53 protein-coding genes and 1 tRNA gene (1 of these 54 running past the window's edge) are annotated in these 56,753 nt (G+C 64.8%); 25 read left to right on the top strand and 29 right to left on the bottom strand.

Annotation, left to right across the window (positions count from 1 at the left end; all coding sequences use genetic code 11):
- A protein-coding gene (locus NQV17_RS22545) for a D-2-hydroxyacid dehydrogenase family protein (RefSeq protein ID WP_257773944.1) crosses the window boundary here: on the top strand, positions 1-283 show its 3' portion. The gene continues 731 nt to the left of window position 1, outside the view; the window shows 283 of its 1,014 coding nt (coding positions 732-1,014); the start codon falls outside the window, past its left edge; it ends in the stop codon at positions 281-283.
- Positions 284-362: 79 nt separating this feature from the next.
- Here NQV17_RS22545 and NQV17_RS22540 read toward each other — a convergent pair whose 3' ends face one another.
- Positions 363-1,229: a patatin-like phospholipase family protein gene (locus tag NQV17_RS22540; RefSeq protein WP_257773943.1), complete on the bottom strand. Its 867-nt coding sequence runs from the start codon at positions 1,227-1,229 to the stop codon at positions 363-365.
- Between the two features lie 8 nt (positions 1,230-1,237).
- Positions 1,238-1,642: a PaaI family thioesterase gene (locus tag NQV17_RS22535; protein ID WP_257773942.1), complete on the bottom strand. Its 405-nt coding sequence runs from the start codon at positions 1,640-1,642 to the stop codon at positions 1,238-1,240.
- A gap of 191 nt (positions 1,643-1,833) precedes the next feature.
- Between NQV17_RS22535 and NQV17_RS22530 the strand changes: the two genes are divergently transcribed.
- A tRNA-Lys gene (locus NQV17_RS22530) sits at positions 1,834-1,909 on the top strand.
- 190 nt (positions 1,910-2,099) lie between these two features.
- Positions 2,100-3,149: a DUF3592 domain-containing protein gene (locus NQV17_RS22525; RefSeq protein WP_257773941.1), complete on the top strand. Its 1,050-nt coding sequence runs from the start codon at positions 2,100-2,102 to the stop codon at positions 3,147-3,149.
- 42 nt (positions 3,150-3,191) lie between these two features.
- Here the strand turns inward: NQV17_RS22525 and NQV17_RS22520 are convergent, their stop codons facing one another.
- Entirely contained in the window at positions 3,192-3,806 is a 615-nt protein-coding gene (locus NQV17_RS22520; protein ID WP_257773940.1) for a CGNR zinc finger domain-containing protein, read from the bottom strand.
- Positions 3,807-3,887: 81 nt separating this feature from the next.
- On the opposite strand from NQV17_RS22520, the gene NQV17_RS22515 reads away from it, so the two are divergent.
- Complete coding sequence (locus NQV17_RS22515; RefSeq protein ID WP_257773939.1) at positions 3,888-4,703, top strand: alpha/beta fold hydrolase; 816 nt, start codon at positions 3,888-3,890, stop codon at positions 4,701-4,703.
- Positions 4,704-4,732: 29 nt separating this feature from the next.
- Here the strand turns inward: NQV17_RS22515 and NQV17_RS22510 are convergent, their stop codons facing one another.
- Genes NQV17_RS22510 through NQV17_RS22500 form a run of 3 tightly spaced genes read right to left on the bottom strand, consistent with a single transcriptional unit; the run spans position 4,733 to position 6,965 of the window.
- On the bottom strand, positions 4,733-5,491 hold the full coding sequence (locus tag NQV17_RS22510) for an amino acid ABC transporter ATP-binding protein (protein WP_124486713.1): 759 nt from the start codon (positions 5,489-5,491) through the stop codon (positions 4,733-4,735).
- Complete coding sequence (locus NQV17_RS22505; protein WP_044847337.1) at positions 5,488-6,168, bottom strand: amino acid ABC transporter permease; 681 nt, start codon at positions 6,166-6,168, stop codon at positions 5,488-5,490. The genes NQV17_RS22510 and NQV17_RS22505 overlap by 4 nt, the downstream gene beginning before the upstream one ends.
- A gap of 14 nt (positions 6,169-6,182) precedes the next feature.
- Positions 6,183-6,965 (bottom strand): amino acid ABC transporter substrate-binding protein, encoded by a 783-nt coding sequence (locus NQV17_RS22500; RefSeq protein ID WP_257773938.1) that lies wholly within the window; start codon positions 6,963-6,965, stop codon positions 6,183-6,185.
- Positions 6,966-7,291: 326 nt separating this feature from the next.
- Here NQV17_RS22500 and NQV17_RS22495 point away from each other — a divergent pair, with 326 nt between their 5' ends.
- On the top strand, positions 7,292-7,567 hold the full coding sequence (locus NQV17_RS22495; protein ID WP_257773937.1) for a hypothetical protein: 276 nt from the start codon (positions 7,292-7,294) through the stop codon (positions 7,565-7,567).
- A gap of 90 nt (positions 7,568-7,657) precedes the next feature.
- On the opposite strand, the gene phnY is transcribed toward NQV17_RS22495, so the two are convergent.
- The gene (phnY, locus tag NQV17_RS22490; protein ID WP_257773936.1) at positions 7,658-9,112 is read right to left on the bottom strand and encodes a phosphonoacetaldehyde dehydrogenase; all 1,455 of its coding nucleotides are present in this window, start codon (positions 9,110-9,112) and stop codon (positions 7,658-7,660) included.
- 27 nt (positions 9,113-9,139) lie between these two features.
- Positions 9,140-10,378: a phosphonoacetate hydrolase gene (gene phnA / locus NQV17_RS22485; RefSeq protein WP_257773935.1), complete on the bottom strand. Its 1,239-nt coding sequence runs from the start codon at positions 10,376-10,378 to the stop codon at positions 9,140-9,142.
- A 217-nt stretch (positions 10,379-10,595) separates the two neighbouring features.
- Between phnA and NQV17_RS22480 the strand changes: the two genes are divergently transcribed.
- The 7 genes from NQV17_RS22480 to NQV17_RS22450 all read left to right on the top strand — a co-directional run bounded on the left by NQV17_RS22480 (position 10,596) and on the right by NQV17_RS22450 (position 18,299).
- Positions 10,596-11,651: a putative 2-aminoethylphosphonate ABC transporter substrate-binding protein gene (locus NQV17_RS22480; protein ID WP_257773934.1), complete on the top strand. Its 1,056-nt coding sequence runs from the start codon at positions 10,596-10,598 to the stop codon at positions 11,649-11,651.
- Between the two features lie 111 nt (positions 11,652-11,762).
- Entirely contained in the window at positions 11,763-12,854 is a 1,092-nt protein-coding gene (locus tag NQV17_RS22475) for a putative 2-aminoethylphosphonate ABC transporter ATP-binding protein (protein WP_257773933.1), read from the top strand.
- Complete coding sequence (locus tag NQV17_RS22470) at positions 12,851-14,578, top strand: putative 2-aminoethylphosphonate ABC transporter permease subunit (RefSeq protein WP_257773932.1); 1,728 nt, start codon at positions 12,851-12,853, stop codon at positions 14,576-14,578. The genes NQV17_RS22475 and NQV17_RS22470 overlap by 4 nt, the downstream gene beginning before the upstream one ends.
- A 48-nt stretch (positions 14,579-14,626) precedes the next feature.
- Positions 14,627-15,757, top strand: coding sequence for a 2-aminoethylphosphonate--pyruvate transaminase (locus tag NQV17_RS22465; RefSeq protein WP_124486721.1), 1,131 nt, complete (start codon positions 14,627-14,629; stop codon positions 15,755-15,757).
- 133 nt (positions 15,758-15,890) lie between these two features.
- Positions 15,891-17,279 carry an FAD-dependent oxidoreductase gene (locus NQV17_RS22460; RefSeq protein ID WP_257773931.1) on the top strand — a complete coding sequence of 463 codons (1,389 nt, stop codon included), beginning with the start codon at positions 15,891-15,893 and terminating at the stop codon, positions 17,277-17,279.
- A 304-nt stretch (positions 17,280-17,583) separates the two neighbouring features.
- Complete coding sequence (locus NQV17_RS22455; protein WP_257773930.1) at positions 17,584-18,030, top strand: hypothetical protein; 447 nt, start codon at positions 17,584-17,586, stop codon at positions 18,028-18,030.
- Positions 18,027-18,299: a hypothetical protein gene (locus NQV17_RS22450; protein WP_257773929.1), complete on the top strand. Its 273-nt coding sequence runs from the start codon at positions 18,027-18,029 to the stop codon at positions 18,297-18,299. The genes NQV17_RS22455 and NQV17_RS22450 overlap by 4 nt, the downstream gene beginning before the upstream one ends.
- Positions 18,300-18,488: 189 nt before the next feature.
- Here NQV17_RS22450 and NQV17_RS22445 read toward each other — a convergent pair whose 3' ends face one another.
- Entirely contained in the window at positions 18,489-19,214 is a 726-nt protein-coding gene (locus tag NQV17_RS22445) for a phosphonate utilization associated transcriptional regulator (RefSeq protein WP_044847361.1), read from the bottom strand.
- Between the two features lie 195 nt (positions 19,215-19,409).
- On the bottom strand, positions 19,410-21,581 hold the full coding sequence (locus NQV17_RS22440; RefSeq protein ID WP_257773928.1) for a phosphocholine-specific phospholipase C: 2,172 nt from the start codon (positions 21,579-21,581) through the stop codon (positions 19,410-19,412).
- Positions 21,582-21,810: 229 nt separating this feature from the next.
- On the opposite strand from NQV17_RS22440, the gene NQV17_RS22435 reads away from it, so the two are divergent.
- A complete protein-coding gene (locus NQV17_RS22435; protein ID WP_257773927.1) occupies positions 21,811-22,719 on the top strand; it encodes a LysR family transcriptional regulator in 909 nt (302 codons plus the stop codon).
- An 11-nt stretch (positions 22,720-22,730) separates the two neighbouring features.
- Here the strand turns inward: NQV17_RS22435 and NQV17_RS22430 are convergent, their stop codons facing one another.
- Positions 22,731-24,371: an L-lactate permease gene (locus tag NQV17_RS22430; protein WP_124486726.1), complete on the bottom strand. Its 1,641-nt coding sequence runs from the start codon at positions 24,369-24,371 to the stop codon at positions 22,731-22,733.
- 503 nt (positions 24,372-24,874) lie between these two features.
- On the opposite strand from NQV17_RS22430, the gene NQV17_RS22425 reads away from it, so the two are divergent.
- Positions 24,875-25,186: a DUF4148 domain-containing protein gene (locus tag NQV17_RS22425; protein ID WP_257773926.1), complete on the top strand. Its 312-nt coding sequence runs from the start codon at positions 24,875-24,877 to the stop codon at positions 25,184-25,186.
- Positions 25,187-25,262: 76 nt separating this feature from the next.
- Here the strand turns inward: NQV17_RS22425 and gshA are convergent, their stop codons facing one another.
- The 4 genes from gshA to NQV17_RS22405 all read right to left on the bottom strand — a co-directional run bounded on the left by gshA (position 25,263) and on the right by NQV17_RS22405 (position 29,781).
- The gene (gene gshA, locus NQV17_RS22420) at positions 25,263-26,876 is read right to left on the bottom strand and encodes a glutamate--cysteine ligase (protein ID WP_257773925.1); all 1,614 of its coding nucleotides are present in this window, start codon (positions 26,874-26,876) and stop codon (positions 25,263-25,265) included.
- A gap of 478 nt (positions 26,877-27,354) precedes the next feature.
- The gene (locus tag NQV17_RS22415; RefSeq protein ID WP_257773924.1) at positions 27,355-28,329 is read right to left on the bottom strand and encodes a DNA-3-methyladenine glycosylase; all 975 of its coding nucleotides are present in this window, start codon (positions 28,327-28,329) and stop codon (positions 27,355-27,357) included.
- Positions 28,326-29,417, bottom strand: a complete 1,092-nt coding sequence (gene ada / locus NQV17_RS22410; protein WP_257773923.1) for a bifunctional DNA-binding transcriptional regulator/O6-methylguanine-DNA methyltransferase Ada — start codon at positions 29,415-29,417, stop codon at positions 28,326-28,328. The genes NQV17_RS22415 and ada overlap by 4 nt, the downstream gene beginning before the upstream one ends.
- A 37-nt stretch (positions 29,418-29,454) precedes the next feature.
- Positions 29,455-29,781 carry a hypothetical protein gene (locus NQV17_RS22405; protein ID WP_257773922.1) on the bottom strand — a complete coding sequence of 109 codons (327 nt, stop codon included), beginning with the start codon at positions 29,779-29,781 and terminating at the stop codon, positions 29,455-29,457.
- A gap of 65 nt (positions 29,782-29,846) precedes the next feature.
- On the opposite strand from NQV17_RS22405, the gene NQV17_RS22400 reads away from it, so the two are divergent.
- Entirely contained in the window at positions 29,847-30,260 is a 414-nt protein-coding gene (locus tag NQV17_RS22400) for a VOC family protein (RefSeq protein ID WP_257773921.1), read from the top strand.
- Between the two features lie 15 nt (positions 30,261-30,275).
- Here the strand turns inward: NQV17_RS22400 and NQV17_RS22395 are convergent, their stop codons facing one another.
- The 3 genes from NQV17_RS22395 to speG form a co-directional block, all read right to left on the bottom strand.
- Entirely contained in the window at positions 30,276-30,830 is a 555-nt protein-coding gene (locus NQV17_RS22395) for a YaeQ family protein (protein WP_124486733.1), read from the bottom strand.
- 177 nt (positions 30,831-31,007) lie between these two features.
- The gene (gene sap1 / locus NQV17_RS22390; protein WP_257773920.1) at positions 31,008-31,355 is read right to left on the bottom strand and encodes a surface attachment protein Sap1; all 348 of its coding nucleotides are present in this window, start codon (positions 31,353-31,355) and stop codon (positions 31,008-31,010) included.
- Between the two features lie 489 nt (positions 31,356-31,844).
- Positions 31,845-32,387 (bottom strand): spermidine N1-acetyltransferase, encoded by a 543-nt coding sequence (gene speG, locus NQV17_RS22385; RefSeq protein WP_257773919.1) that lies wholly within the window; start codon positions 32,385-32,387, stop codon positions 31,845-31,847.
- Between the two features lie 152 nt (positions 32,388-32,539).
- Here speG and NQV17_RS22380 point away from each other — a divergent pair, with 152 nt between their 5' ends.
- From NQV17_RS22380 to NQV17_RS22365, 4 genes are all read left to right on the top strand, one after another.
- Positions 32,540-32,710: a hypothetical protein gene (locus tag NQV17_RS22380; RefSeq protein ID WP_044848668.1), complete on the top strand. Its 171-nt coding sequence runs from the start codon at positions 32,540-32,542 to the stop codon at positions 32,708-32,710.
- 123 nt (positions 32,711-32,833) lie between these two features.
- Positions 32,834-33,082 (top strand): DUF2795 domain-containing protein, encoded by a 249-nt coding sequence (locus NQV17_RS22375; protein WP_006756942.1) that lies wholly within the window; start codon positions 32,834-32,836, stop codon positions 33,080-33,082.
- Positions 33,083-33,192: 110 nt separating this feature from the next.
- Complete coding sequence (locus tag NQV17_RS22370; protein WP_257773918.1) at positions 33,193-34,551, top strand: sensor domain-containing diguanylate cyclase; 1,359 nt, start codon at positions 33,193-33,195, stop codon at positions 34,549-34,551.
- A 149-nt stretch (positions 34,552-34,700) separates the two neighbouring features.
- On the top strand, positions 34,701-34,835 hold the full coding sequence (locus NQV17_RS22365) for a hypothetical protein (protein ID WP_257773917.1): 135 nt from the start codon (positions 34,701-34,703) through the stop codon (positions 34,833-34,835).
- A 101-nt stretch (positions 34,836-34,936) separates the two neighbouring features.
- Here NQV17_RS22365 and mnmE read toward each other — a convergent pair whose 3' ends face one another.
- Entirely contained in the window at positions 34,937-36,331 is a 1,395-nt protein-coding gene (gene mnmE, locus NQV17_RS22360; RefSeq protein ID WP_124570790.1) for a tRNA uridine-5-carboxymethylaminomethyl(34) synthesis GTPase MnmE, read from the bottom strand.
- Between the two features lie 338 nt (positions 36,332-36,669).
- Here mnmE and NQV17_RS22355 point away from each other — a divergent pair, with 338 nt between their 5' ends.
- A complete protein-coding gene (locus NQV17_RS22355; protein ID WP_124486743.1) occupies positions 36,670-37,107 on the top strand; it encodes a helix-turn-helix domain-containing protein in 438 nt (145 codons plus the stop codon).
- A gap of 121 nt (positions 37,108-37,228) precedes the next feature.
- On the opposite strand, the gene yidC is transcribed toward NQV17_RS22355, so the two are convergent.
- The 4 genes from yidC to rpmH all read right to left on the bottom strand — a co-directional run bounded on the left by yidC (position 37,229) and on the right by rpmH (position 39,849).
- The gene (yidC, locus tag NQV17_RS22350) at positions 37,229-38,887 is read right to left on the bottom strand and encodes a membrane protein insertase YidC (RefSeq protein ID WP_257773916.1); all 1,659 of its coding nucleotides are present in this window, start codon (positions 38,885-38,887) and stop codon (positions 37,229-37,231) included.
- An 8-nt stretch (positions 38,888-38,895) separates the two neighbouring features.
- A complete protein-coding gene (gene yidD / locus NQV17_RS22345; protein WP_124456944.1) occupies positions 38,896-39,162 on the bottom strand; it encodes a membrane protein insertion efficiency factor YidD in 267 nt (88 codons plus the stop codon).
- Between the two features lie 75 nt (positions 39,163-39,237).
- Complete coding sequence (rnpA, locus tag NQV17_RS22340; protein WP_021157986.1) at positions 39,238-39,699, bottom strand: ribonuclease P protein component; 462 nt, start codon at positions 39,697-39,699, stop codon at positions 39,238-39,240.
- A gap of 15 nt (positions 39,700-39,714) precedes the next feature.
- The gene (gene rpmH, locus NQV17_RS22335) at positions 39,715-39,849 is read right to left on the bottom strand and encodes a 50S ribosomal protein L34 (protein ID WP_004198824.1); all 135 of its coding nucleotides are present in this window, start codon (positions 39,847-39,849) and stop codon (positions 39,715-39,717) included.
- A 421-nt stretch (positions 39,850-40,270) separates the two neighbouring features.
- On the opposite strand from rpmH, the gene dnaA reads away from it, so the two are divergent.
- The 3 genes from dnaA (at position 40,271) to gyrB (ending at position 45,797) form a co-directional block, all read left to right on the top strand.
- On the top strand, positions 40,271-41,854 hold the full coding sequence (gene dnaA / locus NQV17_RS22330; protein WP_257773915.1) for a chromosomal replication initiator protein DnaA: 1,584 nt from the start codon (positions 40,271-40,273) through the stop codon (positions 41,852-41,854).
- A 168-nt stretch (positions 41,855-42,022) separates the two neighbouring features.
- The gene (dnaN, locus tag NQV17_RS22325) at positions 42,023-43,129 is read left to right on the top strand and encodes a DNA polymerase III subunit beta (RefSeq protein ID WP_006756934.1); all 1,107 of its coding nucleotides are present in this window, start codon (positions 42,023-42,025) and stop codon (positions 43,127-43,129) included.
- A 193-nt stretch (positions 43,130-43,322) separates the two neighbouring features.
- Positions 43,323-45,797: a DNA topoisomerase (ATP-hydrolyzing) subunit B gene (gyrB, locus tag NQV17_RS22320; RefSeq protein ID WP_257773914.1), complete on the top strand. Its 2,475-nt coding sequence runs from the start codon at positions 43,323-43,325 to the stop codon at positions 45,795-45,797.
- 297 nt (positions 45,798-46,094) lie between these two features.
- On the opposite strand, the gene NQV17_RS22315 is transcribed toward gyrB, so the two are convergent.
- Entirely contained in the window at positions 46,095-46,538 is a 444-nt protein-coding gene (locus NQV17_RS22315) for a very short patch repair endonuclease (protein ID WP_257773913.1), read from the bottom strand.
- Positions 46,539-46,580: 42 nt separating this feature from the next.
- On the opposite strand from NQV17_RS22315, the gene NQV17_RS22310 reads away from it, so the two are divergent.
- Complete coding sequence (locus tag NQV17_RS22310) at positions 46,581-48,134, top strand: DNA cytosine methyltransferase (protein WP_257773912.1); 1,554 nt, start codon at positions 46,581-46,583, stop codon at positions 48,132-48,134.
- Between the two features lie 48 nt (positions 48,135-48,182).
- Here the strand turns inward: NQV17_RS22310 and NQV17_RS22305 are convergent, their stop codons facing one another.
- Genes NQV17_RS22305 through NQV17_RS22290 form a run of 4 tightly spaced genes read right to left on the bottom strand, consistent with a single transcriptional unit; the run spans position 48,183 to position 55,380 of the window.
- Complete coding sequence (locus NQV17_RS22305) at positions 48,183-50,228, bottom strand: AIPR family protein (protein ID WP_257773911.1); 2,046 nt, start codon at positions 50,226-50,228, stop codon at positions 48,183-48,185.
- Positions 50,218-51,183: a PD-(D/E)XK motif protein gene (locus NQV17_RS22300; RefSeq protein ID WP_257773910.1), complete on the bottom strand. Its 966-nt coding sequence runs from the start codon at positions 51,181-51,183 to the stop codon at positions 50,218-50,220. Before NQV17_RS22300 ends, NQV17_RS22305 begins: the two co-directional genes overlap by 11 nt.
- The gene (locus NQV17_RS22295) at positions 51,167-53,872 is read right to left on the bottom strand and encodes a Z1 domain-containing protein (RefSeq protein WP_257773909.1); all 2,706 of its coding nucleotides are present in this window, start codon (positions 53,870-53,872) and stop codon (positions 51,167-51,169) included. Before NQV17_RS22295 ends, NQV17_RS22300 begins: the two co-directional genes overlap by 17 nt.
- Before the next feature lie 2 nt (positions 53,873-53,874).
- Entirely contained in the window at positions 53,875-55,380 is a 1,506-nt protein-coding gene (locus NQV17_RS22290) for an ATP-binding protein (RefSeq protein WP_257773908.1), read from the bottom strand.
- Positions 55,381-56,281: 901 nt separating this feature from the next.
- Here NQV17_RS22290 and NQV17_RS22285 point away from each other — a divergent pair.
- On the top strand, positions 56,282-56,527 hold the full coding sequence (locus NQV17_RS22285; RefSeq protein WP_081071593.1) for a SymE family type I addiction module toxin: 246 nt from the start codon (positions 56,282-56,284) through the stop codon (positions 56,525-56,527).
- Positions 56,528-56,558: 31 nt separating this feature from the next.
- Here NQV17_RS22285 and NQV17_RS22280 read toward each other — a convergent pair.
- On the bottom strand, positions 56,559-56,753 hold a 195-nt coding region (locus tag NQV17_RS22280; protein ID WP_257773907.1), incomplete at its 5' end, for a hypothetical protein.

Below are 56,753 nucleotides of genomic sequence, written 5' to 3'. Positions count from 1 at the left end.
GAGCCGTGCCGAGCTGCTCGAGGAAAACGCGCTCGTCAACGCGCTGACGCACAACCGTCCGGGGATGGTCGCGATCGACGTGTTCGAGAGCGAGCCGATCCTGCAGGGCTACAGCCTGCTGCGAATGGAAAACGTGATCTGCACGCCGCACATCGGCTACGTCGAGCGCGAAAGCTACGAGCTCTATTTCAGCGCGGCGTTCAAGAACATCCTCGCGTTCGACCAGGGCGATATGTCGAGCGTCGTCAATCCGGAAGCGCTGACGCCGCGCCGCGTGCGCTGACGGACTCCGAGCGGTGCCGACCGGCACGGGTCGCGCTCGCCGCGCGGCTCTGCTGCCGGGCTTCCCGCCTTCCCCGCCTTCAGGCGGCCACGCGGCCGCCCGTCATCGCGTCGACGCGCGTGAGGAAATGCTCGCCGTCGCGCCGTCCGAGGTCGTACGCATGCCGCATCTGCGACGGACTCGTGTAATCCCAGCTCGAAATCGGCACCTTGCTCGACGGCTGTACATACAGCCGCCGCTGGTCGCCGTGCGCGACCGTGAACATCTGCGGGCGCGGATACAGCCGCGTGACGAGCACCAGCGCGTCGCCCGGCGACGCGTCGAGCGCGTCGACCGGCACGTTGTCGACCATCCCGCCGTCGAGTACCGGTCGGCCGCCGCGGCGCAGCACCGGCGTGAACGGCGGCGTGCACGACGACTGCAGGATCAGGTCGGCGAGTTCCTCGACACTCGCGCACGCCTGCGCGCGCACGAACTCGGGCCGGAAACCGAGCGTGCGCCCGAGCGTCGGGTGCAGCGTCTTGCGCAGGTACTTTTCGATGTTGTATGCGACGAGGCCCGCGGCGACCGCGCTGCGCGCGCCGAGCCAGCGCGGCACGTGCGACACGCCGATGCGGATCTCCGGCGCGTCGGCGAGCCGCGCGAACGGCTCGCCGTAGATGTCGAGCAGCGCCTGACGGTAGATCCGGTAATGCGGAAACACCGGCTCGCGGCCGAACAGGTTGCCCCAGTACGCGTTCTTGCGGTTGTGGCGCAGCGCTTCCTCGTAATAGCGCATCACCCACGCGGCGTCGCGTGTATACAGCATGCAGGCGGTCGCCGCGCCGGCCGAGATCCCCGCGATCACGCGCGGGCGCAGGCCGAGCGCCGGCTGCGCGACGTCCCAGAAGCCGGCCTGCCACCAGCAGCGATTGCCGCCGCCCGCGAAGACGATCTGGTCGAACATCGCGCCGCTCAGCTGACGAGCGCGTAGGTCGACGTCGCGTGAACGGCCATCTTGCCGTCCTCGTCGAACAGCTCGACTTCGCCGAATACCAGGTTGCGGCCCATCCGCAGCACGCGCGCGGTGACAAGCACGTCGCCCTTGCGCACCGGACGCATGAAGTTCGTGTTCAGCGAGACGGTGGTCATCGGCCGGAACTCGCCGAGCGCGGCCGAGATCGCGATGACCATCGCGGTGTCGGCGGCGGCCGTGAACACCTGGCCGCAAATGACGCCGCCCGAATGACGGAATTCGCCGGAAAACGGCAGGCGCATCGTGACGCTGTCGTCGCCGATCGATACGGGGACCAGACCGAGCGAGCGGACCCACGGGGCCAGCAGGCGATCCAGCAATTCGCGGACTGCGTTTTCGTCCATCTTCGAATGTCCAGAAAACGTTGCGCGACCGCCGCGCAACGGGTGTGGACGTCATCATACCGGGAGCGCGCCAACTGCGATGGCTCATCACCGCGGCGACGGCCGCCGTCGCCGCCACGAAATATTTTGAGGAAATTCGCAGAAAGGGCTTGCCAAGTCCGAAATACACGGGCATAATCTTTCTTCTGTTGGGGGCGTTAGCTCAGTTGGTAGAGCAGCGGACTCTTAATCCGTAGGTCGAGTGTTCGAGTCACTCACGCCCCACCAGGAATTCCAAAGGCCGGTCAGCGCAAGCTGACCGGCCTTTTTCCATTTCCGGCGCCGCCCGGCCTCGGCCCCTCCTCGCGACAGGCAATCACATTGATGCCTCGCCCAGGTACTTTCCGCTAGAATCGTCCGACAAAATATCACACGACCGGGACGGCGATTGCCGTATCGCCGCCGGCACTGAGAGAGCATGGGACGTCAGACATGGAATCATGTGAACGAGACGCGACCATTCAGAGGGCATGGTCACGCCGACAACGGCACGCACATCGTGTTGCCCCCTTCCCCCGATCGCATCCGGGCCCGTCGCGTGACGCGCACTATGGATCCGGCCATGCCGCGTAAGGACGCGCTCGTCGCACTCGCGCTCGGCGTTGCACTGCTCGTGGTCGCAGCCATGCTCGCCGTCACCGCGAGCCATGCGGCCGGCGACCTGATCCGTACACCGGGCACGGTCGTGCGCATCGTGCAGGACAGCGACGCGATGCGTGCATACCGCCCGATCGTCGCCTATTTGGCGAACGACGGCCGCCGCCGCGAAGTCGCCGGCAATACCGCATCGGTGGTCCCGGCCTACGACATCGGCGAAAGCGTGGACGTCCTGGTCGATCCGGCCCATCCGAACCGTCCCGCGCTGATCGACGATTTCACGCAACGCTGGCTGCCCGTCGCGGTGCCGGCGCTGCTCGCAGTCGCATCGCTGGCGATCGGCAGCGTGCTGTACGTGAACGGGCGCCGCGGCCGGCAGGCCGACGCGCTGTCCGCGCCGGCGGCCCGCATAGGGGGCCGGCGCCGCTGGAACATCGCGATCGCGCTGATTCCGATCGCGATCGGCACCGTCTTCCTGGCCGGCGCCGGCGCCGCCGGCTTGCGCCAGTGGCAGGTCGCCCGCCATTACGCGCACTCGACCGGCCATGTCGTCTCGATCGCCGAAACCGCCCAGTCGTCCCGCACGCGCACGTCGCTCTATTCGGCGACCATCGCGTTCACGACCGACAGCGGCCGCCCCGTCACGTTCGCGCAAGGCTCGACCTCGTCGCGCCCCGGGCTGTACGAAGGCGAGGTGGTCGACGTGCTGTACGACCCCGTCACGCCCGAGCGCGCGGTCATCGACCGGTTCTGGGACCGGTGGGGGCTCACGGCCATCCTGTTCGCGATCGGCGCGCCGTTCCTCGTCGCCGGACTGTTCGTCGTCGGGGCGCTGTGGCCCGAGCCTCGGCCGCACGAACTCGCCGAATGACGAACGCGGAAGAACCGGGCCGTCAACGCCGCGACCGCGGCTTCACCGCTCCCTGAACGCCTCCACCTTCGCGCGGTTGCCGCACGTGCGCATGTCGCACCAGCGGCGTCCGACGCCGCGGCCGCGATCGACGAAGAACCACGTACAGCGGCCGCACTGCCGCACGCGCGCGAAGTCGTCGCCGCGCAGCAGATGCTCGAACCCGAGCGCGGCCGCGTCGATCCAGCGCGACGCGGCGCGCGCATCGGGCCGCCACGCGAAGCGGCCGTCGACCGCGTCGAATCTGCTGCGCCCGATCGCATCGCGAATCGCCTCGGCGAGCCGGTCCGCCGCTCGCGCGCCGGCGCTGCCGCCTTCGCCGGCCGTCAGGTGCGCGAGCGCCGCATACGCATCCTCGCGAAAACCGTGCAGCGCGGCGAGTTCGTCCGCGCCGTCCTGCCGGGGATGACGCAGAAACCGCGTCAGGTCGGCCTCCGCCAGCAACCCCGCCTTCCCGGCCCAGGCACGCACGGCCGGCCAGTCGACGAGTTTGTCCTCATCGCGCGTCTTGCCCGTGTCGGCCACCGTGTTCAGGAAATCGAGCGCCGGATGGCCGCCGACGAAATCGGCCGCACGCCATGTATGCGCCGCTCGCGCAGGCTCGTGTCGAGTAACCATTTATTTTCACCTATCGGTTTCATATCCGAATGAACAGGCGTAACCTGTTAACAACCAAAACAGGTTAGCACGGAGGCACCGATGCTCGAGCTCGCCAATCGCTACAATTTCGAAGGTCACCGGATCGCATGGGGCACGCTCGGCGAAGGGCCGCCGCTCGTGCTCGTGCACGGGACGCCGTTCTCGTCGCAGGTGTGGCGCCGCATCGCCCCGTGGCTCGCACGGCGTCATCGCGTGTTCTTCTACGACCTGCTCGGCTACGGCCAGTCGGACATGCCCGACACGGACGTCTCGCTCGGCCGGCAGAACGTGCTGTTCGGCGCGCTGCTCGACGAATGGAAACTGTCACGCCCGCGCGTACTCGCGCACGACTACGGCGGCGCAACCGTGCTGCGCGCGCATTTCCTCAACGGCATCGCGTATTCGGACCTGACACTCGTGAACCCCGTCGCGATCGCGCCGCAAGGCTCGCCGTTCGTGCGCCACGTCGCGCAGCACGAAGCCGCGTTCACCGGGCTGCCGGCGTATGCGCATCACGCACTCGTGTCGGCCTATATCGGCAATGCGGTCGCACGGCCGTTGAGCGACGACGTGCTGTCGATCTACCGCTCGCCGTGGCTCACGCCGGCCGGCCAGCCGGCGTTCTATCGACAGATCGCGCAGATGCGCCAGCGCTATATCGAGGAAGCCGAGGCCCGTTATGCGCCGCCGGACTTTCCAGTGCGCATCGTGTGGGGCGAGGACGACGCGTGGATTCCGCGCGAACAGGGGCAGGCGCTCGCCGATCGCATCGCGGGCGGAAAGCTGATCCGCGTGCCGCGCGCGGGACACCTGGTCCAGGAGGATGCGCCCGAGGCGATCGTCGCCGCGGTGCTCGACGCACACGGACAGGATTGATCGCCCACACAGTCGCGCGGCGTAGCAAATCAGAAGGCCGGCACGCCCTGCGCGAGCGTCGCGACGAACTTCGCGGTGCGCGGATCGCGCGGCCGCCCGAACAGCTCGCGCGATGCGCCGGCCTCGACCACGCGGCCATCCGCGAGAAACACCGCATCGTGCGCGACCGACGCGGCCAGGCGCAGGTCGTGCGTGGCCATCAGCATCGTCGTGCCTTCCCGCGCGAGCTGGCGCAACACTTCGACGACTTCGACGGACAATTCGGGATCGAGCGCGGACGTCGGCTCGTCGCACAGCAGCACCTGCGGCGACGGCGCGAGCGCGCGTGCGATGGCCACGCGCTGCTGCTGGCCGCCCGACAACGTCGCGGGCCACGCGTCGGCCTTGTCGGCGATACCGACCTTGTCCAGCAACGCGAGCGCCCGTTCGCGCGCTTGCTCGCGCGGCCAGCGCTGCACGGTCACGAGCCCTTCCATCACGTTCTGCACGACGCTCAGGTGCGGAAACAACTGGAAGTTCTGGAACACCATGCCGGTCTGACGGCGCACCGCAAACACGTGATCGCGCGACGGGCGGCGCCCCGCCGCGAAGTCGATGCGGGCGTCGCCGACCGTGAGCGCGCCCGCCTCCGGCACTTCGAGCAGGTTCACACAGCGCAGCAGCGTGCTCTTGCCGCTGCCGGACGGCCCGATCAACGCGGTCACGCTGCCGGGCTGCAATGCGAGGTCGATGCCGGTCAGCACGCGCTGCGCGCCGAACGACTTGTCGATGCGTTCGAGACGGATCATCGCAACTCCGCGTGGAACAGCGCATGGCGCCCGAAGCGCAGCTCGAGCCGACGTTGCAGCGACGAGAGCACCGAGCTGAACAGCAGATAGATCAGCGCGGCTTCGGTATAGAGGATCAGCGGCTCGTAGGTGACGGCCGCGATGCGCTGCGCGGCCTGGAAGATCTCGGGCACGGTCAGCACGGCCGCGAGCGACGTGTCCTTTACCAGCGAGATGAACGAATTCGACAGCGCGGGCAGCGCGACGCGCGCGGCCTGCGGCAGGATCGCGCGGCGCAGCGCCTGCGCGCGCGTCATCGCCATCGAGTACGCGGCTTCCCACTGCCCTTTCGGGATCGATTCGATCACGCCGCGGATCACCTCGGCGTTGTACGCGCCGACGTTCAGCGAGAAGCCGATCACGGCGGCGGTCAGCGGATCGAGCACGATGCCGACGTTCGGCAGTCCGTAGAAGATCACGAACAGCTGCACGAGCAGCGGCGAGCCGCGAAACAGCCAGATGTAGAAACGTATGGCGGCCTGCGCCCAGCGCGGCCCGAACAGGCGCGCGAGCGCCGCGCCGAACGCGAGCAGCAGGCCGATCGCGAACGACGCGAGCGTGAGCGGAACCGTAAACACGAGCCCCGCCACCAGCAGGGGCCGCAGCGATTCCGCCATCAAGTGCAGCCAGGGCGGCATCGGTCAGCCTCGCGTCACGGCTGCGACACGTCGCGGCCGAAGTACTTCTGCGAGATCTTCGCGTAGGTGCCGTCGGCCTTGAGGTCCGCGAGCGCCTTGTCGATCGCCGCCACCAGCGCGGGACTGCCCTTGCGCAGCAGCACGCCCGATGCATCGCCGGCGCCGCTCGTGTCGGTCGCCGCGATCTTCAGTTTCGCGTCGGGCTTGTGCTTGCGGAAATCGAGGTACGACAGCGAATCGTTGATCGTCGCGTCGACGCGTCCCGCGCTCAGCAGGTCGATCGATTCGTTGAAGCCCTGCACGGGCACCACGTCCGCGCCGTGCGCGGCCGCGAGCTTGCCGAAATTGCTGGTCAGCGTGTTCGCGGATTTCTTGCCCTTCAGGTCGTCGAACGAGCGGATCGACGTGTTGTCCGCGCGCACGATCAGCACCGCGTGGGACGTGATGTACGGCGTCGAGAAATCATATTTCGCCTTGCGCGCATCGGTGATCGACACTTCGTTGACGACCGCGTCGTAGCGATTCACGTCGAGGCCCGCGATCAGCCCGTCCCACTTGCCTTCGACGAATTCCGCCTTCACGCCGAGCCGTTGCGCGATCGCGCTCGCGATGTCGACGTCGAAGCCGGTCAGCTTGCCCGACGCATCGTGATACGTGAACGGTGCGTACGTGCCTTCGGTGCCGACCCGGAACACGCCGGCCGACTTGATCTGCGCGAGATCGTCGGCCGCCAGCGCGCTCGTGACGGCAGTGGCCTGCAGCAATGCGACGACCAGGATGGAGCGAAGGAATTTCATGGTGCGGACCCCGAACGATGGAAGGGAGTGGACCCGCCGGCCCGAACGGCCGCGCGAGAGGTCCGCGAATTCTACCGACGCGCCGATATCCGGCAAAAACGCAAATCCGCTAACGATATGAGCGCGTCGAATAACGCGCCGGCGAGCCGCGCCCATTCCGCAGACGAAATCCCACGCGATGCAACGCGGCGATCGTCTGACGAATCGTTACCTGCGGTTACAGAAGCGACACTGCGGTATCACCCATCGGGCATGCACTACGTACCATGAAGGCAGGTAAAACGATTGCTCGCGGGCCTGGTCCCCGCGGACGGAGTGAACGGCAAATGAGACGCATCCTGTTGTCCAGTGCCCTCGGCATCGCGGCCGCCTGCCTGTCGGCAAGTGCGTTCGCGCGTGCCGACGTCGGCGTGTATTTCGGCGTGCCGGGGCCGGTGATCGAGGCGCCGCCGCCTGTCTACTACGCGCCGCCGCCGCCCGTCGTGTACGAGCCGGCGCCCGCCTATTACGGCCCGTACTACGGCGAATACCGTTACCGCTACTACCGGCACGACAACGGCTGGCATCGCGGCTGGCGTCATCACCATCACGACGACGATTGACCGTCCCAAGGCGGCTGTCGCGGCCGCCTCCCGCGATGGGGAAATTGCGCGCGCCGGCCTTCGAGCCGGCGCGTGCGCATCACGCACCGCTTACCACGGCAGCGAGTAGGTCTTCGTGTTCGTGAAGCTCTTCATCGCCTCCTGCACGCCTTCCTTGTACCCGAGGCCCGAATCCTTCACGCCGCCGAACGGCGTCAGTTCGAGCCGGTAGCCCGGCACCTCGCGCACGTTCACGCTGCCGACTTCCAGCTCCGTGATGAAGCGCGTGATGCTGTCGAAGCGGTTCGTGCAGACCGACGACGACAACGCATAGTCGGTGCTGTTCGACATCCGGATCGCCTCGTCGATGTCGCGAAAACGCATGATCGGCGACACGGGCCCGAACGTCTCGTACTTCACGAGCGGCATGTCGGGCGTCACGCGATCGACGACCGTCGGCGAATACAGCGCGCCGTCGCGCACGTTGCCGACCAGCAGCCGCGCACCGCGTGCAATCGCGTCGTTCACCTGCTGCTCGCAGAACTTCGCGGCCGCTTCGTCGATCACGGTGCCCATGTCGACCGACGGATCGGCCGGGTTCCCGTATGCCCACGCGCGGGTTTTCTCGACGACCAGCTCGGTGAAGCGATCGGCCACCGCCTCGTGCACGAGCATCCGCTTGATCGCGGTGCAGCGCTGCCCCGAGTTCTTGTACGAACCCGACACCGCCAGCGTGCTCGCTTCGTCGAGATCGGCGTCTTCCATCACGATGATCGGATCGTTTCCGCCGAGTTCCAGCACCGCGCGCCGGTAGCCCATTCGCGCCGCGATCGACTTGCCGATCGACACGCCGCCGGTGAACGTGATCAGGTCGATCGCCTGATTCGTGATCAGCTCGTCGGCGATCTCCTTCGGGTCGCCGGTGATCACCTGCAGCATCTGCGGCGGCAGGCCGGCTTCATACAGGATGTCCGCGAACAGGTAGCACGACAGCGGCACCTTCTCCGACGGCTTCACGACGATCCGGTTGTTGGTCGCGACCGACGGCACGACCTTGTGCGCGACCTGGTTCATCGGATGGTTGAACGGCGTGATCGCGGAAATCACGCCGAGCAGCGGTTCGCGCTGCGTGTACACGCGGCGCTTCTTGCCGTGCGGCGTCAGATCGCACGAGAAGATCTGCCCGTCGTCCTTCAGCACTTCGCCCGCGCCGAACGTGAGCACGTCGGCCACGCGCCCGGCTTCATACGTCGAATCCTTGATGCACAAGCCGGCCTCGGCCGTGATCAGCGCCGCGATCCGGGCGGTGCGCGCACGCACGATGTCGGCCGCGCGGCGCAGGATCGCCGCGCGTTCGTGGCGCGTGAGCGACGGCCGGTACGCACGCGCGACCGCGAATGCGCGCCGCACGTCGTCGAGCGTCGCCTTCGGCACGGTGCCGACGAGCGTGCCGTCGTACGGGTTGCGCACCTCGATCACCGCATCGCGCTGAATCCTTTCACCATCGATTCGCAGTGCTTCACGATGTACCGTGCGAACTTCCGTCGATGCTGCAATGGCGTTCATGAGTGTCTCCTGGCGGATGCGTCCGCGTCACTGCAGATGGTTGAGCGCGATGTCGATGATGTCGAAGTTGCGCAGCCGCGCGCGGCCCGCGACATCGGTCGCGACCGGCTTGCTGAAGATCAGCGGCACGATCTGCTCGGAGATCCCGCCGTGCGAGCGCAGCGGCACGTCGAGGCCCGACAGGTCATGCTTGATGCGCCGCGTGCCGAGCACGACGTCCTGCTTCGAGATCACGATCAGGTCGCCCATCCGCTCGGGCGGCAGCTCGAAGCGCGCGCAGCCTTCGGCGCCCGTCAGCACGACCTCGATGCCGTCCACCGCGGCGAGCCGCGCGCGCAGCGCGTCGGCATCGGCGTCGTCCGGCACGTAGACGGTCGCGAACGAGCCGAGCGCGCCGTGGTGCACGACGTACGGATCGGTGATCGGCAGGATCACGCGCGCCGCGTCGTGGCCGAGCCACGCGTCGAACAGCTCCTGCAGGTAGATCACGTTCGGCTCGCCGGTCTCGCCGTCGTGCTTCGCGTTCATTCCGTGGTCGGCCGTGATCGCGACGATCGCGCCGAGTTCGTCGAGCCGCTTCAGGTACGCGTCCATCATCTGGTAGAACGCGTTCGCGCCGTCGGTGCCGGGCGCGCACTTGTGCTGCACGTAGTCGGTCGTCGACAGGTACATCAGGTCGATCGGGCGCGTCTCGAGCAGGCGCACGGCGGCCGCGAACACGAACTCCGACAGGTCCGCGCTGTACACGCTCGGCACCGGCTTGCCGACCAGCTCGAGCACGTTGTCGATGCCGTTTTCCTCGAGGCTCGCCTCGTCCGCTTTCTCCGACGAGAAGCAGATGCCCTTGAGCCCCTTGCCGAGCAGGCGGCGCAGCTTGTCCTTCGCGGTGACGACCGCGACGCGCGCGCCCTGCTCGGCGAAAGTCGCGAGCACGGTGGGCGCGACGAGGTACTTCGGATCGTTCATCAGCACCTCGGCACCGGTGTCGCGATCGTAGAAGTAATTGCCGCTTATCCCGTGGATCGCGGGCGGCACGCCGGTAACAATCGACAGGTTGTTCGGGTTCGTGAAGCTCGGCACCACGCACTCGCCCTTGAGCGCCGTGCCCGGCTTCAGCAGCGTGCGCAGGAACGGCGCGACGCCGGCCTCGGCCGCCATCTCGAGATACTCATAGGCGCAGCCGTCGACGCAGACCACCACCACGGGGCGGCGCATCCAGTTGTAGCGGCGGCCGTTCACTTCCACGGATACAGGCGTTTCAGTCATGACGTTCAGTCCTTTCGGTTCGAAGGGGTTGAGCTGTCGGCGCCCGCGCCGCGCCGAGGAGGTGTTTTCCATGCTTGACATTAAAATTGATGATTTGTAGATTGTCAACAACATGCAGAGAACAGAAAGCAAAAGACGGAAACACGAGGCAGTACGAAGAGGGCTGGTCTCCACTCATCCGCCGCATGCCGCGGCGCCACGGTCAAGGGGTCTGAAGATGAACGAAGTGCCGGTACAGAAGCGTTTCAATGCATGGGCGACGGGCGCGGCGCGCGTCGCGCTGGCCGCCGCGGTCGCGCTCGGCGCGGCGCAGGCGGCGCATGCGAAGACGTCGCTGCTCGTCTACACCGCGCTGGAGGACGAGGCGATGAAGCCCTACAAGGACGCCTTCGAGAAAGCGAACCCCGACATCGAGATCCGCTGGGTGCGCGACTCGACCGGCTCGGTCACCGCGAAGCTGCTCGCGGAGAAGAACAACCCGCGCGCGGACGTCATCCTCGGCCTCGCCGCGTCGAGTCTCACGCTGCTCGACCTGCAGGGGATGCTGATGCCGTATGCGCCGAAGGGCTTCGACCAGCTCACGCGCAAGTACAGCGACGCGAACACGCCGCCGCACTGGGTCGGCATGGACGTGTGGGGCGCGACGATCTGCTACAACCGCGTCGCCGCGCAGGCGAAGAACATCCCGAAGCCGACGTCGTGGGAAGACCTGACGAAGCCTGTCTACAAGGGCGCAATCGTGATGCCGAGCCCCGTTTCGTCGGGCACCGGCTATCTCGACGTCACCGCGTGGCTGCAGACCTTCGGCGACGACCGCGGCTGGAAATTCATGGATGCGCTCGACAAGAACGTCGCGCAGTACGTGCATTCGGGCTCGAAGCCGTGCACGCTCGCCGGCACCGGCGAATTCCCGATCGGCATCTCGTTCGAGTTCCGCGGTCATGAACTGCAGGCGCAGGGCGCGCCGATCGACCTCGTGTTCCCGAAGGAAGGGCTCGGCTGGGACATGGAAGGCACGGCGATCATGAAGACGACGAAACAGCCCGACGCCGCGAAGAAGCTCGCGGACTTCATGGCGAGCAAGGACGCGAACCAGATCACCGCGCGCTGGTGGGCGATCGTCGCGTACCCGGGCGTCGCGCGCAAGCTCGCCGGCATCCCCGACAACTATGCGGACCTGCTCGTGAAGAACGACTTCGTGTGGTCGGCGAAGAACCGTCAGTCGATCCTCGATACCTGGCAAAAGCGCTACGGGGCGAAAGCACAGCAATGACGCGGCGCTAACGCCGCACCAGGCAGCGGGGCCGCGACACGCGCCGCCCCGCCTCCCTTCCGATCGTCGTATCCGGCCCGCATCCGGGCCGCCCGCAGCGTGGAGGCGTGCATGGCACCCTATCTGAGCGTAGAACGCATCGAAAAGCGGTACAACGACACACAGGTCCTCACCGACATCAACCTGAGCGTGATGAAGGGCGAGATGATCTGCTTCCTGGGGCCGTCCGGCTGCGGGAAAACCACGCTGCTGCGGATCATCGCGGGGCTCGAGGCGCAAAGCGCCGGCCACATCATGCAGGACGGCCGCGACATTTCGCGGCTGCCGCCGCAACTGCGCGACTACGGGATCGTGTTCCAGTCGTACGCGCTGTTTCCGAACCTCACCGTCTTCGACAACGTCGCGTACGGGCTCGTGAACCGCAGGATGAAGCGCGACGCGATCCACGAGCGCGTGCATACGCTGCTCGCGCTGGTCGGCCTGCCCGACAGCCATCGCAAGCATCCGGGTCAGCTGTCCGGCGGCCAGCAGCAGCGCATCGCGCTCGCGCGCGCGCTCGCGACGTCGCCCGGCCTGCTGCTGCTCGACGAGCCGCTGTCGGCGCTCGATGCGCGCGTGCGCGTGCGGCTGCGCCAGGAGATCCGCGCGCTGCAGCAGCGGCTCGGCGTGACGACGATCATGGTCACGCACGACCAGGAAGAGGCGCTGTCGATGGCCGACCGCATCGTCGTGATGAATCACGGCGTGATCGAGCAGATCGGCACGCCGCTCGAAATCTACCGGCAGCCCGCGTCGCCGTTCGTCGCGGACTTCATCGGCCGCGTCAACACGATCCCCGCCGAAGTCGCGCAGGACGGCACGCTGCGTGCGGGCAGCGTCGGCTTCGACTGCCGGCATGGCGCGAACCGGCCGGCCCAGGGCGCGGCCGTGTCGGTCTACGTGCGGCCCGAGGATCTGCGCATCCGCATTCCGGGCGAGACGGCCGACAACGTGCTGGCCGGCCGCGTCGAGAAGCTCGAGTTCCTCGGCGCGTTCTGTCGCGTGAGCTTCCGGATCGACGGGCTCGACGGCCAGGAAATCGTCGCCGACCTGTCGTATCACGACGTCGACCGCACCGGCGTGCAGGCCGGCGCGCGCATCGACCTCGCGCTCGATCGCGAGCATGTGCGCGTGTTCCCGAGCGCGAAGGAGCGACTGCAATGAGCGCCGTCCTCACCGAACGCCGCCGCGGCGCGGCCGCCTCCGCCGACGTGCGGCAGCTCACGCACTGGCACGACCGCATCGCGCAGCTCGCGCTCGTCGCGATGGCCGCGCTGATGTCGCTGTTCCTGCTGCTGCCGCTCGCGCTCGTCGTGCAGAAATGCTTCGTCGACGCGGACGGCCATTTCGTCGGCGCACACAACTTCGTCGAGTATCTCGAGGACAGCGGCGTGCTGCGCTCGATGCTCCACTCGCTGACGGTCGGCGCGCTCGTCACGATGATCGTCGTGCCGATGGCGTTCACGTTCGCGTATGCGCTGACGCGCTCGTGCATGCCGCTGAAGAACGCCGCACGCACGATCGCGCTGCTGCCGCTGCTCGCGCCGACGCTGCTGTCCGCCGTGTCGTTCATCTACTGGTTCGGCAACGCGGGGCTGCTCAAGCCGCTGCTGCACGGTCACTCGATCTACGGACTGCCGGGGATCGTGCTGAGCATGGTGTACGCATCGTTCCCGCACGTGCTGATGATCCTCGTCACCGCGCTGTCGCTCGCGGATGGCCGGCTCTACGAAGCCGCCGACGCGATGGGCACGAGCCGCGTGCGCAAGTTCTTCACGATCACGCTGCCGGGCGCGAAGTACGGGCTGATCAGCGCGACGATGGTGGCCTTCACGATGTGCATCAACGACTTCGGCGTGCCCGTGGTGATCGGCGGTTCGTACAACGTGCTGTCGACCGACATCTACAAGCTGATCATCGGGCTGCAGGACTTCAACCGCAGCGCGGTCGTGAGCCTGATGCTGCTGTGCCCGGCGCTGGTCGCGTTCGGTGTCGACTTCTTCATCCGCCGCCGCCAGCAGTCGCAGCTCGGCGCGCGCTCGACGCCGTACCAGCCGAAGCCGTCGCGCGGCTTCGACGCCGCGATGCTCGCGTACTGCGCGCTGGTGTGCGCGTTCTTCATCGCGGTGGTCGGCATCTCGGTGTTCGCGTCGTTCGTGAAGTTCTGGCCGTACCAGATGAGCGTCGGGCTGCAGCACTATGAGATGGGGCTGATCGGCGCCGGCATCTTCGACGCGTACAAGAACAGCCTGCGGATGGCCGCGACCGTCGCGCTCGGCGGCACGATCGTCGTGTTCGGCGGCGCCTACCTGATCGAGAAAACCCGCGGCGCACGCTGGCTGCGCGGCTTCATCAGCCTGTGCGCGATCCTGCCGATGGGCGTGCCGGGCCTCGTGCTCGGCATCAGCTACATCTTCCTGTTCAACGCGCCGGGCAATCCGCTGAACGGGCTGTACGGGTCGCTGTGGCTGCTCGCGATCGTCACGGTCGTCCACTACTACGCGTCGAGCCACCTGACCGCCGTCACCGCGCTGCGGCAGATCGACAGCGAGTTCGAGGCCGTGTCCGCGTCGCTGAAGGTGCCGTTCTACAAGACCTTCCTGCGCGTGACCGTGCCCGTGTGCCTGCCCGCGATCCTGCTGATCGCGCGCTACCTGTTCGTCAACGGGATGACGACGGTCTCCGCCGTCGCGTTCCTGTACTCGCCGGACACGCAGCCCGCCTCCGTCGCGATCCTGAACCTCGACGACGCGGGCCAGATGGGCCCGGCCGCCGCGATGGCGACGCTCGTGCTCGCGACCTCGTCGTTCGCGTGCGTGCTGTTCGCCTGCATTTCGCACCGCCTGTTGCGCCGCACGCAGGCCTGGCGCACCCCGCATCGCCGCTGATCCGTTCGCCGCATTCACGTGACGTCCCGACTTCACCAAGGAGACACCATGACGCTCGCCACCCAGCCCATCCTGCTCACCCCCGGCCCCCTGACGACCTCGGAGCGCACGCGCGACGCGATGCTGCGCGACTGGGGTTCGTGGGACAGCGACTTCAACGCGATCACCGCGCGGCTGCGCGAACGGCTGCTGCAGATCGTGCACGGCGAAGGCACGCACGAATGCGTGCCGCTGCAGGGTAGCGGCACGTTCTCGGTCGAGGCGGCGATCGGCACGCTCGTGCCGCGCGACGGCCACGTGCTCGTGCCGAACAACGGCGCGTACTGCCAGCGCCTCGCGAAGATCTGCCGCGTGCTCGGCCGCAAGCTCACGACGATCGACTACAGCGAGGACCGCCGCGTCGATCCGGCCGACGTCGAGCGCGCGCTCGCCGGCGATCCGACCATCACGCACGTCGCGCTCGTGCACTGCGAAACCGGCGCCGGCGTGCTGAACCCGCTGCACGAGGTCGCGCAGGTCGTCGCGAAACACGGCCGCGGGCTGATCGTCGACGCGATGAGCTCGTTCGGCGCGATCGACATCGATGCGCGCACGACGCCGTTCGACGCGGTGATCGCCGCGTCCGGCAAGTGTCTCGAAGGCGTGCCGGGGCTCGGCTTCGTGATCGCGAAGCGCACCGCGCTCGAACGCTGCGAAGGCAACAGCCACTCGCTCGCGATGGACCTGTACGACCAGTGGGTCTACATGCAGCGCACGACGCAATGGCGCTTCACGCCGCCCACGCACGTGGTCGCGGCGCTCGACGCGGCCGTCGCGCAGTACGTCGACGAAGGCGGGCTCGCCGCGCGCGGCGGCCGCTACCAGCGCAACACGCGCGCGCTGATCGACGGGATGCGCGCGCTCGGGTTCCGGCCGTTCCTCGATTCCGCGATCCAGGCGCCGATCATCGTCACGTTCCACGCACCGGACGATCCGAACTACGACTTCAAGCGCTTTTATCAGGAGGTCAAAAAGCGCGGCTACATTCTGTATCCGGGCAAGCTGACCGAGGTCGACACGTTCCGCGTCGGCTGCATCGGCCACTTCGGCGAAGCCGGCATTCCGGGCGCGGTCGCCGCGATCGCCGACACGCTGAAGGCGATGGGCGTGCGGCGCGTGTCGGCCGAAGCGGCGGCCTGACGCGAGGCATCCGCCGCACCGCGGCGCGCGGCCGGTCGCCGTGCAGCGCGGTGCGGCGGGTTCGCTTTCGTTTCGCGTTTTACCGCCGTGTGCAGCACGGCAATTCTCTCGACCCTTACCGGCACGACATCCGATGCGACCCTTCTGGATCGAACAAGCACTGTTCAACGACGGCGATCTCGCCCCCGCGCTGCAGGGCGCGATAGCGGCCGACGTCTGCATCGTCGGCGGCGGCTTCACGGGGCTCTGGACCGCGATCCAGGCGAAGCAGCAGAACCCGGCGCTCGACATCGCGATACTCGAGGCCGACCTGTGCGGCGCCGGCGCGAGCGGGCGCAACGGCGGGTGCCTGCTCACGTGGTCAGCCAAATTCCTGACGCTGCGGCGCCTGTTCGGCGAAGCGGAGGCGATCCGGCTCGTGAAGGCGTCGGAGGCGGCCGTCCAGCACATCGCCGACTTCTGTCGCACGCATCGCATCGATGCCGAACTGCGGCTCGACGGCACGCTGTACACCGCGACGTCGCGCGCGCAGGTCGGCACGCTCGCGCCGGTGCTCGACGCGCTCGCCGCGTGCGGTATCCACAGCTACGAGCCGCTGCCGGCCGCTGAAGTCGCGCGCCGCTCGGGCTCCGCCCGCAATCTCGACGGCGTGTATTCGCCGATCGCCGCGACCGTGCATCCGGGCAAGCTCGTGCGCGGGCTGCGCCGCGTCGCGCTCGAGATGGGGATCCGGATCTACGAGCGCACGCCGCTCGTCGACTTCCCGCCGGGGCAGCCGGCCGTCGTACGGACGCCGTCCGGCAGCGTGCGCGCCGGCAAGCTGGTGTTCGCGATCAACGCGTGGATGGCGAGCCGCTTCCCGCAGTTCGAGCGCACGATCGCGGTCGTGTCGAGCGACATGGTCATCACCGAGAAATGCCCGGAACTGCTGGAACGGACCGGGCTCGTCGACGGCGTGTCGGTGCTCGATTCGCGGATCTTCGTGTACTACTACCGCACGACCGCCGACGGCCGGCTGATGCTCGGCAAGGGCGGCAACACGTTCTCGTGGCGCAGCCGCATCGCGCCGGTGTTCGACCGGCGCTCGCCGTACGAGGCGCAGCTCACGCAGAGCCTGCGCGAATTCTTTCCTTCGCTCGCGGGCGTGCCGGTGACTGCGAGCTGGAACGGCCCGTCGGACCGTTCGGTGACGGGCTTCCCGTTCTTCGGCCGCCTCGACGGCGCGCCGAACGTGTTCTACGGCTTCGGCTATTCAGGCAACGGCGTCGGGCCGACCTACATGGGCGGACAGATCCTGTCGTCGCTGGTGCTCGGCCTCGACAACGCGTGGACGCGCAGCCCGATCGTACGCGGCCCGCTCGGCCATTTCCCGCCGGAGCCGATCCGCTATGTGGGCGCGCACGTCGTGCGCAATGCGATTCGTCGCAAGGAGCGTGCGGAGGACGAAAGCCGGCGGCCGGCGATGGTCGACACGTGGCTCGCGAAGTTCGCGAGCGCGGCGGGGAAGGCGGACAAGGCGTAAAGCACAGGTGCAATGCGCCAGCGCGCAGTACGCGTGAACAGTTCCTCCGAATAACAGTTCGTCACATCTTCTTCGAATTTCGGCCTTGCTCAAATAACAAATGAGCAAAGACCATTGACAAGACAAGTCAAATTTCCGAAGTGGCGTTTTCTATAAAATAGAATGACTTTCATTCAAATGAACACCGAACAATAAGACAACTCTCGCCGCATGAAATTTATCTCGCCGCACCAAATTATTATCTCGATTTTGCGATGACAAATAGCGTGAGAGGATCCCCACTTTCAGCGGAGACACGCCCCTCATGCATTCATCATCGACCATTGAAATTCTGATTAGCGACTCTCGATCCATATCGAGCGGATCACAATTCGGACATGCCGCAATCGCCATTGATGGAGTCGTATACGGCCGTGCGCATCCGGGATGGGACGTAGATGACGTCTCGAATTATCTGAATCGCCAGAAAACCAAAATGCGGCGCGATACGATCGGCTATCTCGTCAAGACATCCGGAGACGAGAAAAGAATCATTCTTGACGAAATAAGAAGGCGGCGCCTTGAAAACAAGCGCTACTCACTCGTCGACAATAACTGCTCATCAAATATAGCCGAGGTACTCGGCAAGGCGGGCATTCTGGCTTACGACCCGAGATGGCAGCTCCCGGGTATCATAGCTCCCGCAGATCTAATGATCGGCCTGCGCCATTCGAAGCGATTGATTGGAATCCGACACTACCCGAAGAAATGACGCGCGTTCTGCTGTTTGCCATATTCACCGTCACGATCTGTGCATGCTCGAAGCACATAGACGAAAAATGGACGGCGCTTCAAGACATGCCTGCCTTCGCCGCGCCGAATGACGATCGAACCCAGCCCGTCTTTACGATCAGGAAAGGCGAATCCTGCGTGCCATTGGCGGATCGCGCCGCAAAAATTTACGCCTACACACAGGTGCGCTGCGAGACTGGTACTGGCTGGGTCCTGGACGATTTCTTTGATAAACGGAGCGGCAAATGATCAACGCGCCGACGATCACCCCAATCGGCTCGGATCTCGTCATCTTCGGCAGGAACTGAACCCGCCAGGCACAACGCGCATCGCGCACGGCACGTCACCATGCGAACGATGTAAACACAAAAGGCGCTGACCGATCGGTTCAGCGCCCTGTCGCCATCGACGCGCGGTGAAACCCGCGCCGCAACCCGCTCACGCGCCGGCCTTCTCCCGCGCCGCCTTCCCCGCCGCAGGCAACCCCTGCTCGTGCGTGCGGCGCATCCGCGCGAGGCCGTGCGCGACATGCTCGCGCACCAGTGCGACCGCCTTCTCCTCGTCGCCGCTCGCGAGCGCCTGCACGATCTTGTCGTGCTCGGCCGCCGACACCGCGATCGCATCCTCCTCGGCCTCGATCGCGGCCTGGCGCAGCAGCCCGAGCTGGCGCACGAGCCGGCGATAAGTGTCGGTGAGATGCGTATTGCCGACGCCGACCACCATCGCGTCGTGGAACTGCACGTTCAGCTCGGTATAGCGCGTGACGTCATGCGTCTTCGCGGCATCCTTCATCGACTGGATGATGCCCTTCAGCACCTTCAGCGTGTCGGGCGAAATGCGTTTCGCGAGCGCGCGCGCGACCGACTCGTCGAGCATCGCGCGCACTTCGTAGATCTCTTCGGCCTCGCGCAGCGGCACGACGCGCACCGTCACGCCGCGATTCTTCTCGTTGCGCAGCAGCCCGGCCTGCTCGAGCGCGCGGAATGCTTCGCGCACGGGGCCGCGCGACACGTTCAGCTTGGTCGCGATATCGACTTCGTTGAGCTTCTCGCCCGGCGCATATTCGCCGGACACGATCGCGCGCTCGAGCATGTCCTGGACAATCATCGCGAGCGACTGGCTTTGCAGGAGTTCGATGGCGTTGAGCGCGTTCGGGGCAGTCATGGTCGGGCAGGCAGCGACGCTGCGGAAGAAAAACGAGGGCGCCATGTCGGCGAATGATCGTTATATACCCTCGGCCCGATACATTGTCAACAGTTTTCAGTTTCCAAAAACCGGTTCCGCGTGCCGGAATGCAACCGGCACGCGGCATCGTGCGGCCGGCGTGAGCACGCCGGACCGCTCGATGCGCGCCTGCCGTCAGGCCGTCTGCTTCACCGGCCCCGGGTCGCTCTGGCTCGGCCGCCCTGTCTCGACGTGGCCCGCGAAGCGGCGCACGACCTTGTCGTCGCCACCGCGCAGCGTGGTCGCGGTGATCGTCAGATCGTACCAGCCGTGGCTCGACGACAGCTCGAAGTGATCCTCGATGCGCTCGCCCGGCTCCAGCGTGTAGCTGCGTGCATGCGCATGGGTGTACGCGTTGTCGACGACCACGCGGCACGCCGCGCCGCCGCTGTTGCGCAGCTGCAGGTACACGTGGCGGTTGCGCACGTCGTAGCCGACCTTCGCTTCCGGGTTCGCGTGGCGGCCGTCCGCGGCCAGCCGCGTGTTGCCCTGGAATTCGCACAGATAGCCGTTCGGGCCATACGCGGCGAGATGGTAGTCGCCGCGCGCGGCCGACGTGCTCCAGGTATCGGCGAAGCGGTCGTGCGACGACACCGCGTAACGACGCGGCGGCGTCGCCGGATTGCGGCGGTCGTACACGTAGAATGCGGCGCCCGCGTCACCAGAGTTCGCGAAATCGAGCGACACGCTGTCGTCGCGGCCGTTCACGCGGGCATGCACGAACAGCTCGTACGGCAGCGCCCGCGCCGGACGCGTGCCGGGCTCCTGCGCCGGCATCGACTGCTGCGCGGGCACCTGGTACGCCTGGCCGGCCGTCTGGATGTGCTGCGGCACCGTGAAGCTCACCGTGCGCGTATCGGGTCGCGCGGAGAAATCGAATGCCGACGTGAGGTCGCCGCAGACCGAGCGGCGCCACGCGCTGATGTTCGGCTCCTGCACGCCGAAGCGCGCTTCGAGGAAACGCAGCACCGACGTGTGGTCGAACGTCTCCGAGCAGACCCAGCCGCCCTTCGTCCACGGCGAGATGATGATCAGCGGCACGCGCGGCCCGAGGCCGATCGGCTGGATGCCGCCCGGGTCCGCACCCGGCACGAGCGGGCTCATCTCGCCCGGGTACTTGTTCAGGTCGAGCAGTTCGTCGCCGAGGTTCGACAGCAGGTTCGACGACACGATGCCCTGGCCGCCCACGCCGCTCGTGACCGGCGGCACCGGCGGCACGACGTGGTCGAACAGCCCGTCGTTTTCGTCATAATTGAGGATGAACACCGTCTTCGCCCACACCTCCGGGTTCGACGTCAGCGCCTCGAGCACCGTGTTGATGTAGAACGCGCCGTCGGTCGGCGACGCCTGCGGGTGTTCGCTGTACTTGTACGGCGACACGATCCACGACACCTGCGGCAGCCGGTTCGCCTGCACGTCGGCCTTCAGCTCGGCGAGCGTGTGGTCCGACGCGCCCTTGTCGACCAGCGGGCCGCTCGCGCCTTCCTTCACCTGGAAGCGCTTGAAGAACATCAGCGAGTTGTCGGTGTAGTTGTCGGTCGGGTCGCCCGGGATGCCCGTGCCGCCCTGGTACAGCTTCCAGCTGATCTTCGCGTTCTCGAGGCGTTCCGCGTAGGTCGTCCACGTGTAGCCGTTCGTGTTGTTGCGCTCGCCGATGCCGGGGCCGTTCGGCTGCGTGCCGTACACGTTGCGCGAATCGATCGTGCCAGTCCACAGGTAGATGCGGTTCGGCGCCGTGTCGGCGTGCGCGGAGCAGAAGTACGAATCGCAGATCGTGAACGCGTCGGCGAGCGCGTAGTGGTACGTGAGGTCCTGGCGCTTCAGGTAGCCCATCGTCAGCACGTCCTGCTTCTGGTTCACCCACTGGTCCCACTGGCCGTTGTTCCAGGACAGGTGGCCGCTGCTCCAGCCGTGGTTGGTGCCCGGCTGGAATTCGGTCGTCTGCTTCGGGTCGAGGTAGAACGGCAGCACGTACGGCGCGGACGGGTCGAGCCCGCGCGAGTGGTAGTTCTTCGTGAACACCGACGCCGGCGGCTGCTGCCACACCGGCGCGCCGTTCGGCAGCAGGTGCGGGCGCGGGTCGTTGAAGCCGCGCACGCCGCGCAGCCCGCCGAAGTAATGGTCGAACGAGCGGTTTTCCTGCATGAAGATCACGACGTGTTCGACGTCGCGGATCGTGCCGGTGCGATAGGCGGCCGGCATCGCGAGCGCCTTGCGGATCGCCGGCGGGAAGCCGGCGTAGGCGGCCATCGCGCCGGCCGACTGGGCGGCGAGGCGCAGGAAATCGCGTCGATTGGTGGCGGACATGAAGAGGATCCTGTGGGTCGGTAAGGGTGGCGCCGGTCGAGCGGGGCCGGCGGTCGGTGCGTTGCCGCTATTACTCCGCACCGGCATGTCCCGGCCGTGACCGGTTCCAGCAGGTTTCTTGCGGTCACCCCCAGCTTTTTTTCGAAGCGGCGCACGACGCACCTTTCATGTGGCCGACACACGCATGCGCTACGCTGACGCGCGATGAAGAGGGGGGAGAAGCCGAGTCGTGTTCGATCAGCTGAAGGCGTTCCACGCGACCGTCCGGCAGGGCAGCATCACGCGCGCCGCGCGCCACCTGGGCGTGAGCCAGCCGACGATCGCCGCGCAGATCCGGCAGGTCGAGCAGCTGTACGGCGTCGAGCTGTTCTATCGCAGCGGCCGCAAGCTCGAGGTCACCGAAACCGGCATCGAGCTGCTGCCGCTCGTCGAGAAGATGATCGCGCTCGAGGCGCAGGCCGACATCATGCTGCGCAACGTCGGCGGCCTGTTCGAAGGCCATCTGCGGATCGGCGCGACCGGGCCGTACTACATCATGGACGCGCTCGGCCGCTTCTCGCACGCGCATCCGTCGATCGCGCTCACGTGCCGGATCGGCAATTCCGAGGAAATCCTGCAGGCGCTGCACGAGTTCCGCATCGACCTCGCGGTGTCGTCGCAGCGCAATGACGCGGACGGCCTCGAACGCAAGGTGATCTCGACCGATCCGCTCGTGCTCGTCGTGCATCGCGACCATCCGCTCGCACGCTTCGACGCGATCGACGCCGCGCAGCTTGCCGACGTGCGGCTCCTGATTCGCGAGGAAGGGTCGGTCACGCGTCGCTGCACGGAGACGATCCTCGCGGCGGCCGGGGTCGCGGCCACGTCGGTCGCCGAGATCGGCAGCCGCGAAGCGATCCGCGAGGCGATCCTGCATGGCGTGGGCGGAAGCCTGTTTCCGCGCGGCGAGGCCGAGCGTCACCCGGACCTGCGCGTCGTCGCGCTGCGCGGCGTCGACACGACGATCGACGAATACGTGTACTACCTGAAGGCGCGCCGCCAGAGCCCGGCGATCGATGCGTTCCTCGCGTGCATCGTACCTGCGCAGACCGCGACGCACGACGCAACGCACGCGACGCGGCCGGTGCACGCGCGCTGAGCCGCCGCGCGTCACTTCGGCAGCGCGGGGATCATCCACGTCAGCACGTGCTGCTGCAGGAACACGAGCACGCCGAGCAGCAGCGTGAGGATCACGCTGTGCCAGAAGGTGCGCGCGAACACGATGCCCTCCTGCCCCTTCAGGTCGGTCGTCGAGACGCCCGTCGCGATGTTCTGCGGCGAGATCATCTTGCCCATCACGCCGCCCGACGAGTTGGTCGCGGCCATCAGGACCGGATCGAGGCCGAGCTGCCGCGCGGCGACCACCTGCAGGTTGCCGAACAGCGCGTTGCCGGACGTGTCGCTGCCGGACAGGAACACCGCGATCCAGCCGAGCGACGCCGACACGAGCGGGAACAGCGCGCCGGTCGACGCGACACCGGTGCCGAGCGTGTAGCTGATTCCCGAGTAGTTCAGCAGGTACGCGAGCCCGACGATCATCATCACCGTGATGATCGCGATCCACGTCTGCCGCCACGTCTTGACCACGCATTCGAGGAACGCGCCGGCGCCGGTGCGCGTCAGCACGGCCGTGATGATCGCCGACAGGAGGATCGCGGTGCCGGTGCCGAGCGGCTGGAAGTCCCAGATCGCCGCATACGGCTTGTGGTACAGCGACACGAAGACCGCGTTGTGCAGGCCCGGCCACTTGATCTTCACGTCACCGATCGCCGCGATGTTCGCGTGCACCCAGACGATCACGACCACCGACACGACGATCCACGGCAGCCAGCCGCCGAAGCCCGCGCGCGCGGCGCCGGCCGTGGCGGGCACGCTGCGCGCGAGCGCGTATTGCGGATCGGGCTGCGGCTTCCACACCTGCAGGAAGCCGATCGTGACGATCAGCGACGTGAGCGACGACAGCACGTCGGTGAGCTGGTAGCCGAGGAAGTTCGACGTGACGAACTGCGCGATCGCGAAGCTCGCGCCCGACACGAGCAGCGCGGGCCACAGTTTCGAGATCGAGCGCAGGCCGCCGTACGCGCCGACCACGTAGAACGGCAGCAGCAGCGCGAAGAACGGCAGTTGCCGGCCGACCATCGCGCCGAGCGTCGCGGGCGGCAGCGACGTGACCGCGCCGAGCACGGTGATCGGCACGCCGAGCGCGCCGAACGCGACTGGCGCCGTGTTGAACAGCAGCGTGTAGGTGAGCGCTTCGAGCGCGGGGAAGCCGAGCGCGATCAAGAGTGCGCTGGTGATCGCGACCGGCGTGCCGAACCCGGAGATCCCTTCGAGCAGGCAGCCGAAAGAGAACGCGACGACGAGCAGCACGAGGCGGCGGTCGTCGGGCAAGTGGTCGAGCATCCACTGCCGGAACTGGTCGAAGCGGCCCGACTTCACCGCGATGTTGTACAGCAGCAAGGCGTTGAACACGATCCACATCACCGGCACGACCGCGAGCGCCATGCCGGCGCCGACCGCGTTGAACGCGAGGCCGGCCGGCATACCCCACGCGCCGATCGCGACCGCGAGGCCGGTGACGAGGCCGGCGAGCGACGCCTGCCATGCCGGCCGGCGCAGCACGCCGAGCGCGATCAGCGCGACCGCGATCGGAATCACCGCGACGAGGAACGACAGGAACAGCGAGTTGGCGACGGGCGTCAACGGCTGCGCGAACAGGATGCCGGGCGGCAGGGTTGCGGTGGGATTCATCGTGTCTCCGTGTCGACAGGAGTTAGCGCTTTAGCGCTTACTCCTGTCCCATGCTTCGCGGTCGGCCGGAGTTAGCGCTTCAGCGCTTACTCCTGCCCCATGCTTCGCGCTCGACCGGAGTTGGCGCGTTAGCGCTTGCTCCTGTCCCGTATCAAACGTGCGTTCCACGGCGGCGAAGATCGCCCGACGCTTGCGCATGCAACCATGCCGCAGCGCCGACCGATCGGTCGCTTAAAAAAGGTTAGGAGGCGCATCGCGCTTGCACAAGGAGGGCAAGCCCGATGCGCGCGACGTCGACATACGGAATCCGCCGCACGCTGAACGGCGGCTGGCGCCGCGCTGACACGCACGCCAGCAAGCCGCCGGCGCAATGTTGCTCAGGCGACAAAGGTGACTGACGGCACGCGGGGTGTTTCGTTTGGCGTCCGAAGCCTAGACTGGCCGCATCGATTCCGCCCGCGCCGACGAAGGCACGGCGCCGGACACCTCACGGAGCAAACACGATGAAAACCATGAAACTTGCGGCGTGCGCATTCCTGCTGATCGGCTCGGCTGTCGCCGCCCAGGCCCAGGCCGCGTCGACGCTGACGCGCGCGCAAGTTCGCCAGGAACTTGCGGAACTGCAGGCCGCCGGCTACCGGCCGAGTCTTGCCAGCAGCCCGGACTTTCCGCAAAACATGCAGGCGGTCATGCAGCGCGCCGTGCAGGCGCGCGGCGACGCGGCCGGCTACGGCGGCAACGGCCATGCGAATGTGGAATCAGGAAAACCGGCACTGCCGCACGTGGTCGATCGCGACACGTACGCGCATCACTGAAGCGGACGAAACCGGGCCGGACGCGTGACTGCACAACCGGCCTGCCCGCCGCGCAACGCGCAGCGGGCCGCGGCCGTCAAACGCTGAAGCGGTTCAGCGTATACGCACGATAGGCCGCGACGAATGCGTCGAACGATCCGGCCTCCTTCGCTTCGAGCTCGGCCTGCTCGGCCAGCGACTTCGCGGCGAGCGCCTGCTCGGCGCGCATCGTCTCCGCCGACGGCGGGTTCGCGCGGAAATGCGCGGCATGCGCTTCGCTGTGCGCGCACGCGAACGCGAGGAACGACTGCCCGTTCTCGCGCATCGTGCGCAGCACGCGCGCCGACGGCGTGCGCTCCGGATCGGCGAGCTTCTCGCGCTGCGCGGCGATCGCACGCGCATGCTCGTCGCCACCGCGGATCTCGTCGAGACGGCGCCCGACGGTTTCGATATCGGCCATCAGGTCGTCCGCCCATGCCTGCAGCGCAACCGGCTGGCCGTCGCGCATCAGCGTGAGCCCCGGCTTGCGCCCGTCCATCGTCACGCTGCCGAAGTTCGCATTCGCTTCCTTGTACGCGTCGCAGTCGAGCGCGGGGCTCTCGTCGAGCGCGCACGCGAGCAGGAATGCGTCGATGAAGCGCGCGGTCTCCAGCGCGATGCCGGTCGGCTCGAACGGATCGATGTCGAGGCAGCGCACTTCGATGTACTGCACGCCGCGCGACGCGAGCGCATGCAGCGGACGTTCGCCCGAATACGTGACGCGCTTCGGCCGGATCGTCGAGTAGAACTCGTTCTCGATCTGCAGCACGTTCGTGTTGATCTGGATCCACTCGCCGTCGCGATGCGTGCCGATCGCCTCGTACGGCGGATACGGCTCGCTCACGGCCTTCGACAGCGCGTCGAGATAGCCGGGCAGCGTGTTGTAGTCGACTTGCAGCGCGGCCTGCGCGGTCGTGTTCGAGTAACCGAGGTCGCTCATCCGCAGGCTCGTCGCATATGGCCGGTACAGCGTATCGGCGTCGAACGTGTCGAGCTTGTGCGGCTTGCCGCGCAGGAACTTCGTGTCGAGCGCGGGCGATGCGCCGAACAGGTACATCAAGAGCCAGCTGCGGCGCCGGAAGTTGCGGATCTGCGCGAGATAGCGCTCCGACTGGTAGTCGACCAGCGTGGCCGTCGAGCCCTCTTCCGCATGCAGGCGCCGCCACACTTCCTCGTGCAGCGAGTAGTTGTAGTGGATGCCGGCGATGCACTGCATCGTGCGGCCGTAGCGATACGCGAGACCGCGGCGATACACCGTCTTCAGGCGGCCGATGTTCGACGTGCCGTAGTCGGCGATCGGGATTTGATCGTCGGCCGGCAGCAGGCCCGGCATCGAGTCGTTCCACAGCATCTCGTCGCCGAGCGACGCATACACGTAGCGGTGCAGATCGTCGAGGCGTTCGAGCGTAATCGACGCGTCGGCTTCCGCCGGCGTGATCAGTTCGATCAGCGCTTCGGAATAGTCGGTCGTCAACGACGGGTGCGTGAGTGCCGAACCGAGCGCGCGCGGATGCGGCGTGAACGCGATCATCCCGTCGCGCGTCACGCGCAGGCTTTCCTTTTCGATGCCGCGCAGGCCGTCGGGCAGATGCTGCCGCGTCGGGCCCGAGCTCAGCGCTTCGAGACGATTCAGCAGCAGTTCGGACTGGCGGTGAGTCATGGTGTTCGACATGGAGACGCAAGTGCGTGACGGCCGCGCGCAGGATGCCGCGCGGCCGGGTGGATTATTGGTCGCTTCGTTGGTAGCGGGCACTTTAACATCTCGCCGTCACGCGCGCTTGAGGTGACTCCGGGTGGTGCGCGCCCGCCGCGGCGGGCCGCCGGGCGGGCCGATGGCGACGATCGCCGCGCGCGCGGCGGACCGTCCGTCGGCACCGCCGGACGCGACGATCACGCGAAATTCGTCGGAAGGAATGCGAGCCGTGCAAGCCACGGCGCCGCCAGGTGCAACCCGTGCAGCCGAACCCGCGACGCGTCGCCGTCACGGTCGAGCCGCCCGCACGCCGGGGGATGACGGCCGCCGGAACGAGGTGGTCGCCGTCAAGCGTCGCAACCGTGAGCACCACCGACCGATCGCTGCCGGCCCGGCGCCGTTTGCGGGTCGCAGCGCGGCCCTGCCCGGCGCCCCCGCCGGCCGGTCGCGGCGGCCGTCATCCGCCGCGCGCGCCGCCGGCCCGGTCGGCTACGTCGTTCCACAGATGCAGCGCCGCATACGCGCGCCACGGCCGCCAGCCTTCGGTGCGGCGCTTCTGGCTCGCGAGCCGGTCGAGCGACGGATCGCGCGCGGTGATCGACTGCATCAGCACGAGATCGGACGCCGGCCATGCGTCCGGGTCGCGCCACGCACGCATCGCGATGTATTCGACGGTCCACGGGCCGATACCGGGCAGGTCGAGCCAGGCGCTCCGCAGCGTCGCGAGATCGGCCTGGGCGGGATCGAGCGGCACGTGGCCGGCCGCCACCGCGCGCGCCACGCCCGTCAGCGCCGCGGCCCGCTTGCCGGGCATTCCGATCTTCTCCAGATCGCAGGCGGCGAGCGCGTCCGGCGTCGGGAAACGCCAGGCGGGCACGCCGTCCGGCGCTGCCATGCCGTCGTCGTGCGCGACGCGCTCGCCGGCCCGCTGGACGAGCCGGCCGACGATCGTCGTCGCCGCCTTCACGCTCACCTGCTGGCCGACGATCGCGCGCACCGCGAGCTCGAATCCCGACCAGGCGCCCGGCACGCGCAGCCCCGGTGCTGCATCGACGAGCGGCGCGAACCACGGGTCGCGCGCAAGCCCGCTCCCGATCGCGGCCGGGTCGGCGCCGAGGTCGAACATCGACGCGACGCGGCGCGCGAATGCATCGTCGACATGCCGCGCGGCCGCTCCGTCGACCATCGCGATCAGGCAATGCCGGCGCGGATGCTTCGTGACGGTCAGCCGGCCCGCGTCGCCGTGGAGGTCGACGATGCGGCGATACACGCCGTCGACGACCTGTTCGACGCCCGGAATCGCCCGTCCGCTGAAGAAGCGCAGCACGCGCGCCCAGTCGTACGGCGCCTTGAAGCGCAGTTCCATCTGCGCGGACGGCGGCACCTGGCCGCCATCCGCGATCGACGTAATCGTGTTTTTTTCGATGCTCAAACTGCGTTGCCCTCCGCAACGGCTTCGGTTTCATCGTCGTGCGCATGGCGCGCCTCGGACGCGAGCAGCGTCGCCTTGCGGCGCACGCCCCAGCGATATCCGGCGAGCGCGCCGCCCTTCTGCACGACACGGTGGCACGGGATCGCGAGCGCGACCGGGTTCGACGCGCAGGCCGATGCGACGGCCCGCACCGCACGCGGCGCGCCCAGTGCCTCGGCGATCTCCGAGTAGCTGCGCGTTTCGCCGTACGGGATGTGCGTCAGCGCTTCCCAGACGCGCTGCTGGAACGCGGTCGGCGCGATGTCGAGCGGCAGGTCGAACGCGTGCCGGGTGCCGTCGAGGTATGCGCGGATCTGCGCGACGAACGGCGCGAGCCGCGACGGCGATTCGACCAGCTCGGCACGCGCGAACGCATCCGTCAGTTCGCCGACGAGCGACGCCGGCTCGTCGCCAAACGCGATCCGGCAGATGCCCTGTTCGGTCGCGGCGACGAGCACCGTGCCGAGCGGCGTCGACGCGGTCGCGTAGTCGATCCGCAGGCCGGCGCCCTGGCGACGGAACGCGGACGGCGCCATGCCCAGTTCGCGCGGCACCGATGCGTAGAGCCGCGACGGCGAGTTGAAACCCGCGTCGACGGCCGCCTGCGTGACCGGCTGCCCGCTTTGCAGCGCCTCGCGCAAGGCGGCGCCGCGCTGCGCGGCCTGGTACTGCCGCGGCGACACGCCGACCACGCGCTTGAACAGCCGCTGCAGGTGGAACGGGCTTACGTGCACGGCGTCGCTCAGTTGCTGCAGCGTGAGCCGCTCCGGATGCGCGTCGAGCACCGCGCAGGCACGATTGACGATCTCGAGTTCGCGCGGCAGCCCTTCCGGCTGGCAGCGCTTGCACGGGCGAAAACCGGCCGCGCGCGCATCGGCCGGACTGGCAAAGAAGGACACATGCTCGCGCCGCGGCAGCCGCGACGCGCAGCTCGGGCGACAGAACACGCCGGTCGTGCGCACGGCGTAGAAGAACGCGCCGTCCGCATGCGGATCGCGGGCGGTCACGGCGCCCCAGCGGGCATCGTCGGTCGGATAGGCGGTTTTCATCTGAACCTCGCGCTCTCTAGTGTAGATGGTGCCTACTCTAGACATCGGCATGGGCTGTCGCGCCCTGAATCTTGCTCTGTGATTCGCGCCGGCGAAACCGGGGGCACATCGCAATCGATCGATCGGACGAAAAACCGCGCAAGCGCTGCTCCGGCACCGCTTTCGTCATCGTCGCGTCACCATTTTGCTGCAGTGCGGCTGCGACCAATCGCCGTCCTGACCATTTTTTACACTCGGAATATTGCAACGCACCATCGCCGTGTGTATAGTTGGAACTGTCTCCTCCATGTCTCCTCCTGATATGGATTAAGCCCGTTCCGCTCTGCGTGAACGGGCTTTTTTTCGTCCGTCGATCGTGCAGCATTGCGGCATCCGTCGCCGGCGCGGTCTACACTCGGTGCACACCATCCGCGAAGGAGTGCCCCGCTCATGAAACCGACCATCCGCGCGATCGATCACGTCGTGCTGCGCGTGACCGACATGGCTGCGATGACGCGCTTTTACTGCGATGCCGTCGGCTGCCACGTGGAGAAGGAACAGCCCGACCTGGGCCTCGTGCAGTTGCGCGCCGGCGACGCGCTGATCGACCTGCTGTCGGTCGGCGGCCCGATCGATCGTCCCGACAGCGGCCCGCCCGGCACCGGCCGCAACCTCGACCATCTGTGCCTGCGCGTCGAGCCGTTCGACCCCGACGCGCTGATCGAGCATTTCGCCGCGCATGGCGCACGCCCCGGCGCCCCCGCCGAACGCTACGGCGCCGGCGGCTACGGGCCATCGATCTATCTGTTCGATCCCGAAGGGAACATGCTGGAATTCAAGGGGCCGCCCGCCGCGTTCGGCTGAGCGCTGCGGCGGCCGTCAAGCGTCGGCGAACGGCTTCAGCACCGTCCATTCGACCGCGACCGGATCGTGGTCGGCGCTCGAGATCCAGGCGGCGCCGTCCTGCACCGTGCACTGCAGGCGCATCGTGCGCTCGGCGAGCCGCCCGAGCGCGGCCGCGACGCCGTCGGCCAGCGACAGCACCTGCACGTTGCGCAGCCGCTCCACCTTGCTGCGCACGCCCTGCCACCAGATATCCGAGGTCTTGCCGCCGTACGCGATCACCGTGACCTGGCCGGCGCGGCCGGCCGCCTTCGAGATGCGCCGTTCGTCGGGCTGGCCGGCCTCGATCCATACGTCGATCGCCCCCGTCAGGTCCTTCTGCCACAGATCGGGCTCGTCGACGTCCGACAGCCCCTTGCAGAATTCGAGCCGCTCGTGCGCGAACAGCGCGAACGCGACGATGCGCACCATCATCCGGTCGTCGGTTTCGGACGGGTGACGGGCGACCGTCAACGCGTGATCGGCGTAGTAGTGCCGATCCATGTCGGCGATTTGCAGCTCGGCTTTGTAGATCGTGGATTTCAGCGCCATGCGGATACGGCCCGGGCGGGCATTCGGTTCGGTCGGGCCGTGATGATACCGAATGCGCGCCGCCCGGCGCGTGACGGGCGCGCCACAGCACGACGGCCCGGCATCGGCCGGGCCGCGTTCAGGTCGCGCCGCCGGCGGTTCCGGCAGGCGCGCGGGGGCGAGAGGTGCGCGTGCGGGTTACTGCTTGACGAAGCGCGAATCGGTCCAGAGGCCCTGCTGGTCGCTGTTGTCGGCGCTGACGAACTGGACGTCGCCCTGATCGACCGCCACCACGCGGAAGCGCTGGCCTTCCGGCACCGACAGGCAACGGTAGTCGTCGAAGTACTGCTGCTTCGCCTGCGACTTGCCGTCACGTTCGTGACTCAGTACGGAGTCCAGATTGTCTTTCGACAGACAGCCCCACGCATTCTTCGTCAGCTGGATTTCCTGCTTCGGCTGGACAGCCGCATCGCCGCCCGCCTGGGCGATCGACACCACGGAAAATGCGCCGACGAGGGCAAAAAGGACACCGGTACGCTTCATCATGTTCTGTCTCCAGGCTTGCGGGCACCAGGCTGGGTTAGCTATGTGTTTAAAGGTGATCGTGAACCCGCGTTTTTCACTTTAGAAGACCGGCAAACGATATCAAGCACATTTGTTGTGCGATCGCAATAGCGGCGAATTGTCGCACCCTGCGCGCACCCGGTTTTTCACTTGCGGCGGCGTCTGCCGTCCGGCGGATTCGCCCGCGCTGCCGGAAGCAAAGCCTCATCCGGCAAGCCTTTCGGAGAAACTACAGTCCATCGGCTGAACGGTTTGGATAATTCATTTCAATAGCGGGACCATTTTGATGCGTTGCACATAAAGTCATCCGAAATGATCTGAATTTACCGCAGTGCGGCACCGGATTTACCTGATACAAGAAAAATGCCAGGTATAAGCGCACTCGTATTTACCCGTATTTCCCGGGCAGGCTTGGCGCCCGCTGCAGCGGAGCCGCAGCGGGCGTTCGCCAGTGTTTTTACCCGATCTTGTTCAGACCACTTGCGGACGCTCGAAATAATCGCGCTGGAAAATGCACATGCGATAAGCGTTGTGATACGCGCCGTTTCCGAAAAATTCTTCCTTCAATTCCGCCTCGTGCTGGAATCCGCATTTCTCGTACACGTGGATGGCCGCCGCATTCGACGTGTCGACGATCAGGTACAGCTTGCGCATGTTCAGCACCTTGAACGCATATTCGATCGCAAGACGCGTCGCCTGCCCCGCATAGCCGCGCCCCTGGCATTGGGGCGCGATGATGATCTGGAATTCGCCGCGACGGTGAATGTAGTCGAGCTCGATCAGCTCGACGAGGCCGACCAGCTCGTCCTGCGCATCGACCGCGACGAAGCGGCGCTCGCGCTGATCGTGCACGTGACGGTCATACAGTTGCGACAGCTCGGAGAAGGTTTCGTACGGCTCCTCGAACCAGTAGCGCATGATCTTCGCGTCGTTGTTCAGCTCGTGAACGAAGCGCAGGTCCTGGCGCTCCAGCGGCCGTAGTGCAAGCGTGTGCTTGTCGTTCTGGAGTTGCATGTTCGTGTCCTTTTTGACGCCCGCGCGCGCATGAAACACCCGTGCGGCGGCGCCGCGAACGGGGCGCGTTCCGCGCTGCAAGAAGTTGACCGCGGGCGAAGGTCAGAGCCTAGAATGGACACAAGGGTTCCTGCCACCGCAAGGAGGCTATCGTGATCGAGCAAGTCATACTCGGCATCTTCCTCGTGCTGCCACTCATGATCGTGGCTGCGCTGTTCTCCGACGAACTGTGGCAGGAACATCGGCGCCAGCATCCGCGCGACGAAAATGCACCGCATATCGACTGGAAGCATCCGTGGCGCCGGGTGAGGCGCGGACACTGAGCCGATCGCCATCCCCGCAAGGCACCCACGCGGGCGGGGTGCTGCACACGGTACAAACGGTGCAACCGCTTTGCGCCACGAACCGCCTCGAACCGAATCCCGCCCAACCAGCGAGCCGCCGACGTGAACGACAAACCCGCTCTCCCTCCGCACGATATCCCCGGCGAAGCGATCGACCTGCAGATTGCCGACGTGCTGGCGGCCGTCCGCTACCCGGCCAACAAGGATGCGATCGTCGACGCCGCACGCGACGCCGGCGCCAGTAACGAAGTGCTGTCGATGCTCGACGGCCTGCCCGAACAGGACTACGCGGACGTCGACGCCGTCACGCGCTGGGTCGCCGGCAACTTCGGCCCCGGCCTCGGCATTTGAGCGCACGCCAATAACGCGATAGGATCGGGCCGCACCGGTTGCACTGCGGCCGGATGCATGCTGCCCGGCGCCAAGACCGGGCGTGACCGCACGAGTGCCCGGGGGAATCCATGGAAGGCATCCTGATCCAGCATACGACGCGTCGTCAGCTTTGGTTCGGCGCGCTGACGGCACTCGTCATCGTGCTCGCCCTGGCGATCGCCGTGCCGCACGCGAACGTCACGCTGCCGGCCGTCGAGCCGTTCATGCCGATGTGCGCGCTGACCGTGTTCACCACCGCGAGCATCGCCGCCTTCTTCCTCGGCGCGCAGTTCACCGTCACGCGCCAGCCCGTGCTCGGTGCGCTCGGCGGCGCCTATGCGTTCACCGCACTCGCCGTCGCGCTGCAGCTGCTCACCTTCCCCGGCGTGTTCGCGCCGCACGGCTTGCTCGGCGCGCGTCCGCAAAGCGCCGCGTGGATGTGGGTCTTCTGGCATGCCGGCTTTCCGTGCTTCGTGATGGCCGCGCTGCTCGCGCGCGAGCGGCTCACGCATGCGCCGGTCGGCGCGGCGCAGACGCGCATATGGACCTTCGCGCTGGTCGGCGGCCCGGCCGTCGCGGCCGCGCTGCTGTGCGTGCTCGCGCTGAACGTGGCGCTGCCGCCCGCGTTCCATCCGCCGGGCGACGCAGCCGCGCTGCCCGTCAACGGGATCGCGCTGGTCGTGTGGCTGCTCAATGCGCTCGCGCTCGTCGCCGTGCTGGCTTCCGGCCGACTGCGCACGACGCTCGACCTGTGGCTCGCGATCGCGGTACTCGCCTGCCTCACCGACACGACGCTGAACCTGCTGACCACGAGCCGCTTCACGGTCGGCTGGTATCTCGCACGCGTGTTCAGCATGTTCACGCCGGGCGTGCTGGTGTGCGTGCTCGCCTGGGAAGTGACAAAGCTGTATCAGCAGCTGTTCGAGGCGCATGCGACGCTGGTTCGTTCGTCCGCGCGCGACGGGCTGACCGGCGCGTTCAATCGCAGCCACTTCAACGATCACTTCCACACGCTGTTCCTGCAGGCGCGGCGGCAAGGCGAGCCGTTGTCGCTGCTGATGGTCGACGTCGACCACTTCAAGGCGTACAACGACGCGTTCGGTCACGTGAAGGGCGATGCGTGCCTGATCGCCGTCGCGAATGCGCTGGCCGGCGCGGTGCGGCGGCCGGCCGATATCGTCGCGCGCTACGGCGGCGAGGAGTTTGCCATCGTGCTGCCGAACACCGGCGCGCGCGGTGCACGGGTCGTTGCCGAGGAAGCGCGCGAAGCGGTGCTGCGGATCGATCTCGCGATGCCCGGGTCGCCGGCCGGGCGCGTGAGCGTCAGCGTCGGCTGCGCGACCGTGTCGGCCGACGACCTGTCGACGCCCGATGCATTGATCGAAGCCGCCGATGCCGCGCTGTATCGTGCGAAGGATGCGGGGCGAAACCGCGTCGTGGCGGCGTGAAAACGTCTGCGGATTGGGGATATGTTACGGTCATTGTGACCGGAATAATCCGCCGTTACGGATTGGCGCGCCGGGAAACGATCGCTTACAGCCGGTGTTGAAGGCGCTCGCTATGCTGGGTTCATATCGAATCCGAGCAGGTGAGCGTGATGAAGAAAACCCTTTTGCTGATTGCCGGTGTCGCCGTGCTGTTGAGCGGCTGCATCGTGGTGCCGGATGGCGGCGGGTATGGGTATTACGGTGATGGCGGGTATTACCATCATCATCATCGGCATTGGGATTGATGCATTCCACCCCGGCTGTCGCGACGACGCAGTCCGGATCAGTCGATCCGGATCGCTGGGGACGGGAATTCGAAGCGCCGGTGTTCCGTTGAAATGCCCGCTTACTTGCCAATACAAAACCTGCTGAAAATCACCCCCAGCAGATCATCCGAAGTGAACTCGCCGGTAATCGCATTGAGTTGCTCCTGCGCGAGCCGCAGTTCCTCCGCAAACAGATCGAGCGATTGCGCGCGCTGCTCGGCGTGATCCGCCGCCTGCGCCAGATGCTCCTGCGCAGCCCGCAGCGCAATCAAGTGCCGCTCGCGCGCCAGATAAACGCCTTCCGCCCCCGCCTGCCACCCCGCGATCCGCAGCAGTTCCGCGCGCAACATGTCGATGCCGTCGCCGCGCTTGGCCGACAGATGCACCTCGGTCAGGTCGCCTTCGGCCGCCGGATGCTCGACGCACGCCGGCACGCCGGTGAGGTCCGTCTTGTTCAACACCCGCACCACCGGCACGCCATCCGGGAACCGCGCCGCGATCGTTTCGTCGTCCGCCGTCATCCCCGTGCGCGAATCGAGCAGATGCAGCACGACGTCGGCGCGCTCGATCTCACTCCACGTGCGCGCAATCCCGATCCGCTCGACTTCGTCCTCTGTCTCGCGCAGCCCGGCCGTATCGATGATGTGCAGCGGAATCCCTTCGACCTGGATCGTCTGCGCGACCTTGTCGCGCGTCGTGCCCGCGATCGGCGTGACGATAGCCAGCTCCGCGCCGGCGAGCGCGTTCAGCAGCGACGACTTGCCGACGTTCGGCTGCCCCGCGAGCACGACCGACAACCCCTCGCGCAGCAGCGCGCCCTGCCGCGCGTCACCGAGCACGTGCGCCAGTTGCTCGCGGATCCTCGCGAGCTTGCCGCGCGCATCGGCCGCTTCCAGGAAGTCGATTTCCTCTTCCGGGAAATCGAGCGTCGCCTCGACCAGCATCCGCAGCGTGATCACATCCTCGACGAGCGCGTGGATCTGCCGCGAGAACGCGCCGTCGAGCGAGCGCCCGGCCGAGCGCGCCGCCGCTTCGGTACTCGCCTCGATCAGGTCGGCCACCGCCTCGGCCTGCGCGAGATCGAGCTTGTCGTTCAGGAACGCGCGCCGCGTGAACTCGCCCGGCTCCGCGAGCCGCAACCCGAAGCCGCGCCCCGCATCGAGGCAACGCTGCAGCAGCAGCTGCATCACGATGGGCCCGCCGTGCCCCTGCAGTTCCAGCACGTGCTCGCCGGTGTACGAATGCGGCGCAGGGAAATACAGCGCGATTCCGCGGTCGAGCGGCGCGCCGTGCTCGTCGAGGAATGGCACATAGCTCGCATGGCGCGGCGCGAGCCGCTGCCCGCACAACGCGTCGATCAGCGGCAGCGCGGCCGCCTCGCCGCCGCGCCCGAACGACACGCGGACGACGCCGATGCCCCCCCGGCCGGCAGCAGTGGCAATGGCGACGATCGGATCGGAATCGGTAGCGAGCATGGGAATCGGATGAATCGGGTGAACACGGCGTCAATGGTGCGCCCGCACAACAGTTCGGGCATCGGGACGCCGGCATTGTAGCGTGCCGGCCCGCACGCCATCGGACGCCCGATCGGCGTCGAACATGCCCGAATTTATCCCGACGGGGATAAGTCGAGTATCAATGCCGGACAATCACGTCCTGTCCATTTCGGACGAGTATGCCTTTCCGAACGGTCCGACACTGCGGCCCCCAATTCCGCCGCACGGTCCACGGCAGATTGGGATTCGTCCGAACACGCTATGTTTAGCCTATACGGTTGTCTGAGACGTGTCGGCGGAATTGCACAATCACCCCCATGCCGACACCCGAAGAAAAAGCAGCGTTCTCGGAACGCCTGAAATTCGCCTTGCGGCGCAGCCCGGACAAGGTCACCGGCGCGACGGAGCTCGCGAACCGGTTCAATCTGCGTCACCGCGGTGCGCAGCCGGTTTCGCCGCAAACCGCGCACAAATGGCTGACGGGCCGCACGATTCCGACGCCGGACAAACTTGAAACGCTCGCCGACTGGTTGCGCGTCGAACTGCATTGGCTGCATTACGGCCCGTCGCCGAGCGTGACCGAGCACACGACGCCGCAACCGCTGCCGCGCGACGAGCGTTATCCGCCGACGCCCGAGACGATCGAACTCGCGTCGAAGATCGAGGCGCTGCCGCCGCATCAGCGTTACCTCGTTCAGGAACTGATCGAGCAGTTCTACGGCGGCGACACGAAAATCGAAGCGAAGAAGGCCTGAACGACAGCGGTCAACGTCCCCGCGCCGCCACCCGCCAGAAACAAAAAAGCCGCATGGATGAAACCATGCGGCTTTTTTGCGTGCATCGCGGGCGGCTGGCCGCCCGCGTGTGCCACGGGCGTCAGGCCTTCTTGCCGCCGCCGAGCTTGCGCGTGATGTAGTACTGCTGCGCGATCGACAGCACGTTGTTCACGACGTAGTACAGCACCAGGCCGGCCGGGAAGAAGAAGAACATCACCGAGAACGCGATCGGCATGAACTTCATCATCTTCGCCTGGACGGGGTCCGGCGGCGTCGGGTTCAGGCTCGTCTGCACGAACATCGAGACGGCCATCAGCACCGGCAGGATGAAGAACGGGTCGCGCTGCGACAGGTCGTGAATCCACAGAATCCACGGCGCGCCGCGCATTTCGACCGACGCGAGCAGCACCCAGTACAGCGAGATGAACACCGGGATCTGGATCACGACCGGCAGGCAGCCGCCGAACGGATTGACCTTCTCGGTCTTGTACAGCTCCATCAGCGCGGCGTTCATCTTCTGCGGATCGCTCTTGAAGCGTTCGCGCAGCGCCTGCATGCGCGGCGTGATTTCCTTCATGCGCGCCATCGACTTGTAGCTGGCAGCCGACAGCGGGAAGAACACCGCCTTGATCAGCACCGTCAGCAGCACGATCGCCCAGCCCCAGTTACCGACGACGCCGTGGATCTTCTCGAGCAGCCAGAACAGCGGCTTCGCGATGATCGTCACCCAGCCATAGTCCTTCACGAGCTCCAGGCCCGGCGCGACGCCCTCGAGCATGCGCTCTTCTTCCGGACCGGCGAACAGGCGTGCCTGCACGTCGGCCGACTGGCCCGGCGCGATCGCGGCGACCGGCTGCTTCACGCCGACGCGGTACAGCGCCGGATCGATCTTTTCAGCGTAGATGTCGCGCTTCGCGCCCTGCTGCGGAATCCAGGCCGACGCGAAGTAGTGCTGCACCATCGCGACCCAGCCGTTGTCGGAGGACTTCTCGAAGTTCGCCTTGTTCTTGTCGAGGTCGCTGAAATCGATCTTCTGGAAGTGCTTCGCGTCCGTGTAGACCGCCGGCCCGAGGAACGTATGCGAGAACATCGGCGTTTCGACGGCCGTGTTGTCGCGCACCAGTTCCATGTAGACCGTCGGCGTGACCGGTGCCGTGCCGACGTTGTCGATCTTGGTGTCGACGCCGATCACGTAGCTGCCGCGCGTGAACGTGTAGGTCTTCACGACCTTCACGCCGCCCTTCACCGGCGATTCGAACGACAGCTTGAGCGTGTTCTGGTCACCCGTCAGCGACGTCGGGCCCGCGTTGACCTGCGTGTAGACGTCGTTGTGGTTCGGGAAGTCGCCGCCGAGCAGGCCCGAGCGCGCGAGATACGTGTGGCCGGCCGTGTGGTCGAACAGCGTGATGTACAGGTCCGGCTGCTTGCCGTCGCCCTGCTTCTTCAGCGTCAGCTTCGCGAGCGTGCCGCCGCGCGTGTCGATTTCGCCGTCGTACACGTCGGTCGAGAACTTCACGAGCTGCGCCTGCGCGGCCGGTGCCGTCGTCGACGGTGCGGCGCCGGCTGCGGCAGCAGGTGCGTCACCTGCGGTCGTCGTCGTCGCGCCCGTGCCCGATGCACCGCCTGCAGCCGCGGGGGCCGTTTGCGTGGCGCTCGGGAAGAACATCGACGGGCGTCCATGGTCGCGCTGCCAGTTGTCGTACAGCATGACAGCTGACATGAAGAAGATCACCCATAGGACGGTGCGTTTGATATCCATGCGTTGTCTCAGAGTCGATGGGACCGCGCGTCGGCTTCGCCGCTAGCGCGAGTGTCGGAGTTGGGCGGCGGGACGAGGTCGATGCCGCCCGCGGAAAACGGATGGCATCGGCACACGCGCCTGACGGCGAGATACGTGCCGCGCGCGGCGCCATGATACTGGATTGCCTCGCGCGCGTAATCAGAACAGGAAGGATAAAAACGGCAACGGTTGCCGAGCATCGGGCTCACGGCAACCTTGTAGAAGCGCAGCAAGGCGATCAATACCGTTTTCATACCTTGGGCGGCGCCGTTCGACGCCGCGTCAAAACCAGCCGGGCAGGCGCGAACGCCGCACCACGGATGGATGCGTCACTCGGACGCGGGCTTCGACGCCCGGCGCGCGATTTCCCGGACTGCTCTGTCGAGCAGTTCGCGGATCTCGGCCGCGCACATCGCCGCGAGCGGGGCGGAAGCCGCGCTCGGCAGCGCTTTCTTGTCGAACCGCGTGTGCTGCCGCAGCAGCAGGTCGTAACCGGCGAACTCGGCCCGGCGCAGGCGAAACGCATCGCGCGCCAGCCGCTTCACGAGGTTACGTGTTACTGCACGCGGCGCATACTTCTTGCCGACGACGAGCCCCAGACGCGCGGGCTGACCGGTCGGCTTGCCGTAGATCACGAAGTGCGCGGAGCGCCGCCAGGGGCGCAAACGAAAAACGGATGAAAATTCATCCGTTTTCAGAAGTCGCGCAGCTTTCGGGAAGGCGGCTTTCGTCTGCGACGGATTCGCACCCGGCTCGACGGCACCTTCCGCAGGACTGCGGACGGCGGACACAGCGCGCAACCTGCCTTAGATGGCGAGGCGCTTGCGGCCCTTCGCGCGGCGAGCGTTGATGACCTTGCGGCCACCTGCCGTCTTCATGCGGACACGGAAGCCATGGGTGCGCTTGCGGCGCGTCACGGACGGTTGGTAAGTACGTTTCATGATGTTCTCACTTGTTCGAGAATGTCGAAATTCAGGGGACCGCGTGCCCTTAACCGGAGGCATTCGGGCGAACGCAATCGCCGGGAATACAGGATTGGTTTTCGCGGAACCCGCTATTTAAACCGTTTTTCCGTTGACGGTCAATACTTTAGGAGTCGATCGCCTGTGCAAGCCCCGGGCGATCCGGCCCCGCGCCCCACAATCCCGGCCTGTGGATAACTCGCGCTGTGGCCGCGTTTGGCGGTAGAATCTCGCCTTATCTCCAAGAATCCCGCACGCCGCTTCGGCTCGCGCCTGCCCCTCCAACACTGTGACGCAGGCGTCCGAGGCACGCTCGCACGACCGCTTCGGGCCTTGTTGCGCAACCGCGACAAGGGCGCCGGCGAGCCGCGCTGTGCACGCAAAAAACGACAGTTACTTGATGAACGATTTCTGGCAACACTGTTCCGCACTGCTGGAGCGCGAGCTGACGCCCCAGCAGTACGTGACGTGGATCAAACCCTTGGCCCCGGTGGCCTTCGATGCGTCGGCGAACACGCTGTCCATCGCCGCGCCGAACCGCTTCAAGCTGGACTGGGTCAAGAGCCAGTTTTCGGGACGGATCTCCGATCTGGCCCGAGATTTCTGGAATGCGCCGATCGAAGTCCAGTTCGTCCTCGATCCCAAGGCAGGTATGCGCAGCGCAGCGCCCGCGACCGGCGCCGCACCGGCAGCCCCGCGCGCGCCGCTGGCGCCGAGCGGCCCGGCCGCGACGGTTGCCGCGATCGCCGCCAACCTCGCCGCGAATGCCGCTGCTGCGCCCGCCGCGCCGGCCGACGTGCCGATGACGCCGTCGGCGGCCGCCGCGCACCACCTGAACGCCGACGACGCCGACATCGACCTGCCGAGCCTGCCCGCGCACGAAGCGGCCGCCGGCCGCCGCACGTGGCGTCCGGGCCCCGGTGCGGCACCCGCGAACGGCGGCGAAGCCGATTCGATGTACGAACGCTCGAAGCTGAACCCCGTGCTCACGTTCGACAACTTCGTGACCGGTAAGGCGAACCAGCTCGCGCGCGCCGCCGCGATCCAGGTCGCGGACAATCCGGGCATCTCGTACAACCCGCTGTTCCTGTACGGCGGCGTCGGCCTCGGCAAGACCCACCTGATCCACGCGATCGGCAACCAGCTGCTGCTCGACAAGGCCGGCGCGCGGATCCGCTACATCCATGCGGAACAGTACGTGTCGGACGTGGTGAAGGCGTACCAGCGCAAGGCGTTCGACGACTTCAAGCGCTACTACCACTCGCTCGACCTGCTGCTGATCGACGATATCCAGTTCTTCTCCGGCAAGTCGCGCACGCAAGAGGAATTCTTCTACGCGTTCGAGGCGCTGGTCGCGAACAAGGCGCAGGTGATCATCACCAGCGACACGTATCCGAAGGAAATCTCGGGCATCGACGATCGCCTGATCTCGCGCTTCGACTCGGGCCTCACCGTCGCGATCGAGCCGCCCGAGCTGGAAATGCGCGTCGCGATCCTGATGCGCAAGGCGCAGTCGGAAGGCGTGAATCTCTCGGAAGACGTCGCGTTCTTCGTCGCGAAGCACCTGCGCTCGAACGTGCGCGAACTCGAAGGCGCGCTGCGCAAGATCCTCGCGTATTCGAAGTTCCACGGCCGCGAGATCTCGATCGAGCTGACCAAGGAAGCGCTGAAGGACCTGCTGACCGTGCAGAACCGGCAGATTTCGGTCGAGAACATCCAGAAGACCGTCGCCGACTTCTACAACATCAAGGTCGCCGACATGTATTCGAAGAAGCGCCCCGCGAACATCGCGCGGCCGCGGCAGATCGCGATGTATCTCGCGAAGGAACTCACGCAGAAGAGCCTGCCGGAAATCGGCGAGCTGTTCGGCGGGCGCGATCACACCACCGTGCTGCACGCGGTGCGCAAGATCGCCGACGAGCGCAGCAAGGACGCGCAGCTCAACCACGAGCTGCACGTGCTGGAACAGACGCTGAAGGGCTGAGCGCGCGGCGCGCTTGATAATTCGGCCTCCGCCCCAATTTAAGGGGGGCGGTTCGGTTTTGAGGCACAATACTGGTTTGACCGCCCCGGTGGTGGCGGGCCAAGAGCCCGGCCGGCGGGGCGCTGCGAGGCTGCTGCGCTGCAGGCCGTTACTCAACGAAGGAACTCTATGCAACTGGTCAAGACCGAACGAGACACCCTCCTCAGGCCGCTGCAAACGGTCAGCGGCATCGTCGAACGCCGCCATACGTTGCCGATCCTCGCCAACCTGCTGATCACCAAGAACGGCCCGGACGTTTCGTTCCTGTCGACCGACCTGGAGCTGCAGATCACCACGCGCGCCGATTTCGGCGTCGGCGGCGACCAGGTCGCGACCACCGTCGCGGCGCGCAAGCTGCTCGACATCCTGCGCGCGATGCCTGACGGCCAGGTCACGCTGTCGCTCGCCGACAAGCGCCTCACCGTTCAATCGGGCAAGAGCCGTTTCGCACTGCAGACGCTGGCGGCCGACGAGTTCCCGACCGTCGCGCAGGCGAAGGATTTCGGCGCGACCCTGACCGTCCCGCAGAAGTCGTTCCGCCAGTTGCTCGGCATGGTCCACTTCGCGATGGCGCAGCAGGACATCCGCTATTACCTGAACGGCATGCTGCTCGTCGTCGACGGCGACCAGCTGATGGCCGTGGCCACCGACGGCCACCGCCTCGCGTTCTCGTCGATGAAGCTCGAAGGCGGCACGTTCGGCCGCCAGGAAGTCATCGTGCCGCGCAAGACGATTCTCGAGCTGCAGCGCCTGCTCGAAGACATCGACGACACCGTCACCATCGACATCGCGCAAACCCAGGCCAAGTTCACGTTCGGCCAGGTCGAGCTCGTGTCGAAACTCGTCGAGGGCAAGTTCCCCGACTTCCAGCGCGTGATCCCGAAGGCGCACAAGAACACGTTCGAGATCGGCCGTGAAGAACTGCAGCGTTCGCTGCAGCGCGCGGCGATCCTGACCTCGGACAAGTTCAAGGGCGTGCGCTGCATCATCGCGCCGGGCCAGTTGAAGATCATGTCGACCAACGCCGATCAGGAAGAGGCGCAGGAAGAACTGGAAATCGCCTACCAGGGCGATACCGTCGACATCGGCTTCAACGTCACGTATCTGCTCGACGTGCTCGCGAACCTGAAGGTCGACACCGTGCAGGTGAGCCTCGGCGACGCCAGCTCGAGCGCGCTGATTACCGTGCCCGAGAACGACGAGTTCAAGTATGTCGTGATGCCGATGCGCATCTGACGCGCACGACATCAAGACACACACCAGGGGGCGGCAAGCCCCTTTGGCGTTTTTATGGCGAACCGACAACCCGTCCCTTTGGTGCCTTTTCGGCGCTTGGGGCGGGCCAGGAAACTGGAGCGGCCCGGCGATTTCTCTCGCTGAAACGCACCGCGCCGCCACTAGAGTGGCCTCGCAGAACCGGAAGATATCCATGAGTGAACAGCACAATTCGCAACCCGATAACAGCAGCTACGGCGCCTCGTCGATCCAGATCCTCGAAGGTCTGGAAGCGGTGCGCAAGCGCCCCGGGATGTACATCGGCGACACGTCTGACGGCACCGGTCTGCACCACCTCGTGTTCGAGGTGCTCGACAACTCGATCGACGAAGCGTTGGCCGGGTACTGCAACGACATCCACGTGACGATTCACGCCGACAACTCGATTTCCGTGACCGACAACGGCCGCGGGATTCCGACCGACGTGAAGATGAACGACAAGCACGAGCCGAAGCGCAGTGCGGCTGAAATCGTGATGACCGAGCTGCACGCCGGCGGCAAGTTCGACCAGAACAGCTACAAGGTGTCGGGCGGCCTGCACGGCGTGGGCGTGTCGTGCGTGAACGCGCTGTCGAGCTGGCTGCGGTTGACCGTGCGTCGGAACGGCAAGAAGCATTTCATGGAGTTCCATCGCGGCGTCGCGCAGGAGCGCGTGCTCGAGATGGTCGATGGCGTGGAAGTTTCGCCGATGCTGATCACCGGTGATACTGAAAACCGCGGCACCGAAGTGCACTTCATGGCCGATCCGACCATTTTCGGCACGGTCGAGTATCACTACGACATCCTCGCGAAGCGGATGCGTGAACTCTCGTTCCTGAACAACGGCGTGCGGATTCGTCTCACGGACCTGCGCTCGGGCAAGGAAGACGATTTCGCGTTCGCCGGCGGTGTGAAGGGCTTCGTCGAGTTCATCAACAAGACGAAGACCAACCTGCACCCGACGGTGTTCTTCGCCAACGGCGAGAAGGATGGCGTGGGCGTCGAAGTCGCGATGCAGTGGAACGACAGCTACAACGAAAACGTGCTGTGCTTCACGAACAACATTCCGCAGCGCGACGGCGGCACGCACCTGACCGGCCTGCGGGCCGCGATGACGCGCGTCATCAACAAGTACATCACCGACAACGAAATCGCGAAGAAGGCGAAGGTCGAGACGACCGGCGACGACATGCGCGAAGGGCTGTCGTGCGTGCTGTCCGTGAAGGTGCCGGAGCCGAAGTTCAGCTCGCAGACGAAGGACAAGCTGGTTTCTTCTGAGGTTCGTGCGCCGGTTGAAGAGGTTGTGGCGAAGGCTCTGGAAGAATTCCTTTTGGAAACGCCGATCGACGCGAAGATCATCTGCGGGAAGATCGTTGAGGCCGCTCGGGCGCGGGATGCTGCGCGGAAGGCGCGTGAGATGACGCGCCGCAAGGGTGTGCTCGACGGCGTCGGCCTGCCGGGCAAGCTCGCGGACTGCCAGGAGAAAGACCCGGCAAAGTGCGAAATCTACATCGTCGAGGGTGACTCGGCAGGTGGTTCGGCGAAGCAAGGGCGTGATCGCAAGTTCCAGGCGATCCTGCCGCTGCGCGGCAAGGTGCTGAACGTCGAGAAGGCACGCTACGACAAGCTGCTGTCGTCGGAACAGATCGTCACGCTCGTGACCGCGCTTGGGTGCGGCATCGGCAAGGAAGACTACAACCTCGACAAGCTGCGCTATCACCGCATCATCATCATGACCGACGCGGACGTCGACGGTGCGCACATCCGGACGCTGCTGCTCACGTTCCTCTATCGCCAGATGCCGGACATGATCGAACGCGGGTACGTGTATATCGCGCAGCCGCCGCTTTACAAGATCAAGGCGGGCAAGGACGAGCGGTATCTGAAGGATGACGTGGAGCTCAACGCGCACATGCTGCGGTTGGCGCTGCAAGGGTCGGAGCTGGTGCCGGGTGAGAATGCGGCGGCGATTTCGGGCGATGCGCTTGGGGAGTTGGCAAGGTCGTATCTGCTGTCGCAGAGCGTGATCGAGCGGTTGAGCCGGTTGTATGATCCGGCCGCGCTGGAAGCGGTCATGGATGGGGTGGTGATCGATCTCTCCACTGAGGCTTCGACCGAGGCTTCGGCTAAGGCTTTGCACGCTGCGTTGCATGATGAAGCGCTGAAGAACGAAGTGCGTGTGGTGCCTTCGTATGACCCGGTTCGCGAACAGCGGTCGCTGCATGTCGAACGTACCCATCACGGCAACGTGCGGGTTTCGGTCATCGACCAGGAATTCCAGCACACGGCGGACTATCAGCAGCTCGTGACCACCGCGAATACGTTCAAGGGGCTCATCGGCGAAGGTGCGGTCATCAAGCGCGGTGAGCGCAGCATGGCCGTCGCGGACTTCAAGAGCGCGATGAAGTGGCTGCTGGCGGACGCCGAGCGGAACGTTTCGAAGCAGCGGTATAAGGGGCTCGGCGAGATGAACCCCGAGCAGCTGTGGGAAACGACGATGGATCCGGCCGTGCGGCGTCTGCTGCGGGTGCAGATCGAAGACGCGATTGCTGCGGATGGGATCTTTACTACCCTCATGGGGGATGATGTCGAGCCGCGGCGGGCGTTTATCGAGTCGAATGCGTTGCGGGCGGGGAATATTGACGTCTAACTCATATCTGCTGCGGGGAAACGCGAAATTTCTTGGGGGGCGACGAGCCGTCGAGTAACAGCCCTCTTCAGAGTTTTCGAGCCACTTGGTCAAGGCGTCAGCCTCGCAGTTGATTTGTATTCGTCGGGTTGCGAGTACGAGTCTGCAGCCGGCACGAAACACCTATCCGAGGGCATCCTCGGGAATCCTGAAACCCGTGATAGCACAAGGCTTCACGGGTTTTTATTCCGATGTTGTCCAACGGTGCCCGTCTGAATCCGGGGGCGTGTGGGGGCACCAGCGCGAGAATCTCAGCAATCAAGCCGGCCATTCATAAACCGCGTCCGGCATTCTGGAGATGATGTCAGGCAACCACTCGAGATGGGCCACCGCATTCGCCCCTCGTAGCCCGCATTCCCAAATTATAATTACGGACCAGCCAGCAGCTCGTAACGCTTCGAGATTCTTCATGTCCCGAGACACGTTCGCCTCGAACTTCGTTTGCCAGCTCTGTTCGTTGGACCGCGGGGTGGTCGTGTACCTGCATCCTGCATGGCGATGCCAGAAACAACCGTGGACGAAGATGGCAGTGCGGTACTTCGGCAGTGCAAGATCCGGCCTCCCAGGCAGTTTCTTGTCGTGCAGCGTGTACCTGAATCCGCGCCGGTGCAAGAATCGACGCACGCTCATCTCCGGCTTCGTATCCTTGGATGGGATTCCTGACATCATCCGGGAACGCGTGGCCTTGTCGACGACGTCCATAACCTGGTATCCTGGCTGGCGAAGAAACTAACTCAGAAAGAAATGAGCCTCATCAGCCACATTCCAATTGTCGACCTGTTCGCAGGTCCCGGAGGCCTAGGGGAGGGATTTTCATCCGCCGAGGGGCAACCGTTTCGTATCGCCGTATCCGCCGAAATGGAGCAATCCGCCCACGCGACGCTGCGGCTGCGTGCGTTTTACCGGATCTTGAAAAGGAGCGGCGAAAGCGCGCTCACTCCATATTACCGCTTTTGCAACGGTGAAGCCGAAGTGCCATACGATGCTGCCACTCTCGATGCGTGGGAAGAGGCAGGCCGAGAAGCGCTTCAGCTCACGCTCGGCGAGTCGAAGGACAACAGAATTCTGGACGAAAACATCCGGCATAGCGGCATCGGACCGGACGTCTTCTGGGTGCTGATTGGTGGCCCGCCCTGTCAGGCCTACTCACTGGTCGGGCGGGCGCGCAATCGAGGCAAGAAGGATTACCGGCCAGAGAATGATCACCGCCACTTCCTTTACCGTGAATACCTGCGCATCATCCAGCGCTACCGTCCATCAGTATTTGTGATGGAAAACGTGAAAGGAATCCTTTCGTCGTCCGTAAACGGACAGAAGATATTTCACAGCATTCTGACCGACTTGGCACGCGGTGGCTATCGCATCCACTCCCTGTCAAGCGATACCCATTACAGCCGTAACATGAATCCGGACGAGATCGATGCCCGCGATTTCATTGTCCGTGCCGAAGAACATGGTATTCCGCAGGCCCGGCACCGCGTGATCCTTGTTGGCGTCCGGGACGACCTTGACGTGTGGCCTCGTCCCCTTGATCAAATACCGAAGTCAAGACAATCGACCGTCTCCCAAGCGATCGGGATGCTGCCGAAACTTCGCAGCCGAATAAGCAAGGGAAAGGACGATGACGAGACTTGGCTGGCTCTGCTCTCAGACCATCTTAAGCACTTGGCGAAAGAGGCCGCCAAGGACGGTCAGCTGCGTCCGCTGTCAAGGGAGCTTGGCCAACATGGACGTTCATTAATCGCGGAACTTTCGACCGGTGGACTGAGGACAGGCAAGTACACGTGCGCATCATGCACGGTGCCTGAACTTCAGAAATGGTACGGCGCCAGTAAGCAGCTCAAGGTCTGGCTGAATCACGAGGCTCGAGGCCACATGCGGGAGGACCTTCTCCGGTACGTCTATGCCGCCGCGTTTGCGGAGAAGTATGATCAGTCACCGAAGGGCCATGAGCAGTTCAGCTTGCCCGGATTGAAACCGAACCACGAAAACTGGGAGACCGGCAAGTTTGCGGACCGCTTCCGAGTCCAAATCGCAAGCGGCTCAGCAACGACCGTGACCAGCCACATTGCCAAGGACGGTCACTACTTCATCCACTACGACCCCAAGCAGTGCCGCAGTCTGACGGTACGAGAAGCGGCACGGCTGCAGACCTTCCCGGATGACTACTTCTTTCAGGGGAATCGCACGCAGCAGTACCACCAAGTGGGGAATGCGGTCCCGCCTCTTTTGGCAAAGAAGATTGCAGACGCGATTGTCGCCGCAATTAACGAACAGCGCGTGAAGTCGGCGGCGTAGAACGGCGCCGGCCAATCGCGCTGGTTAGCTCCGACTTGCGCTGCGTTGCTATCGGTTGGCACCATCAAAGATGCCGCGGATCTCGACAAGCCTGAGAGCCTGCTTTTCTGTCGGTATCTTTCTCGGCATAGCACAGGCGATATCCAGAATCGTCAGATCAGACGGCCTCAGATCGACGCTTTCCCCGGCCCAGCGGCGAACGTTTTTCCAGTAACCCGAACCGGCGTTCACTACGCTGATGTAGGCTTCAGCCTCGCTGAGGCTTTTCTGCTCCATCCTCGCGTCCTTCGTGTCTGCGAGCTCACCGCCACGCTCCTTGAGCTGCTGCACGAACGGGCTGGACAGAGAAAACCGCACCTCCTGCGCCGCATCCCAGCACGCTTTCCGCTTGCACCATTCCGTAACGTTGATGACGTTGTTTCTTGCCGCTCCGCCGATGATTTCTTGCTGTGCCAGCCGGCAAGACTCCAAGAGCTGGTCCTCGAACGCTTCGTTGAGCCCCTGCTCACGCCAGATGCGCTGCAGGTCCAGCTCCAGCTTCATCTCCTGCACCTTCCGAACGAGCATTGAGATTCCATACGTGACAGTCTGGGCGCGATAGCCTTGCGAATACCACGAAGCCCGCAGCACCAGTGACTCTGCCCGCCTGAATATGATGACTTCCGCCACTGCACGCTTGAACCAGAGTTCGTTGAAGTCATGCTGGCTATGTTCCCAAGCCGCTCCAATGTACTCGGCGAACTTGGCGAAGTTCTTTTGTCCGCCCAAGCTGACGTCGTGCGGCAGACAGCGGAATGTCTGCACGCACTTTGCAAGGTCGGTCTTGTCGATGACCTGGCTCTTGGGGTTCCTGGTCTGGAATTCGCGCTTCTTCGCCTCCGATAAGTATGAGACGGCATTGACGTATTGGCCTTTCGCGCGCTCGTAGAACCAGTGGGTGAGTATCTGGGAACCGTCCTTCGCCGGCGCAGAAAGGCGACGGGAAAGGTTCTCGATGACGACATGGAAAGGGTGATTGGAGAAAAAGTCCGAGTCGCTTATCCGGTTCTGGCTGTTGGCGAACCGGGAAATTTTGGGCACCAGCTCCGATGCGATATCGGGCGGTACAACGGACAGCTTCATCTGCACGCTGACCTGCTCGATCGGTGCTCCCTTGTCCTTCTTGAATGCATTGAAGATTGAGGCGGTGGTCTGCCCACCGTTGACGATCTGCAGGTTTTTCACCTTTTGCAGATAGGTCACGCCGCCATGCCGCTCCTCGGACACTTCTTCCGCAGTAGCCGAGATGCCGTTGTTGTAGGGGAAAAAGCGTGTCGGCTCGTCGAGTATGGTCTTTCGAATTCCCTTGTTGACCTTGCCGCGTGCTTGCAGAAAGGTGCGCACGTTCTGCTCGAGCAGTCGGCTTCCGTAGTCGTCGTAGATGCGTGCCAGCCAATCTGCCGGAATCACCGCAAGGAAGCACCGCACTTCGCCGTTGCCGTCGTCGGCGGGAAGGCAGACCAGAGCCTGTCCAAAAAGCTCTTCGAAATCGACGACGATTTCTTCCGGCTTCCCAGTGCCGATTGTGCGTGCGAGCCGTTCCAAGTCCCAAATGCGATACGACCATTCCCGACCGCTCTCTTGGCGGGAAGGAAGCTCCTTCACACTTCCGGTTAGTTGCGCATTCGTCAGGAGATAGAACCTGACGCGCTGAATCTGGTCACCCTGCTCGAGTATTGTCCTGGCAAGGCCGTACGCCGGGTGCGCAGCTTCCATCTGTTCGACGAATGATGCCGTGCAAGCCCTTTCGAAGAACGTCTCGGCGCGTTTGAAGCCTTGGGTCATTTCCGCTTTCGTCATTCGCTCGACTTTGTTGCCGGGTCTGCAGTCGACAACGTAGAGCTCCAGCAGACCGTCTTCCCAGTTGAGCGAGTACCCGTCAACGCGCACGCCGCGATGGATGTACTTGCAAGGCATGAAGTCCTCGATGGAACCGGCCTCCGCAAGGTACTCGGCCACGACCTCGGCAAACGCCTCGTCGGTGAAGTTTTCGGACGTATCGGCGCGGACGAGGACGTCTTGGGCCAGTTCTTCGCGAAACGCGTCAAGATCCACTGCTTGCTCCCATGGTTATCCAATCCGGCTCGCTCTCAAACGGCAGACAGGCTTGCAGCTCGAGCACATACTGCACGCTCCGCACCCCGACCGGAACATGCTCGGCAACTATACGAGGGAATCCTTCCCTCACTTCAAAGAACCTCGCCGGAGAAATGGCAAAGAATCGATTTGCATATTCGGGGCGGTCCACGTAACCAGCCTGAAGCAGGCGGTCCTCAAACGCATCGCGTGCTTCGGCGCTGGTCAAGTACGACCGGATGTCATCGACGAGGGCCGCTGGCGATCGTGCAGCATCTCCCTGCACGGGAGAGTCACCTATCCCATAGCACACGAGATGCAACGCCCCCCCCAATGGCCACAGCTGCGGTGCCGACGATACTGTGACGGCAGCCGGTCCGCCTACCAGCCTTGTCTTCACTTCGAACGCTGCCGTACCTACAGTGAAGTCCTGAGGAGCTCCGGACGGCCCGTTCCAGAACAGCACTGCCGAGTGCCCGAACCGCGCAATGAGCTCCGACTGGAGAAAGGAGAGTTCGCCGAAGAGTCCGCGCAGCTCTTGGTCGCTAAGAAGTCCGGCATTCGACTTGCCGAAGAAGCGTTGCCACTTTTCCACGTGGGACAGCACGGCATCCTGTACCAGTGTGGCCGACGGAACGCGTCTTGTACGCTCAAGCAAACTGTGACAGAGCGCAGTGAAGATATCTTCCGTGCTAGCATCCATCAGCCGCAATATCAGCCGGTCGGACGTCTGCTCCACCGCAACGCCCTTCAGATTGGGTGTCGGGCAATCGGTATCCAGTTCTGCCCCGCGGTACAAAAACAACTTGCGTCCCTTTGCATCAAGCGCCCAGAAGAAGTCGTACGGATGCGTGGCATCGGCACGGCGTGCACGGAGCTCCCCGAGCTTGGGCGCCGCTTCGATACCGGACCACGGGTTAGTTGCCGACAGCATCGGCGACCTCGTCGTCTTCGTCTTCAATTTGTTCCTGATACTGCTCTTGCCACCAGACGGTATTCACCATGTATTCCACTTCCGCTCCGCGCCCCTTTTCCTTGCTTCCCGGGAAGCTGATGCCCCAAGCACAGACCAATTTCGCCAGGGAAGCCTTATTCTCGTCGCCTTGGCGGAACAGATTGAGGACATGCAGCATAAGGAGCGGCCTTGTCCGTCGGCTCCGATAGGCAGCGTCCGGCACATTTGCGTTTCCGGCTTTTTCCGCGACTGCATCGATCTGGTCCGGCGTCAGTCCGACTCGTTCTGCGCCACGGGAAGCGACTCTCATCTTGGCGCCGCCAATCTGGTAGCAGCCGCCCTTGACCGCACATGCGCGTTCCTGCGGCACGACGTGTAAGGGACCCACCGGCTCCTTCTCGCCTTTCCTCAGCGTGTACAGGCAGACGTCCCACTCACCGAGATTTTCCGGGTCAGCCTTGATGAACTCGATAATGGGACGGGACTGGGTGATGGCGCTTGCATCGTCATGGTTTTCGAAGGACTGCAGGAACTGGCAAACATCATCTGCCTTGATCTGAGACCATAGGTACCCAAGGTCCGATTCAGCGTTGTATTGCGCCGCCTTCTCGGCCTCCAGCGCTTCGACAAATGCCCCCAACTTTCTGAAGTTGCCATCAATCGTCGGCGGCGCCGACTTCAGGAAGACCGTTTCGACCAGTCGCCCGGCCAGCGAAACGGAATGGACGACTTTGCGCCCGGTTCGCATCTTGTTGCGCGCGGTGACGATGAGGGAATCTGGATGGGTTCTGACTTTCAAACCGAATTCTTCCGGCTTGCGTCCCTGCTGTTCCATCAATCTGAACTCGGCCCTGAGCTCGTCGATTGCCATCGAGATGTGCGAATACCAGCCGACCGCTTCGTCGGTCATGTAGATGCTGCATAGGTCGAGGTAGCCGTCCCGGTAGCCGAACCAACGGCCCATCTGCAGCAGCGTGTCGTACATGATGGAGTTGCGGATGAAATAGCTCGTGGTCAATCCTTCGAGGGTGAAGCCACGGGAGAGGCTGAGGCCACCAACTGCAACCACATGCAGGCCATTTTCACGGTAGTTTCGGTAATCGAGACGATCGGGAGATGAGTTGTTGATCGTCCTAACCACAACCGCGCCAGCGCCGCTTGCGAGCACGTGCTTGACTTTTTCCCAAGTCTCGCCTTGGGACGATGGGTACCGGTCCCATGTTTCCTTTAATGCGTGCATGGTGGGGTCGCGCAGGGCCATCTTGTCGGGTAGCGACGCATGGAGCTTGACCGCATTCAGCACTTCTTCGAGATAATTCGTGAGCAGCGCAGTGACCTGTCGCTGCACCGAATTGAACCTCGAGACATTCACCAGCATCGACGAATGGTCCTGTCCCCGCCCGCGAAGAATGCGTACTGCACGGCCCAGCACGAAGCGGCGCACCGCTTCAAGCAAACTGGAAGGGAGTGTCTCGACCTTTTGTTCAATCGTGTGCCGCTCCGGAAAGCACGCGACATGGTCGGAGACCGACTCGACCAGATGTGCGAGGTCGCCGTTCTCACCAAAGATGCGGGCAGCACTGACGTAGTTGTCCGGCGCATCCAGGTTGACGATGAAGTCCTTGGGAAAGAGGTCATCTTCCAGCATCGCATGACTGGAATCAGGGTCGATGAAGATGTTGGCGAACGGCGTCGCCGTATAGCCGACATAACTGTTCTGCTCGAACAGCGCGAGCAGCTTCCGAATCAACCCATTAATCTTCGTCGGATCGCCCTCGCCCTTGGCCACGTTCACCGACGCGTTGTCGGCCTCGTCGTCGATGAGCAGCATCGGAATGTCCTGAATCTTCCCGCCCTTGATGTCATTCAGGCTAAGAAACCACTCGTGAAGATTCTGCAGGACGGTTGCCTGCTTCTTGACGACGAATACAACCGGCTCGCTGATCGCCTTGAGTGAAAACGTGGCGGCCTTTGCAGAATCCTTCCGGAAGTCGTGTTCGCGCGACGTCAGACTGAACGGCAGGCGGGTGACATCGGAAATGCGGCCAACACCAGTCTTGATGTCCTTGAGCGGCAGATTTCGGTCTTTCTTGTCGGTATCGACGCCAATGAAGGCTTCCTCCACCCGCTGCTGGGTCTGGCTACGCAGGTTATTGTGCACGCCGGCGAGAAGAATGATGACCTTGTAGCCGTAATCCGCACTCTTGCAGACGACGCCGTTGTAGTTAGCAGTCTTCCCGGACTGTACATGGCCTACGACGAGGCCGCGCCTCTTCCAAGGCCCGCTCTTCTCGGGATTTTCGAGCAGGCCTACAATCTTGTCGGTATCGCGGCCGATGGTGCCGACCACCTCCTTGGCAAATCCGGACTGCAGAAGCCAGTCACGATAGCGGTTCCAGTAGAACAGGTCAGTGTCGGCGCGACGCTCTGGAAGCCACTCCTTGAATGGCAGCTTCACCACGGAAGCATCCGGCATCGACAGGTCGAGCTTTTCCTCGATGGAACGCGCTATCTGCTCGACGAACAAGCCCTCACTTTCGAACTGGGGAGCGTCGTCCCCCTGAATCTGTAGGGTGAGCCGGACCACGCTGCGAATCAGGTCCGGCGTCACCGACGTGCGATTGTTTAGGTTGCTTCTGACCTGGTTCTCAAACTCCTGTGGACTCACTCTCAGTTCTCCTTTGCGTGAAGGCGCTTAATGTACTGGGCAACGAATTCGGGCGCCGAGCAGAAAGGCTCGGTAATCTTCATGACCCTTTCGATCGCCGCCGGATCGGTCCCGCCTTCGCCGTACAGCAGCTGTGCAAGGGCCTCCAGCGCCTCCGTGGTTTCCCTTGACGTATCGGTCTCATTGGGGCGAGAAGCCATGTCGTTAAACAGGGTTGCGAAGGGCAGGGTTGCGCCGATGACTGCCATGATCCCGTCAAAGCGAGGCCGCATCGCCGTCGGCAGGTCCGAGCGGAACTCGTCGACCAGTGGGTGCTCGAGGTTCGGCGTATACGAGATACGCTCGTTGTGGTGCCTCCGGAGCCAGACGGGCTGCCTGGCTGAATTGAGCGCTGCCGTACCCCGGTGCGTGTAGGGCCGCTTCGCGCTGTCCCGGATGCGGTCCAGAATGCCGCGCAGGCGCCGACGGACCGCTTCGGGCGGCTGGGCCCGCGACTTGCGGACGTCTATTGTCCATAGGTGGTCCAGCGTGTTCGGAATGTCGACTCGGACCCGCGCCAATTTCGTGATCTCGTCCTGCCGTGCCATGCGGAACCAAGTGCCGTGGATGATGAGACGGCGGTTGCGGTAGATGTAGAAGCCTTGGCCGCGCAGGTAGCCTTCCTTGCCGCCCAGCGCGTTGTATTCGGATGCACTGACCTTGCTGTGGTGCGGGAGGATGTACGGCCACAGCGTCACAGTCTTGCCTTCGATTTCCAGCACTTCTTCCCCGAGATGCATGGTCGCCGGATGCCGGGAATTGAACGGATCGTAGCCTTCAATGGCCGAGCCGTTAACACGGAAGGCGATCTTCGGCTTGCCGGGCTCGCCGGTAATGAACCGGTGGAAAACAAGGGCCACGTGGTCACAGACGGTCACGATGCGCTCGTTCATCACCTGGTGGTGGTGCTTCGGGTCCGTCCCCAAATCCAGACGGTCGAGCTGACGCCAGAGCACGATCGTACCCGAGGAGCCGAGCTCGGCGATATCGACCGGAAATCCCGCAATCTCTGACGCCCCCGGACGGCGCAATACCCAGCGGTTGCACTTCCTCACCAAATCCAAATTCCACTGCCGGCACGCAAGAGGACCGTCTTGGCGGCTAATGACCGTCAGCTCCCGGCACTGGGAAAAGGAAGCGGTCTTCAGGCCGAGGCCGAATCGCCCGAGGTCGTCGGCCCTTCGCTTGCCGAGCGGATCCTTTCCTCCAGGGCGCATGGCTTCGACCAGTTCGGTTTCACTCATGCCCTTTCCATCATCGATGATGGCAATCCACGGCTCATGGTTATCGCTCCACCCAAACCGGATGTCGATGTGGCGAGCCGAAGCGGATATGGAGTTGTCGATGATGTCAGCAGCCGCGGACTTGAGCGAGTAGCCGATGTCACGGAGCGCCTCGACGAGATTCGAGGCCGCAGGTTCGACGATGTCGAAATCTTCTTCCAGATTTTCTTTGTTGTGCGAGTTCATTTGGCCAAGCAGTAGGCCGAAGGCGGACCTGCAGGCACGAGCGAAGGCTCAGAGGCGCAGCAGTGCCCGGCATCGGGACACCCAAGGCGTCGTCAGCGCCTGCTGCAACAAGCACAACCGAGCCCCGTATACTAAAGTAACATTTTTTTACATAGCTGTCCGCTTAAATAGGGGGCACGCACCCAACAGGCAAAGAGCTGCAGTGGATCGTAATGGCCGGAATTCCGCTCATGGTCGGTCTCGGTCGAATGCCATCGTGAAACTTCGGCCCGTGTGGTCGGATGTCCTCGATCCGGGCTACCTTCTTCGGAAATCGGTGATGAACCAAAAGTTTTGCGTTGAACGCTAGCAGGAGTCGCTGACCTCTCTTTGTCAATGGTATCGCCGCAAAGTGAGTGTGCCATCGTGCCACCACGCGTGTTGGACCTAGTCTCGCCTTAATCTGAGAACATTCTTTCGCTTGCTGGCCCAAGCGGCCCCGGAGAAGGCTTTTCCTCGGCGCGCAATCCCGATGGGGAGCGCTCGTTTGATATTCGGGTATCGATCGAGAAAGACCCGATTGCACATCAGACGTTGATGCTGCGCGCGTTGTGCCGTGCATTAGCGGAAAGTCATGTGCCGGATGTTTACTACGATTACGTTCGCGGCAATGATTCCAGTACGCCAGCTCCCACTCTAATCGGGCAACCGCCAATAGTAGCGTCCGCTCTCTATCGCTCAACAACGCGAAATTCCGAACGACCAATGGTTCCTATACCGTTCGGCCAGTTTGCATGTATTTGCCTCATAAAGCGTTCTTCTTCGCGTAGACTGAACCCGCAGCACCGCAAAAAGCGCGGGCCGCATGGGCTGCCACCCATACGACCCGCTGACCACAACCAACTCAACCAAGGAGTCGGAAATGGCTAACGCCAATCATAAGTCACGCCCCGTCGTAACGGAACGCTTCGTCAAGATTCAAGAATCAGCACGCCATCACTCCTTGTCTAGAGTCCTCCGTGCCATCAGAGCACACCGGAAACTGAACACGACGTATTACCCGTGGATCAAATTGGCTGGAGTATGGCTTGAGGATGCGGGATTCGAGGCGGGAGAACGCGTCCGGATTACTGTCGAGCACCAGCGACTCATCATCACGCCGATGTGATCAGCGCATTGCCCATGGTGGGCGTCGCATGTCACCATCCGTTTAGGTAGCTCAGTGCCCGATACTCCGCACCGTTAGTAACTGTGACAAGCGACGATTGCTCTGCAATTGCAGCGGGCCGGTAATTCAGGTCCGCTGCCGTGTGGCCTTTCAGCACGAGCTGCAACTCATGCCAGGCGCGCCGCACATTTCCATCGCGCCAATGCAAAAACCCCCGCCTTTTCGG

The organism is Burkholderia sp. SCN-KJ (genome assembly GCF_024656005.1).
GTDB lineage: Bacteria > Pseudomonadota > Gammaproteobacteria > Burkholderiales > Burkholderiaceae > Burkholderia.
This window is presented reverse-complemented; position numbering and strand designations above follow the sequence as displayed.

Coding starts and splice junctions, on each gene's coding strand:
- phnY (WP_257773936.1), bottom strand. CDS start 9,112: ATGAACGCCATTGCAGCATCGACGGAAGTTCGCACGGTACATCGTGAA.
- NQV17_RS22495 (WP_257773937.1), top strand. CDS start 7,292: ATGAGACGCATCCTGTTGTCCAGTGCCCTCGGCATCGCGGCCGCCTGC.
- NQV17_RS22300 (WP_257773910.1), bottom strand. CDS start 51,183: ATGCTGTCGGCAACTAACCCGTGGTCCGGTATCGAAGCGGCGCCCAAG.
- NQV17_RS22535 (WP_257773942.1), bottom strand. CDS start 1,642: ATGGACGAAAACGCAGTCCGCGAATTGCTGGATCGCCTGCTGGCCCCG.
- NQV17_RS22520 (WP_257773940.1), bottom strand. CDS start 3,806: ATGGTTACTCGACACGAGCCTGCGCGAGCGGCGCATACATGGCGTGCG.
- sap1 (WP_257773920.1), bottom strand. CDS start 31,355: ATGATGAAGCGTACCGGTGTCCTTTTTGCCCTCGTCGGCGCATTTTCC.
- NQV17_RS22455 (WP_257773930.1), top strand. CDS start 17,584: ATGCATTCATCATCGACCATTGAAATTCTGATTAGCGACTCTCGATCC.
- dnaN (WP_006756934.1), top strand. CDS start 42,023: ATGCAACTGGTCAAGACCGAACGAGACACCCTCCTCAGGCCGCTGCAA.
- gyrB (WP_257773914.1), top strand. CDS start 43,323: ATGAGTGAACAGCACAATTCGCAACCCGATAACAGCAGCTACGGCGCC.
- NQV17_RS22285 (WP_081071593.1), top strand. CDS start 56,282: ATGGCTAACGCCAATCATAAGTCACGCCCCGTCGTAACGGAACGCTTC.
- mnmE (WP_124570790.1), bottom strand. CDS start 36,331: ATGCTCGCTACCGATTCCGATCCGATCGTCGCCATTGCCACTGCTGCC.
- NQV17_RS22500 (WP_257773938.1), bottom strand. CDS start 6,965: ATGAAATTCCTTCGCTCCATCCTGGTCGTCGCATTGCTGCAGGCCACT.
- gshA (WP_257773925.1), bottom strand. CDS start 26,876: ATGTCGAACACCATGACTCACCGCCAGTCCGAACTGCTGCTGAATCGT.
- NQV17_RS22310 (WP_257773912.1), top strand. CDS start 46,581: ATGAGCCTCATCAGCCACATTCCAATTGTCGACCTGTTCGCAGGTCCC.
- NQV17_RS22425 (WP_257773926.1), top strand. CDS start 24,875: ATGAAAACCATGAAACTTGCGGCGTGCGCATTCCTGCTGATCGGCTCG.
- NQV17_RS22475 (WP_257773933.1), top strand. CDS start 11,763: ATGGCACCCTATCTGAGCGTAGAACGCATCGAAAAGCGGTACAACGAC.
- yidC (WP_257773916.1), bottom strand. CDS start 38,887: ATGGATATCAAACGCACCGTCCTATGGGTGATCTTCTTCATGTCAGCT.
- phnA (WP_257773935.1), bottom strand. CDS start 10,378: ATGACTGAAACGCCTGTATCCGTGGAAGTGAACGGCCGCCGCTACAAC.
- NQV17_RS22370 (WP_257773918.1), top strand. CDS start 33,193: ATGGAAGGCATCCTGATCCAGCATACGACGCGTCGTCAGCTTTGGTTC.
- NQV17_RS22445 (WP_044847361.1), bottom strand. CDS start 19,214: ATGACTGCCCCGAACGCGCTCAACGCCATCGAACTCCTGCAAAGCCAG.
- NQV17_RS22405 (WP_257773922.1), bottom strand. CDS start 29,781: ATGCTGCACGATCGACGGACGAAAAAAAGCCCGTTCACGCAGAGCGGA.
- NQV17_RS22480 (WP_257773934.1), top strand. CDS start 10,596: ATGAACGAAGTGCCGGTACAGAAGCGTTTCAATGCATGGGCGACGGGC.
- NQV17_RS22315 (WP_257773913.1), bottom strand. CDS start 46,538: ATGGACGTCGTCGACAAGGCCACGCGTTCCCGGATGATGTCAGGAATC.
- NQV17_RS22470 (WP_257773932.1), top strand. CDS start 12,851: ATGAGCGCCGTCCTCACCGAACGCCGCCGCGGCGCGGCCGCCTCCGCC.
- NQV17_RS22395 (WP_124486733.1), bottom strand. CDS start 30,830: ATGGCGCTGAAATCCACGATCTACAAAGCCGAGCTGCAAATCGCCGAC.
- NQV17_RS22460 (WP_257773931.1), top strand. CDS start 15,891: ATGCGACCCTTCTGGATCGAACAAGCACTGTTCAACGACGGCGATCTC.
- NQV17_RS22290 (WP_257773908.1), bottom strand. CDS start 55,380: ATGAACTCGCACAACAAAGAAAATCTGGAAGAAGATTTCGACATCGTC.
- NQV17_RS22440 (WP_257773928.1), bottom strand. CDS start 21,581: ATGTCCGCCACCAATCGACGCGATTTCCTGCGCCTCGCCGCCCAGTCG.
- NQV17_RS22510 (WP_124486713.1), bottom strand. CDS start 5,491: ATGATCCGTCTCGAACGCATCGACAAGTCGTTCGGCGCGCAGCGCGTG.
- NQV17_RS22355 (WP_124486743.1), top strand. CDS start 36,670: ATGCCGACACCCGAAGAAAAAGCAGCGTTCTCGGAACGCCTGAAATTC.
- NQV17_RS22450 (WP_257773929.1), top strand. CDS start 18,027: ATGACGCGCGTTCTGCTGTTTGCCATATTCACCGTCACGATCTGTGCA.
- NQV17_RS22365 (WP_257773917.1), top strand. CDS start 34,701: ATGAAGAAAACCCTTTTGCTGATTGCCGGTGTCGCCGTGCTGTTGAGC.
- NQV17_RS22430 (WP_124486726.1), bottom strand. CDS start 24,371: ATGAATCCCACCGCAACCCTGCCGCCCGGCATCCTGTTCGCGCAGCCG.
- NQV17_RS22540 (WP_257773943.1), bottom strand. CDS start 1,229: ATGTTCGACCAGATCGTCTTCGCGGGCGGCGGCAATCGCTGCTGGTGG.
- NQV17_RS22465 (WP_124486721.1), top strand. CDS start 14,627: ATGACGCTCGCCACCCAGCCCATCCTGCTCACCCCCGGCCCCCTGACG.
- NQV17_RS22515 (WP_257773939.1), top strand. CDS start 3,888: ATGCTCGAGCTCGCCAATCGCTACAATTTCGAAGGTCACCGGATCGCA.
- rpmH (WP_004198824.1), bottom strand. CDS start 39,849: ATGAAACGTACTTACCAACCGTCCGTGACGCGCCGCAAGCGCACCCAT.
- NQV17_RS22505 (WP_044847337.1), bottom strand. CDS start 6,168: ATGCCGCCCTGGCTGCACTTGATGGCGGAATCGCTGCGGCCCCTGCTG.
- NQV17_RS22400 (WP_257773921.1), top strand. CDS start 29,847: ATGAAACCGACCATCCGCGCGATCGATCACGTCGTGCTGCGCGTGACC.
- yidD (WP_124456944.1), bottom strand. CDS start 39,162: ATGAAAACGGTATTGATCGCCTTGCTGCGCTTCTACAAGGTTGCCGTG.
- dnaA (WP_257773915.1), top strand. CDS start 40,271: ATGAACGATTTCTGGCAACACTGTTCCGCACTGCTGGAGCGCGAGCTG.
- speG (WP_257773919.1), bottom strand. CDS start 32,387: ATGCAACTCCAGAACGACAAGCACACGCTTGCACTACGGCCGCTGGAG.
- NQV17_RS22525 (WP_257773941.1), top strand. CDS start 2,100: ATGGGACGTCAGACATGGAATCATGTGAACGAGACGCGACCATTCAGA.
- ada (WP_257773923.1), bottom strand. CDS start 29,417: ATGAAAACCGCCTATCCGACCGACGATGCCCGCTGGGGCGCCGTGACC.